General features: G+C 37.9%; 49 protein-coding genes and 1 pseudogene (1 of these 50 running past the window's edge). 6 read left to right on the top strand and 44 right to left on the bottom strand.

Annotated elements, in window-relative coordinates:
• The 9 genes from HMPREF1639_RS08340 to trkA all read right to left on the bottom strand — a co-directional run.
• Positions 1 to 443, bottom strand: the 5' portion of a protein-coding gene (locus HMPREF1639_RS08340; protein ID WP_156955978.1) for a heme-binding Shp domain-containing protein. Its footprint begins 688 nt before the window's first position; the window shows 443 of its 1,131 coding nt (coding positions 1-443); its start codon is at positions 441 to 443; its stop codon lies beyond the left edge, outside the window.
• A gap of 23 nt (positions 444 to 466) precedes the next feature.
• Complete coding sequence (locus tag HMPREF1639_RS08335; RefSeq protein ID WP_084572498.1) at positions 467 to 2,530, bottom strand: NEAT domain-containing protein; 2,064 nt, start codon at positions 2,528 to 2,530, stop codon at positions 467 to 469.
• On the bottom strand, positions 2,508 to 2,885 hold the full coding sequence (locus tag HMPREF1639_RS08330) for a YbaN family protein (protein WP_036765455.1): 378 nt from the start codon (positions 2,883 to 2,885) through the stop codon (positions 2,508 to 2,510). The genes HMPREF1639_RS08335 and HMPREF1639_RS08330 overlap by 23 nt, the downstream gene beginning before the upstream one ends.
• A 404-nt stretch (positions 2,886 to 3,289) precedes the next feature.
• A complete protein-coding gene (locus tag HMPREF1639_RS09000; protein ID WP_052045485.1) occupies positions 3,290 to 4,273 on the bottom strand; it encodes a DUF975 family protein in 984 nt (327 codons plus the stop codon).
• A gap of 124 nt (positions 4,274 to 4,397) precedes the next feature.
• Complete coding sequence (locus HMPREF1639_RS08320; RefSeq protein ID WP_036765453.1) at positions 4,398 to 5,237, bottom strand: carbon-nitrogen hydrolase family protein; 840 nt, start codon at positions 5,235 to 5,237, stop codon at positions 4,398 to 4,400.
• Positions 5,238 to 5,327: 90 nt separating this feature from the next.
• On the bottom strand, positions 5,328 to 6,752 hold the full coding sequence (gene purB, locus HMPREF1639_RS08315) for an adenylosuccinate lyase (RefSeq protein ID WP_036765450.1): 1,425 nt from the start codon (positions 6,750 to 6,752) through the stop codon (positions 5,328 to 5,330).
• Between the two features lie 103 nt (positions 6,753 to 6,855).
• On the bottom strand, positions 6,856 to 8,133 hold the full coding sequence (locus HMPREF1639_RS08310; protein ID WP_036765448.1) for an adenylosuccinate synthase: 1,278 nt from the start codon (positions 8,131 to 8,133) through the stop codon (positions 6,856 to 6,858).
• A 259-nt stretch (positions 8,134 to 8,392) separates the two neighbouring features.
• Positions 8,393 to 9,844, bottom strand: coding sequence for a TrkH family potassium uptake protein (locus HMPREF1639_RS08305; RefSeq protein WP_036765446.1), 1,452 nt, complete (start codon positions 9,842 to 9,844; stop codon positions 8,393 to 8,395).
• A gap of 20 nt (positions 9,845 to 9,864) precedes the next feature.
• Positions 9,865 to 11,295: a Trk system potassium transporter TrkA gene (gene trkA / locus HMPREF1639_RS08300; protein WP_330371711.1), complete on the bottom strand. Its 1,431-nt coding sequence runs from the start codon at positions 11,293 to 11,295 to the stop codon at positions 9,865 to 9,867.
• A gap of 86 nt (positions 11,296 to 11,381) precedes the next feature.
• Between trkA and HMPREF1639_RS08295 the strand changes: the two genes are divergently transcribed.
• The gene (locus tag HMPREF1639_RS08295; RefSeq protein ID WP_036765441.1) at positions 11,382 to 12,143 is read left to right on the top strand and encodes a PepSY domain-containing protein; all 762 of its coding nucleotides are present in this window, start codon (positions 11,382 to 11,384) and stop codon (positions 12,141 to 12,143) included.
• A gap of 251 nt (positions 12,144 to 12,394) precedes the next feature.
• Here the strand turns inward: HMPREF1639_RS08295 and trxB are convergent, their stop codons facing one another.
• The 21 genes from trxB to HMPREF1639_RS09560 all read right to left on the bottom strand — a co-directional run bounded on the left by trxB (position 12,395) and on the right by HMPREF1639_RS09560 (position 35,415).
• A complete protein-coding gene (trxB, locus tag HMPREF1639_RS08290; RefSeq protein WP_036765437.1) occupies positions 12,395 to 13,321 on the bottom strand; it encodes a thioredoxin-disulfide reductase in 927 nt (308 codons plus the stop codon).
• Positions 13,322 to 13,428: 107 nt separating this feature from the next.
• Positions 13,429 to 14,802 (bottom strand): glucose-6-phosphate dehydrogenase, encoded by a 1,374-nt coding sequence (gene zwf, locus HMPREF1639_RS08285; RefSeq protein WP_036765434.1) that lies wholly within the window; start codon positions 14,800 to 14,802, stop codon positions 13,429 to 13,431.
• The gene (gene gndA / locus HMPREF1639_RS08280; RefSeq protein ID WP_036765431.1) at positions 14,792 to 16,234 is read right to left on the bottom strand and encodes an NADP-dependent phosphogluconate dehydrogenase; all 1,443 of its coding nucleotides are present in this window, start codon (positions 16,232 to 16,234) and stop codon (positions 14,792 to 14,794) included. Before gndA ends, zwf begins: the two co-directional genes overlap by 11 nt.
• 239 nt (positions 16,235 to 16,473) lie before the next feature.
• Positions 16,474 to 17,721, bottom strand: coding sequence for a Y-family DNA polymerase (locus HMPREF1639_RS08275; RefSeq protein ID WP_036765428.1), 1,248 nt, complete (start codon positions 17,719 to 17,721; stop codon positions 16,474 to 16,476).
• 290 nt (positions 17,722 to 18,011) lie between these two features.
• Entirely contained in the window at positions 18,012 to 18,836 is an 825-nt protein-coding gene (nadC, locus tag HMPREF1639_RS08270) for a carboxylating nicotinate-nucleotide diphosphorylase (RefSeq protein WP_242847310.1), read from the bottom strand.
• Positions 18,829 to 20,139, bottom strand: a complete 1,311-nt coding sequence (locus HMPREF1639_RS08265; RefSeq protein ID WP_036765425.1) for an L-aspartate oxidase — start codon at positions 20,137 to 20,139, stop codon at positions 18,829 to 18,831. The genes nadC and HMPREF1639_RS08265 overlap by 8 nt, the downstream gene beginning before the upstream one ends.
• Position 20,140: 1 nt before the next feature.
• Positions 20,141 to 21,055, bottom strand: coding sequence for a quinolinate synthase NadA (gene nadA, locus HMPREF1639_RS08260; RefSeq protein ID WP_036765422.1), 915 nt, complete (start codon positions 21,053 to 21,055; stop codon positions 20,141 to 20,143).
• A gap of 227 nt (positions 21,056 to 21,282) precedes the next feature.
• The gene (locus tag HMPREF1639_RS08255; RefSeq protein WP_036765419.1) at positions 21,283 to 21,744 is read right to left on the bottom strand and encodes a deoxyuridine 5'-triphosphate nucleotidohydrolase; all 462 of its coding nucleotides are present in this window, start codon (positions 21,742 to 21,744) and stop codon (positions 21,283 to 21,285) included.
• 16 nt (positions 21,745 to 21,760) lie between these two features.
• Positions 21,761 to 22,963, bottom strand: a complete 1,203-nt coding sequence (locus HMPREF1639_RS08250) for an FprA family A-type flavoprotein (protein WP_036765416.1) — start codon at positions 22,961 to 22,963, stop codon at positions 21,761 to 21,763.
• 192 nt (positions 22,964 to 23,155) lie between these two features.
• Entirely contained in the window at positions 23,156 to 23,752 is a 597-nt protein-coding gene (locus tag HMPREF1639_RS08245; protein WP_036765413.1) for an ABC transporter ATP-binding protein, read from the bottom strand.
• 126 nt (positions 23,753 to 23,878) lie between these two features.
• Positions 23,879 to 24,628: an ABC transporter permease gene (locus HMPREF1639_RS08240; RefSeq protein ID WP_084572502.1), complete on the bottom strand. Its 750-nt coding sequence runs from the start codon at positions 24,626 to 24,628 to the stop codon at positions 23,879 to 23,881.
• Positions 24,612 to 25,604, bottom strand: a complete 993-nt coding sequence (locus HMPREF1639_RS08235; RefSeq protein ID WP_036765409.1) for an ABC transporter substrate-binding protein — start codon at positions 25,602 to 25,604, stop codon at positions 24,612 to 24,614. The genes HMPREF1639_RS08240 and HMPREF1639_RS08235 overlap by 17 nt, the downstream gene beginning before the upstream one ends.
• Before the next feature lie 243 nt (positions 25,605 to 25,847).
• Positions 25,848 to 26,342: an N-acetyltransferase gene (locus HMPREF1639_RS08230; RefSeq protein ID WP_242847307.1), complete on the bottom strand. Its 495-nt coding sequence runs from the start codon at positions 26,340 to 26,342 to the stop codon at positions 25,848 to 25,850.
• 139 nt (positions 26,343 to 26,481) lie between these two features.
• Entirely contained in the window at positions 26,482 to 27,162 is a 681-nt protein-coding gene (locus HMPREF1639_RS08225; protein WP_036765406.1) for an alpha/beta fold hydrolase, read from the bottom strand.
• Between the two features lie 237 nt (positions 27,163 to 27,399).
• Complete coding sequence (locus tag HMPREF1639_RS08220) at positions 27,400 to 28,194, bottom strand: class I SAM-dependent methyltransferase (protein WP_036765404.1); 795 nt, start codon at positions 28,192 to 28,194, stop codon at positions 27,400 to 27,402.
• Between the two features lie 268 nt (positions 28,195 to 28,462).
• Entirely contained in the window at positions 28,463 to 29,458 is a 996-nt protein-coding gene (locus HMPREF1639_RS08215) for an ATP-binding cassette domain-containing protein (protein ID WP_036765401.1), read from the bottom strand.
• Positions 29,459 to 29,474: 16 nt separating this feature from the next.
• The gene (locus HMPREF1639_RS08210; RefSeq protein ID WP_036765399.1) at positions 29,475 to 30,170 is read right to left on the bottom strand and encodes a GTP-binding protein; all 696 of its coding nucleotides are present in this window, start codon (positions 30,168 to 30,170) and stop codon (positions 29,475 to 29,477) included.
• 12 nt (positions 30,171 to 30,182) lie between these two features.
• Positions 30,183 to 31,409: an ABC transporter substrate-binding protein gene (locus tag HMPREF1639_RS08205; RefSeq protein ID WP_036765396.1), complete on the bottom strand. Its 1,227-nt coding sequence runs from the start codon at positions 31,407 to 31,409 to the stop codon at positions 30,183 to 30,185.
• 147 nt (positions 31,410 to 31,556) lie between these two features.
• Positions 31,557 to 33,272 (bottom strand): hypothetical protein, encoded by a 1,716-nt coding sequence (locus HMPREF1639_RS08200; RefSeq protein ID WP_036765395.1) that lies wholly within the window; start codon positions 33,270 to 33,272, stop codon positions 31,557 to 31,559.
• Positions 33,273 to 33,281: 9 nt separating this feature from the next.
• Positions 33,282 to 34,007, bottom strand: a complete 726-nt coding sequence (locus HMPREF1639_RS08195) for an ABC transporter ATP-binding protein (protein WP_036765392.1) — start codon at positions 34,005 to 34,007, stop codon at positions 33,282 to 33,284.
• Between the two features lie 151 nt (positions 34,008 to 34,158).
• Positions 34,159 to 35,415, bottom strand: coding sequence for a 5-formyltetrahydrofolate cyclo-ligase (locus tag HMPREF1639_RS09560; protein ID WP_084572497.1), 1,257 nt, complete (start codon positions 35,413 to 35,415; stop codon positions 34,159 to 34,161).
• Between the two features lie 292 nt (positions 35,416 to 35,707).
• Between HMPREF1639_RS09560 and HMPREF1639_RS08185 the strand changes: the two genes are divergently transcribed.
• Both HMPREF1639_RS08185 and HMPREF1639_RS08180 read left to right on the top strand, forming a co-directional pair.
• Positions 35,708 to 36,616, top strand: coding sequence for a manganese-dependent inorganic pyrophosphatase (locus HMPREF1639_RS08185; RefSeq protein WP_036765379.1), 909 nt, complete (start codon positions 35,708 to 35,710; stop codon positions 36,614 to 36,616).
• A 14-nt stretch (positions 36,617 to 36,630) separates the two neighbouring features.
• Positions 36,631 to 37,155, top strand: a complete 525-nt coding sequence (locus tag HMPREF1639_RS08180; protein WP_036765371.1) for a peptidylprolyl isomerase — start codon at positions 36,631 to 36,633, stop codon at positions 37,153 to 37,155.
• A gap of 109 nt (positions 37,156 to 37,264) precedes the next feature.
• Here HMPREF1639_RS08180 and HMPREF1639_RS08175 read toward each other — a convergent pair whose 3' ends face one another.
• The 7 genes from HMPREF1639_RS08175 to bioB form a co-directional block, all read right to left on the bottom strand.
• Positions 37,265 to 38,692, bottom strand: a complete 1,428-nt coding sequence (locus tag HMPREF1639_RS08175; RefSeq protein WP_036765370.1) for a M18 family aminopeptidase — start codon at positions 38,690 to 38,692, stop codon at positions 37,265 to 37,267.
• 36 nt (positions 38,693 to 38,728) lie between these two features.
• Positions 38,729 to 41,107 carry an ATP-dependent helicase gene (locus tag HMPREF1639_RS08170; RefSeq protein ID WP_036765369.1) on the bottom strand — a complete coding sequence of 793 codons (2,379 nt, stop codon included), beginning with the start codon at positions 41,105 to 41,107 and terminating at the stop codon, positions 38,729 to 38,731.
• Positions 41,107 to 41,568, bottom strand: a complete 462-nt coding sequence (locus HMPREF1639_RS08165; protein ID WP_036765366.1) for a precorrin-2 dehydrogenase/sirohydrochlorin ferrochelatase family protein — start codon at positions 41,566 to 41,568, stop codon at positions 41,107 to 41,109. Before HMPREF1639_RS08165 ends, HMPREF1639_RS08170 begins: the two co-directional genes overlap by 1 nt.
• A gap of 174 nt (positions 41,569 to 41,742) precedes the next feature.
• Entirely contained in the window at positions 41,743 to 42,711 is a 969-nt protein-coding gene (gene hemB / locus HMPREF1639_RS08160) for a porphobilinogen synthase (protein WP_036765365.1), read from the bottom strand.
• Positions 42,677 to 44,239, bottom strand: coding sequence for a uroporphyrinogen-III C-methyltransferase (gene cobA / locus HMPREF1639_RS08155; protein ID WP_036765362.1), 1,563 nt, complete (start codon positions 44,237 to 44,239; stop codon positions 42,677 to 42,679). The genes hemB and cobA overlap by 35 nt, the downstream gene beginning before the upstream one ends.
• Positions 44,232 to 45,170, bottom strand: coding sequence for a hydroxymethylbilane synthase (gene hemC / locus HMPREF1639_RS08150; protein WP_036765359.1), 939 nt, complete (start codon positions 45,168 to 45,170; stop codon positions 44,232 to 44,234). The genes cobA and hemC overlap by 8 nt, the downstream gene beginning before the upstream one ends.
• 117 nt (positions 45,171 to 45,287) lie before the next feature.
• On the bottom strand, positions 45,288 to 46,247 hold the full coding sequence (bioB, locus tag HMPREF1639_RS08145) for a biotin synthase BioB (protein ID WP_036765352.1): 960 nt from the start codon (positions 46,245 to 46,247) through the stop codon (positions 45,288 to 45,290).
• Positions 46,248 to 46,401: 154 nt separating this feature from the next.
• Between bioB and dcd the strand changes: the two genes are divergently transcribed.
• Entirely contained in the window at positions 46,402 to 46,923 is a 522-nt protein-coding gene (gene dcd / locus HMPREF1639_RS08140) for a dCTP deaminase (RefSeq protein ID WP_036765350.1), read from the top strand.
• Positions 46,924 to 47,102: 179 nt separating this feature from the next.
• Here dcd and HMPREF1639_RS08135 read toward each other — a convergent pair whose 3' ends face one another.
• Complete coding sequence (locus HMPREF1639_RS08135) at positions 47,103 to 47,504, bottom strand: thioesterase family protein (protein WP_036765347.1); 402 nt, start codon at positions 47,502 to 47,504, stop codon at positions 47,103 to 47,105.
• Between the two features lie 442 nt (positions 47,505 to 47,946).
• Between HMPREF1639_RS08135 and HMPREF1639_RS08130 the strand changes: the two genes are divergently transcribed.
• Both HMPREF1639_RS08130 and HMPREF1639_RS08125 read left to right on the top strand, forming a co-directional pair.
• Positions 47,947 to 48,468 carry a restriction endonuclease subunit S gene (locus HMPREF1639_RS08130; RefSeq protein WP_052045484.1) on the top strand — a complete coding sequence of 174 codons (522 nt, stop codon included), beginning with the start codon at positions 47,947 to 47,949 and terminating at the stop codon, positions 48,466 to 48,468.
• Positions 48,469 to 48,486: 18 nt separating this feature from the next.
• Positions 48,487 to 49,422, top strand: a complete 936-nt coding sequence (locus HMPREF1639_RS08125; protein ID WP_036765346.1) for a site-specific integrase — start codon at positions 48,487 to 48,489, stop codon at positions 49,420 to 49,422.
• Between the two features lie 21 nt (positions 49,423 to 49,443).
• Here HMPREF1639_RS08125 and HMPREF1639_RS08120 read toward each other — a convergent pair.
• The 6 genes and pseudogenes from HMPREF1639_RS08120 to HMPREF1639_RS08095 all read right to left on the bottom strand — a co-directional run.
• Positions 49,444 to 49,923, bottom strand: a pseudogene (locus HMPREF1639_RS08120) (restriction endonuclease subunit S); the annotation flags it as partial.
• Between the two features lie 54 nt (positions 49,924 to 49,977).
• Positions 49,978 to 51,588, bottom strand: coding sequence for a type I restriction-modification system subunit M (locus tag HMPREF1639_RS08115; RefSeq protein WP_036765345.1), 1,611 nt, complete (start codon positions 51,586 to 51,588; stop codon positions 49,978 to 49,980).
• Between the two features lie 31 nt (positions 51,589 to 51,619).
• The gene (locus tag HMPREF1639_RS08110) at positions 51,620 to 52,777 is read right to left on the bottom strand and encodes a restriction endonuclease subunit S (protein WP_036765343.1); all 1,158 of its coding nucleotides are present in this window, start codon (positions 52,775 to 52,777) and stop codon (positions 51,620 to 51,622) included.
• A gap of 15 nt (positions 52,778 to 52,792) precedes the next feature.
• A complete protein-coding gene (fic, locus tag HMPREF1639_RS08105) occupies positions 52,793 to 53,401 on the bottom strand; it encodes a protein adenylyltransferase Fic (RefSeq protein WP_036765342.1) in 609 nt (202 codons plus the stop codon).
• A gap of 2 nt (positions 53,402 to 53,403) precedes the next feature.
• Positions 53,404 to 56,697, bottom strand: coding sequence for a type I restriction endonuclease subunit R (locus HMPREF1639_RS08100; protein ID WP_036765340.1), 3,294 nt, complete (start codon positions 56,695 to 56,697; stop codon positions 53,404 to 53,406).
• 68 nt (positions 56,698 to 56,765) lie between these two features.
• Positions 56,766 to 57,350 (bottom strand): restriction endonuclease subunit S, encoded by a 585-nt coding sequence (locus tag HMPREF1639_RS08095; RefSeq protein ID WP_036765338.1) that lies wholly within the window; start codon positions 57,348 to 57,350, stop codon positions 56,766 to 56,768.
• Positions 57,351 to 57,671: the final 321 nt, after the last annotated feature.

The raw sequence follows: 57,671 nt of genomic DNA, 5'->3' as shown, positions 1-57,671 counted from the left end.
ATGGGACCAACAAAAAATGTAGCCCTAACCACGCAATCAGCCGATGGTATCTCAAACCTAAAATCTCCTGTCGTAACCGCATTTTGAGTTTCCTGATATGAAACCTCTGTCCAACCATTATCTCCCTTATTCTGTACATTGAAGGTAAACTTACTGATTTTATCCCTCAAATTGTACCTAACTGTAGCATATAACTTGCCGTCATCATCCTTCTCTATCAGGGCAGTACCAAAAACTGTATTTGACACCATTCCTTCACCTATACCTGGATTGTTACCAGGATCCTCTATAGTACCCGTTACCGGATGTGAATAGTGGCCATGAGCATTTGCTGTATAGACCTCACCTGCAAAAGAAATCCCCGTAAACATATGTAGGCATATTGCCAAGATGAAGGCTAATATTGACAGCTTGCCAAATATTTTCTTGTATATAGATTGCATTATATCCTATCCCCCACCTTTTCTTATAATATATCCTTTACCCTATTAAATTCTGCTACTTTCTTCCTCAAGTATTCGTTGTACTTCATTTCGTAAAGCAAGTGTTTGCTGAACTTGATATATACATATACTGAACCAGAAATTATAGCTCCAAGTATCAGTATGCAATAAAAGATAACCTTTGGATTTTCCCTAGCCTTCAATGGCTTCTGAACCTTGTTGGCCTCTTTTGTCTGATCAGGCTCATTGACCTGTGCATTGTTGGAAAAATCAGTTGCTTCATTCTTTAACTGACTTATAGATGCTGGCGTGCTGCTTTTTACACCCTTGTCTTTTTTCTTGTCGCTATTCTTATTCTTGTCATTCTTTTTGGACTTGCTATTTGACTTAGAATTATTTGACCTGGCAACTGCATTTGATGGGCTTTTCTTCACATTATTACCATTATTTAGCTGGTTGGAAGCCTTGGCTCCACCACTAGCAACAAAGGCAAACTCACCATATGTATCCGTAGTAAATATAGTATGCTCACCAGAAACAGATGTATTCATTTCTGCCATATCAGTCAACCTATAAACCTTAGGATTCACTACATTTGAAGGTATCTTGGCCTTTATTGTCACCATCTTGGATGGCTTGGTTGGTACACCATAGTCATTTTCTATCTTAAACTCGTATATCTTCATGGCAGTTCCCCTACCAAACTTTTGAGTTACCTTCTGAAAACTAGTTCCTCCAGTGACTGGATTGGCCTTGAATACAATATTCTCCTTGAAGGCTCCAGGTTCAGCCAAGAGTTCAAATCCTTCCGGCAAAATCTTGTGGATTGTTTCCTTAGGATCAAACTTCTTTCTAGGAGTACCATTTTTCATTTTTTTGTACAAGACTGTATCAGCCTCTTCTGACTTCTTTATAGTAGACCAATCTATCTTCAACCTAGCACCAACAGGAACTTCTCCCATAGGCTTGACCTTTGGATCGACCTTTACATAGATCATGGGGTCCTTACGTACTAGATCAAAACTAAATACCTCAGGTCTCTTGTCCTGTTCCCCTGGTATAGTTAGGTCAAAGGCATGTGGCTCTGCAAAATGATAGTAGGCATTGTCATCCCTAATCTGTAGAGAAACTAAGGAAGCTATAATATTAGAAACCTCCATAGACGTACTGCCCAACAAAAATGTATACTTGCCATCCTTGGACAAGAGCTCTGCATCATGAATCATGGCATTATTTCCCATAGAAAGCCTGTCCTCCCTTTCATGGTAGAGGCTGACATTCAACTTATAATAGCCCGGTTCCAGATTTATATTCTCTCCCTTTTCCAGTGGTGGCAAATTTCTGTTGTCCTTTGACTGGTAGGCATTATTGACTGTCTCACTTGTATCATCAGATGCCTCTAAATTAGATGAAGAGTCAAAATTTATTGAGGACACCTTGGCAGAGTCTGGATTTGAAGGCCATTGTATCCTCAATCTAGCCTTCTGTTCCCCACTGGCCATTTCTCCCATAACAGGTACATATACCTGAACAGGTATATCTTTTTCTCCCCACTCGACATCAAATTCCATTTCTTTAGGATATTTCACTCCCTTAAATCTAGCATCCTTACCATCCTTGGGATTATTATATACGTCATACTCATCATACCTAGTCAAAACAGTCGCAGGCTTGTCCTTTACCTTCAATTCACTAAGATAGCCCCTAAAATTAAAGGCTGTAAGAGGAACCATTTTTATCCTTATCTTGGCCTTACCAGCCGACACACTTATGAATCCTTCCGGTACAAAGGCACCGTTTCCCATTGATTTTTCTTCATCGTACTTCTTCATCAATGATAACTTTACCTTATATATACCGTCTGAAGGCCCTATGGCACTCGTAATTGGAAGTGTCCCCAATAGTAAACTCACAACTGCTACTAGAGATACTATTGTTCTCATTAAAGATTTATTAAAATTCCTCTTATTATCTTGTTTCCTAGTATTTTGTGATACTTGTCTATTTCTTATTTTTTTTCTATCAAACCTAGTCAATCTCTCTTTTTTTGATTGACCCAACAACCTATCGATGACAATCACCTCCATCTACTGTCTTTATAACTTTCAAAAAATAATAATATTTAAAGGCTATTAAGGTAACTATAAATATTCTCATAGGCAAAATATCATACCTAAAAAATACAAATAACAACATTACAGACGCAAATATTAGTATCTTCCACTTAGTCTTTTTAGTCATGGACTTGTTTTTTTCAAAAGACTCCAAATTGTTTTTATAAAGATTTGTAGATTTAAACCAAGTGTTAAACCTATCAGATCCTTTTGCAAAGCAAAAAGAAGCTAAAAGCAAAAAAGGAACTGTCGGCAAAACTGGTAACAAAACTCCTATCCCCCCCAATATCACCGACAATATACCTATTATGATGTAAATATATCTCATAAAATCACCCCCTTCATATCTTCTAAACTAGTTTAATATGCGTTAAAATTCAGGTATTATACTTATTTTTATCGCATATTGAATAACCTCAATAGCGTGCACTGAATAATCCCTACAATAATTATAACACAAATAGTTGATATTGATACTAAATTTCAAAATAAAATTATCCCTACAATAATTATAGCACAAATAATTGATATTGATACTAAATTTCAAAATAAAATTATCTCTATTAATATTTTAACACCAAATCAGTGATAATAAAATTCAATATTTTCGGCAATTTATTAACTATTTTTAGGGTATTACTTAATTTTACACAAAAAAAGGGCTACAAGAAAAAAATATTCCCTGTAGCCATTTTTTTAATCAATAATAATTAGCTCAATATCATCTATACCTTATATTTCATTTTCACCATCATCTTTGCTACTGTCATCATCATTAGAATCTACTTCCTGGCCCTCAGCATTTGTAAGTTTACTATCACTAACACTTGATTCGTCTCCTTCACTAGTTCCTGCTCCTAATTCAAGTATTATTGGTTCAACAACCTCTTCATCCTTGGATGATGTATATTCTGCTGGTGTTAGTTGATTTACAAAAGTCCTATATGTTGATATAGTCTCTGCATCAACTAGGTTAAGGTCTCTTGCTAGCTCTTCCCTCTCCTTCAACAACTCTAGATAGAAATTAGTTATTGACATGTATATGTATGATGACAACCATAGTAAACCTATTCCCAAACTGGCAATCGATAATATTGCCCAGCCTATGAATGATAGGCACAACTTAAACAATCTCCACTTGTAGCCATACATAATTTTTCTAGAATATGTTAGAGAATCTATTGCTCCTATATCGTCGTGGTTCTTTATTACTATTAGCTCTGTCATTTGGTATGTCAACTGAATGTAGATATTTATAATACTTGCAATCAAACCAATAACCACAACCATAACTATGGAACCTAATGTTAGGCCACCAAGGAAAGTTAGTGATCCACTAGTGGCATTTCCTATCATCATGGATAAACCGATAGCGCCTAGAATAACTCCTACAATTACATTTATAATTGCTATCAAAACAGCCAATAATATACTTACTATTAGATATCTTATATAGACCCTCTTTGGTTGCCAAAAGTTTGAGAACCTAAATTCCTGTCCATTAGCTAGGTCTAACATTAGCTTATAAGTACCAAGAGTTACAAATACCTGTATTAAAATTTGTACCACATTCATATATGGCATTCCTCGCCTAACTGATAAGTAGGTACAAACTCCCACTGCAAGCAAATTAACTAGGTTAATCAATATAAACTTCGACCAATTCCCTTTGAGCTGTTCCCTGCTCAGGGCTCTTATTTCCTTACTAGATAACATAAAAGACCTCCCTTTTATTTTTATTTGATTTTCGTATATTATAACTTAAAGTAGACTTATTTTCAATATTTTTTTACTTTAATTAGACTTTTTTATCCATAAAGTATATATTATAAATTTCGTCTTATTTTTTATCTGTAAACTTCTTGTCTACTGAATACATATCTAGCCTTCTATGCTTGAGAAGTGGCAGCTGGTCCCTAATGTCACTCACCCTCTGACCTACTATGTCTGCATATAATATAGTCTCTTCTTCACCCGCCTGGGCAATTACACTAGCCCATGGGTCTATCACTCTTGAATTTGCATAGGATATATATGATGCACTGGTATCCCTAGCCCCTGATGCCCCAACCATATATACCTGGTTGTCTAGAGCCCTCATCCTAAGCGACAATTCCCAGTGGGCCGGTCCTGTAGTCATATTGAAGGCTGCTGGAAGGAGGATACACTCTGCCCCCTCCTTGGCTAGAATCCTAAAATATTCAGGAAACCTCACGTCATAGCAAATCCCAACACCTATCTTTCCTAGGTCTGTATCGACTAGACAAAAGTCATCTCCAGCTGATAGGACATCGCTCTCTTTGAAGTACTGGCCACCCTTGACATCAATATCAAAGAGGTGCATCTTCCTATGCCTAGCTATCATTCTTCCACTCCTGTCGTAGAAGTAGGCTGTATTGTAGACCCTATCACCATCCCTCTCAGGTATAGATCCAGCCAACAGATAGATTCCATACTTCTTGGCCATCTCCATCATAGCCTGGGAAGTCCGCCCTGGATATACCTCTGCATATTCATGGAAGCACTTGTTATCATATGGAGAATTAAATATTTCCGGCAAGACTACTAGGCTGGCTCCATTTTTAGCAGCCTGGCCTATCATATCTATAGCCTTGTCTATATTTGCCACCTTGTCTGCCCCTGTCTTCATCTGACAAATTGCTAGCTTGAAATCTTTCATAGGATGCACCTCCATTTTTATATTATTTTGCTATAATTTCTAATATATTTTTAGTATTATTAATATTATATCATACTATGAGCTACTACACTATACTGTCAATTCTGCTATTTCTATAGCCTCTTCGTCCTTTAGCATAGGCTTTACCACATTTTCTATAAAGTCTGTCACCTGCAGACCTGCGCAACCAGTATACAGTTCTGGCCTTAGGACTTCTAGGATTTCTTCCTTAGTAATTCCGAAGCTAGGGTCCCCTGCTATCCTGTCCACTAGGTCGTTTGAACCACCCTCTTCTTTAATTACCTTAGCAGCAGCTAATGAGTGTACTCTTATCCTTTCGTGAAGGTCCTGCCTATTGCCCCCTCTCTTCACAGCATCCATCATTATATTTTCAGTAGCCATAAAAGGTAGCTCCTTCATCAATCTTTGTTCTATCACCTTGGGATAGACCACTAGACCGTCGCTTACATTAGCGCATAGGTTAAGTACTGCATCCGTAGCTAGGAAGGCTTCTGGAACTGATATTCTCCTATTAGCCGAATCATCTAGTGTTCTCTCAAACCACTGGCCTGCTACCGTCATAGCTGGATTAATAGTATCAGCGATGACATATCTAGCTAAGGCTGCTATTCTCTCACTTCTCATAGGATTTCTCTTATATGCCATAGCAGATGAGCCTATCTGATTTTTCTCAAAGGGTTCTTCAATCTCTTTTAGGTGCTGTAGTAGTCTAATATCGTTTGAAAACTTTGTAGCGGACTGGGCAATACCTGCCAGAATATTTACCACCTTACTATCAAACTTTCTAGAATATGTCTGGCCTGTGACTGCGAATACATCATCATATCCCATCTTCTTGGCCACTGTCTTGTCAAGTTCCTTGACCTTTTCGAAGTCTCCATCAAACAATTCAAGGAAGGATGCCTGTGTTCCTGTAGTGCCCTTAACCCCTCTTAACCTCTTTCTCTGCAAGAAGTCCTCCAAAGTCTCTAGGTCAAACAGGAAGTCTTGTATCCACAGGCTAGCCCTCTTACCCACAGTTGTAGGCTGGGCTGGCTGGAAATGGGTAAAACCAAGAGTTGGCAGGTCCTTGTAGTCGTCTGCAAATTTTGACAATACTGATATAACCTTTACCAACCTCTTTTTTATCAGCTCTAGGGCCTCATAGTCTATTATCAAATCTGTATTATCACCCACAAAGCATGATGTTGCGCCCAGGTGGATTATACCTGCAGCCTTAGGACACTGGACACCATAGGCATATACATGACTCATTACATCGTGCCTTACCTCTTTTTCCCTCGCCTTGGCCACATCATAGTTTATATCGTCCTGGTATTTTTTCAATTCATCAATCTGATCCTGACTAATATCTATTCCCAGCTCCATTTCAGATTCAGCTAGGGCTATCCATAGCTTTCTCCAAGTCTTAAACTTTTTATCAGGAGAAAACAAGGCCTGCATCTCCTGGCTTGCATATCTAGAAGTCAATGGTGATTCATAAGTATTCTTCATATTATTCCTCCAAAAATTATTATTTAAATTAGACAGCGAGTAGACATGCAAAAACATGTTTACTCGCCTACTTACACTTTTATTTATAAAATTTATAGCCCTACTAAGGCATTGTTATATATTGTTCTCTTTCTGGACCCACAGATACATATTTAATCTTGCAGTCCACTACCTCTTCTAGGTACTTGATATAGTCAATAGCCTCCTGAGGTAGGTCTTCTAGGACTCTGCATCCAGATATGTCCTTCATCCAACCCTTTTTGTATTCATATACTGGCTCAGCCTTGAAGAGTTTCTCACCTATTGGGAACTCATCCAAGATCTGGTCACCAAACTTATATGCTACACATACAGGTATCTCTTCCATGTATGATAGAACATCTAGTTTTGTAAGGGCGATTACGTCAGATCCCTGTGCTCTAACCCCATACCTTGAAGCCAATATATCAAATCCACCGACTCTTCTAGGTCTTCCAGTAGCAGCACCGTACTCATTACCTGCCTTACGTAACTCTTCTGCCTTGTCTCCAAACATTTCTGCAGTAAAAGGACCTTCTCCCACACAAGTAGAATATGCCTTCATTATACCTACAGAATTTGTAAGCTTCAAATTAGGTACCCCTGCCCCTATAGGTGCATATGGTGCTATTGTTGAAGATGATGATGTAAATGGATATATACCAAAATCTATATCCCTCAAGGCTCCTAACTGGGCCTCAAACATTATATTCTTACCATCATTATTGGCCTGGTTCAAATATAGGCCTGTATCACATATAAAGTCCTTTATTATATCGCCATATTCCTTTAGGTAGGACCACATATCCTCAAACTTTATAGGGGCTTTTTTATATCCCTTTTCTATCATCAGGTTCTTCCATTCGATAATACCCCTTAGTCTTTCCTTTAGGTCCTCTTCACTATCTAATAGTTCACCTAACCTGATAGCCTTCTTCATATATTTATCACCATAGACTGGTGCTATTCCCCTCTTTGTAGAGCCAAACTTGGCATCTGCCAATCTCTCTTCTTCTAAACAATCCTGGTCTACATGGTAAGGCATTACTATTACTGCCCTGTCACTCAACTTTAGGTTCTCCGGTGTAATTACTATGCCAGCTTCTTTCAACTTGCTAATCTCACCAACTAGGTGCTTGATATCCACAACCACCCCGTTACCAATTATATTTACAACATCAGAACGCAAAATTCCAGACGGAAGTAGGTTCAAGATAAACTTACCCCTCTCATTTACTACTGTATGTCCTGCATTATTACCACCTTGGTATCTAACAACTATATCATAGTCCTCTGACAGCAGGTCAACCATCCTGCCCTTGCCTTCATCGCCCCAGTTTATTCCTGTAATTGCTGTTAACATATCTTTTAGTCCTTTCTTATTACTGCTATCTTTACCTAATATCTATTATACCACTAAGAGCAGAAGGAGTGTATATCTATATGTATACACATATCCACACTTATTGTAAATAACTAGTGTAATAAGCAGAACTAGCAAGACTGCCTATTACTTAAAAATTATATCATACAAAAAAATAAAAGTCTATAAAAATGTATACAATGCCTCACATTATTATAGACTTTCTTGTGAAAACGTTCGTATTTGTTTTTAAAATTTGTTAAAAACGTCTCTTGAATATCCTTGGACTAAATAAGAATAAGATTGGGAATATTTCCAACCTACCCAATAGCATGTCAAGAGTCAAGACCAACTTCGAAAAAGGCGAAAATGTCGAAAAGTTGCCTGTAGGACCTACCAAATTACCCAAGCCCGGACCAACATTATTAAGGCAGGTTACAACAGAAGTCAGAGATGTTTCAATATCAAACTCGTTCAAAGTTATCAGTATAAATGAAACTGCCATAATTACAAGGTATATCAATAGATAGGCGGATACATTTTTCGTCATTGTATCATCTATCAGTTTTTCATCCATGGTTATATTACTTATAGACCTAGGGTGAATGACCTTTTTTATCTCTGACTTTATATATTTAAATGTAATCAATACCCTCGACACTTTTACACCACCACCTGTGGAACCTGCGCAGGCACCTATTATCATCAAGGACAGCAATATAGCCTTGGAAAATGTAGGCCATAGGTTAAAATCAGCAGTCATAAAACCTGTAGTAGTTATTATGGTAGCAACTTGGAAGGATGCATACCTAAATGACTTCAATACACCACCATACATACCCTGTATATTCCAAGTAATCAAGGCAATAGCTACAGCTATAATCTTTATATAGGTCCTCAACTCCTCACTCTTGAATATACGTTTGAAATTCTTAAGTAACACAAGATAGAAAAGGTTGAAGTTTATCCCAAATAATATCATGAATACCGTAACTACACCATCTATATAGGCGCTGTCATAAAAACCTATACTGTCTGCCTTCATACAAAAACCACCTGTACCAGCAGTAGAAAAAGAATTTGTCAGGCTATCTATAAAAGGCATACCACCAAGCATCAACAAAATTACTTCTAAGGCAGTCATCGCTATATAAATCAGGTAGAGGATCTTGGCTGACTGCTTGGTCTTAGGAACTAACTTGTCAACTGTAGGACCAGGTACCTCCGCCTTCATTATATTCATGGTATTTCCACCTGACAGTGGTATTATAGCCATTACAAATACCAATACACCCATGCCACCTATCCAGTGGGTAAATGACCTCCAAAAAAGAATTCCCATCGGCAGGGACTCGATATCTGTCAATATAGTAGAACCTGTAGTCGTAAAACCAGACACGGTCTCAAAAAAAGCATCAACTATACTAGTTATACTCCCTGTCAAGTAATAGGGCATGGCCCCTATCACAGAAAATATTATCCAGGCCAAACCAACTATCAATAGTCCATCTTTGATAAATAGCTCAGACTTACTAGGCTTTTTTCTTGTAAATATCTTGCCAACAAGAACTAAGACCACGGCTATCTCAAATATCCTGATAGCCACATCCTTTTCTCCATACACAAGGGATACTATGGCAGGTATAAACATCAAAAAACCTTCTACCTTGGCTATATTCATCAGAACATAAGCCATCATCTCATAATTCATCTCAATTCTCCTAAATAAACCTATACATTTCGCTTTAATATGTCCTCTATATCAGCTATCCTAAGGCTTGAAGTCACAATTATAATATTATCTCCAACCAGGATCCTGTCGTCGCCACCTGGTATTATAATCTTGCCATCACGCACTATACAAGCAATCAGCATCCCCTTTTTAAATTTCAAATCCCTAAGCGGTTGATTTACTATCCTACCAGTAGCATTTACTGAAAATTCCAGAACCTCTACCTTGTCGTTTACTATCCTGTATAGAGAGTTCAACTGGCTGCCGTATGAGTTATTCATAGCCTTGACATATTGGAGTATCCTTGTAGATGTCAACTCTTTAGGTGATATCACCGTATCTAGATTGAAGGTATCTGTCATATCCTTGAAGGTAGATTGACTAATCTTGGTAATAACCTTTGAAACTCCCTTGGAATTTGCATACATGGACATAATGATATTTTCCTCATCTATACCTGTCAGAGATACAAAGGCATCTACATCATTGATTCCTTCCTCCTCCAAGAGCTGGTTGTCCGTACCATCCCCGTATATTATATCTACCCTAGGTAGGTGCTGGGCCAAGAAATGACAAGTCTTTAGGTCTCTTTCTATAATCTTTGTCTTAATATTTATATTTTCAAGACTCTTGCATAGGTAATAGGCTATCTTGCCCCCACCTATTATCATAACAGTCTTGACCTTTCTCTTGAGACCACCTACCCTCTTTAGGAACTTTTCCAAGTCTGCATGACTACCCGCTATACTTAGCTTATCACCTGGTTCAAAGCTAAAATTACCATCTGGTATAAATACATCTTCTTTCCTCTGCACTGCGCAAACAAGTATTTTTACACCAAAAGTTCCTACCAAGTCTTTCATCTGCATACCTGGTAGTTTAGAATTTTCATATATTTTAAACTCCATTAATTCGACCTTACCCTTGGCAAACGTTTCTACCTTAATTGCAGACGGAAACCTCAATATCCTTGAAATTACATTAGCTGCAACGTACTCAGGATTTATTACCATGCTTAGACCTAGTTCTTCCTTTATGTAATTTAACTGGTTATAGTATTCGGGATTTCTGACTCTGGCTATAGTATTCTTTGCTCCTAATTTCTTTGCAAATAGGCAAGAAAACATATTTATTTCATCAGATGAGGTACATCCTATCAGCAGGTCAGCACTCTCTACACCGGCCTCCTTTTGGATCTCATAGTTAATAGCATTTCCGTTTATGCAGGCGACATCTTGGTTAGAATTTATCCTGTTGATTACATCTACATCCTTCTCTATCACTGTTACATCATGAGACTCATTAGACAATTCTTCAGACAGTTTAGAACCAACCTTTCCTCCACCTATTATTACTATTTTCACTTTTTTCTCCTTCCACCAAGCTAATGGATTTATTCTCTTTATCTGACTATTATACCATATGCTCAAACTTTTTTTTAGTACTTTACTGACTTTTAGATTTTAGTATAGTATAATATACGTATTATTTATTAAAATTTGATGAGGAGGGACATATGAAAACTTCAAAAAATAATATAAGAAAAAAAATAGGCAAAAATTTGTTGGCACTTTCAATGTGCTCTATATTGGCTGTATCTTTGGTTGGATGTGGCAATAACAAGTCTGGCTCTAGTAATGAGCAGGAACCAACAGGACCTAGCCTAGTAAATGAGCTAAAATCCGAAAAACTAATAGGACTACAAGCTGCTATGCTAAAATTCACAACAGTAGAAAAGGCGGGCAGTGTGGCTTCTGTCAGTCTAGGAGAAAAAGAAATACCTGTAAAATCTGATGACAGCAAGGACGACAAGCAAAAGGACCAGACTGAAAAGAAGTACATATATACCCTAGATGTAATATCAAAGAAGGGTATCAGCCAGGTATTGACTATAGATGCCCAGACTGGTGATATACTAGGAAAAACAGAAAATGGACCAGCCTCTGCTGAAGCCAAGGCCAACCTACTAGACTTTGTACCAGTTATGGATGTGGACAAGGCTGCAAGTGCTGCTGCGAAGGCTTCTAGCAAAAAGTATTCTCAGGTCCTTTCATATAGGCTGTTTGCAAAAAACGGCAAGAATGTGTTCTCATTCAAATTGTATGATGGAGATGTCAAAAACACTGAGACAGTAATGGTAGATGCAAACTCAGGTAAAAAGCTGACAAAGGCTGACCTAGAGCCTATCAAGACTAACTCTAAAGACAAGGTTGGAGAAAATAACCTTCCTAGTAGCGAACCTGCTACTAGTACCCCTACACAAGAAGTACAAGAATAATAAACTATTGGCCCTTATAGGTGAAAACATGATTAAGGAGTCAAGAGTATGAAAGAGGAAAACTTATCCTGATAGGTATAGGTCTAAAAATACTTTTAGAAGGCCTCTTGGGCTAGATATATACCACAAAATAAATATACTTAAAAAGGGCCGAGGATTCATTTCTGAATCTTCGGTCCTTACTTGTATAAGCTCTTCTAAGCTTTAAATTTTTATTTCTTACTGCTAATAAGACTAGTGTCCCTATAGCCTTACTGGTGCTCTAGTATATATTTTTCTGCTGCATGAACTGCTATAGCCCCATCTGCAGCTGCTGTTATTACCTGTCTTAGAGACTTGACCCTGATATCACCAACCGCATAGATACCATCTACACTTGTCTGGCAATCTTCATCAGTGACTATGTAGCCCTGTGGGTTTAATTCAACCAAGCCATCTACTAGACCTGAAGTAGGTATTCCACCTATGGCTACAAATAGCCCGTCTAGCTCTATAGTCCTCTCTGACTGGTCAGTCTTGTCTACAGTTATTACACCTGTCAACTTTTCTTCGCCTAAGATTTCCTTGATTGTGCTATTCCATACAACCTCTACATTTGACTCTGCTAGCCTTGTCTGTAGTGTCTTGTTGGCTCTTAGTTCATCCCTTCTATGGATTAGGTATACCTTAGATGCTATCCTTGATAGGTATAGGGCATCTTCAACAGCTGTGTCTCCACCACCGTTTACTGCTACTACCTTGTTTCTATAGAAGCCACCATCACATGTTGCACAGTAACCTAGGCCTCTCCCTGTAAACTTATCTTCCTTGTCTAGACCCAACTTTCTTGGTGTAGATCCCATGGATAGGATGACTGTCTTAGTTAAGATTTCTTCACCACCTGCCATCAACTTCTTTGTACCATCTTCTAGTACTTCTATTGAATCTACTCCCTTGTAGTCAATCTTTGCACCAAACTTCTTGGCATGGGCCAACATATCATTTGACAGCTGGATGCCATTAGTATCTGGTAGGGCTGGATAGTTTTCTATCTCTGTAGTAGAAACCATCTGGCCACCATGGAAGTTCTTTTCCAAGATCATTGTATCCAACTCTGCTCTTCCACCGTAAATACCAGCTGTCATACCTCCTGGTCCACTACCGATTATAACTATATCATGCACCTTAACTTCACTCATTTTTCTACCTCCAAATTTGTCTTCCTGTCTAACTTTTAAAATGTAATTTTTTATATCATATGCACCATCCTTATATTATAGTACATTTTTGTCTCTTTGTGTATCGATTAAAAATTATTTATAGGACCTTCCTGGCCTGGCTCATATATGTGTAGCTTGTCAGAGAACCTATGGTATATTTTTATTATTCTATTGATGTACTTCCAGCACATCTCTATCTGGTTCCACTGTGAGAATAGGCTCCTATCCTCATTCATGGCTGCCATCAAAAGTCTCTCATAGGCTTCTGGTGTATTCTGTCTGTTTTCTAGTACACAACTCTGGCAGAAGTCCATATCAACCTTTTCTACTGTGTTTTCTGTTCCCGGCTTCTTTATATTGAAGTCCAGTTTGACACCCTCGTCAGGCTGTATCTCTATTACCAGCTTATTCGGCTGGACACCCTCACCAGTAGACTTGAAGGTAATTACTACCTCACTCTTCTTCTGGCCCATCTTCTTGCCTGTTCTCAAGTAGAAAGGAACCCCCCTCCACCTGTCGTTTTCTACAGCCATCTTAAGAGAAATATATGTCTCTGTAGTAGATTCTGGATCTACCTTATCTTCTTCTAGGTAACCCTTATACTGGCCCATGACCAAAATTTGGTCTATCTTGTGAGGGTCCTCTATATCCTTTAATTCTTTGAATAACCTAGTCTGGGCATCCTTTATGGCCTCAGCTGAATCATCTACTGGCTTTTCCATAGCCACTATAGATAAAATCTGGAATAGGTGGTTTTGTACCATGTCCACCATGGCTCCACTCTTATCATAGTAACCACCCCTAGTGCCTATTCCTACCTCTTCAAAGGCATTTATTTCCACCTTTTCTATAAAGTCCCTATTCCATATACCTCCGAAGATGGCATTGGCAAATCTTAGGGTCATTATATTTATTATCATTTCCTTGCCTAGGTAGTGGTCTATAAAGAATATATTTTCTTGTGAGAAGCACTGTTTCAAATTCTTGTAAATATACTCTGCTGCATCCATAGTATCACCAAATGGCTTTTCTATTATTACCTTGGCACCCTTTAGAGGACATCCTGCCAGCCTGATTCCGTCAGTTATAAAGCCGAAAATCTTAGGCGGAACTGCATAATAATAGGTCCATCCACTCTCTGTCCTACCATTTACATAATCTAGGTCAGCCAATAGGTCTCTGTACTTGGCAACCTTAGTCATATCCATCTGGTAGTAGATAATCCTCTTTGAAAAGGCAATAAAATCCTCTTCTGTATACTTGAGTCTAGAAAATTCACTAGTCCACTTTTTTATAATCTCAATATAGTCTTCATTGCTATAGTCTCTCCTACCAACACCTACTATCTTGTAGTCATCTGGTAGTAGCCCTAGGCAATGCAAATTGTATAAAGCAGGAAGTAGCTTTCTATAAGCTAAATCCCCTGTTCCTCCAAATATTATTATTCCCTTATTTTTCATGTTCACCTATCCAATCATGATGGAATACTCCATCTACATCTACTCTTTCAAATGTATGGGCCCCAAAATAATCCCTCTGTGCCTGTACCATATTAGCACCTAGTCTTGATGACCTATACGTATCCACATAAGCCAAGGCTGCTGACATAGCAGTTATCGGTATACCACCCATGGCCCCAATAGCCACTAGCTTTCTTAAGTCTGCTAGCCTATCATTAATTTCCTTTGAGAAGAAGTCTGTCATCAACAAATTCTCCACACCCTTGTCCTGGTCAAAGGCTGCCGATATATCGTTTAGGAACTTGGCCCTAATTATACATCCACCCCTAAATATCTTGGCTATTTCTGCAAAATTCAAATCCCAACCATATTCGGCCTCTGCTGCACTAAGCAGCTTGAAGCCCTGGGCATAGGATACAATCTTGGAAGCGTATAGGCTATTTTTGACTATGTCAACAAGGTCCTGCCTTGAAAGTCCCATCACATCCAAGATGTCCTTCTTACCTGCAAATTCAGGCTGGTTCTTGCCTATTATGCCTTCCATCTTGACCCTCTCATCCTTTAGGCCAGACATATATCTAGCATTTAGGGCTGCAGTGATTACTGACACATCTACGCCTAGGTCTATGGCCTCTAAATTGGTCCACTTGCCTGTACCCTTCTGGGCTGACTTGTCCATAATCTTATCTACTAGGTAAGAGCCGTCCGCCTCCTTGACCTTTAGTATATTTGCAGTTATTTCTATCAGATAACTCTCTAGCTCGCTCTTGTTCCAGGCCTCAAATACCTCCTGTATCTGGGCATTGTCCATGCCTCCCACATCCCTTAGTAGCATATAGGCCTCACTAATCAGCTGCATATCTCCATACTCTATACCATTGTGGACCATCTTGACATAGTGGCCAGATCCTCCAGTAGAGATATACTTACAGCAGGCTTCTCCATAGGCCTTGGCTGATATATTTTCAAATATATCCTTGACATATTCATAGGCCTTGCTGTCACCACTAGGCATTATAGCTGGACCAAACCTAGCACCTTCCTCACCACCTGATATACCCACTCCTAGGTAGTGTATATTTTTTTCCTTTAGGTAATTCGTCCTCCTGATAGTGTCCTTGAAAAATGAATTACCACCGTCTATTATGATATCTCCTTCGTCTAGTAGGTTTATCAACTGGTCTATCACCATATCAATAGGCTTGCCAGACTTGATCATGAGAAAGACCCTCCTTGGGCTTTCTAGTGAGTTAACAAATTGTCTAAGGTCATAGGTTGGGGTAAAATTTTCATGCCCATGGTCCCTCATTACATCATCCACAACTGAAGTCGTCCTGTTGTAGATAGAAACCTTATAGCCCTTGTCTGCCATATTTAAGGCTAGGTTCATGCCCATGACAGATAGGCCAATTACACCTATATTATTATTCATCTATATTCCTCGCTTTCATATACACCTTTACTCTTTGTATAATATTCATATTATCCTTATACACCAAAAAATAGGGCTTTAATCATTACGACAAGCCCTATCTGGATATTTTTGAATTTTATTCTCATTGTGCTATACACTAAATTATACTATCTATATACCAAACTATTCTTTTAGACGCTAGAAATACACTATACCATCTGAGGACCAGATTTCTTCTGGGCCATTCATTTTATTTTTTATAAGTATACCAAACCGTTCTTTTTATTTTTGGATGTACCCCCCTCCATATGTCCTGCCTCCCCCTTTAGGAAGCTAGCCCTCTTGATAGAATCATCACCATACTTGGACCTAATATCGTCCATGGCTATATATAGCCTTTCCTCCTTGCTGGATATTTGACTAAAAAAGTTAAGTTGGTCAGAATTTTTTTCTTCGACCTTGCTAGTAGCTATGCCTATATGCCTGATGGGCCTACCAGACCATATATCCTTGAAAATTTTACAGGATACCTCATATACGTCACTCACCTTATTTGTTCTAAAACCCAGAGATTTTTGAGCCTGGCAGCGATTAAAGTCCTTGTCCACTAGCTCTAAAGATACTACACCTGCTGTGAGTTCCTTCTTCCTCAACCTAGCACACACTGTTTCGCTCAAAGACAAAATCCAATGCTTGGCCTCTTCGTAGCTGTTGATATCACTGGATGTAGTGGTAGAATTTCCAACCGACTTGTTGGTGGTCAGCTTGCGGAAAAAGTCATATCCATCTAGACCATTAGCATGGTTGTGGATGACTTGACCGTGCTTTTTGAAATGCCTCTTCATAAACTTGATGTCTGTCTTGGCTAGCTGTCCGATAGTTTCTATACCCAGACTCCTCAGTTTCTTGGAAGTCTTTTTCCCAACGAAAAATAAATCTTCAATCGGAAGAGGCCACATCTTTTCCTCTATCTCTGACTGAAAAAGCCTATGGGTCTTGTCTGGCTTGCTAAAGTCTCCAGCTATCTTGGCTAAAACCATCTTGTCAGAAACCCCCACATTTATAGTAAATCCCAGCTCGTCCCTGACCCTCTGTCTTATAGTATTGGCGCAGTCTATAGGGTCTCCAAATAACCTCTCCGTACCAGTCATATCCAAAAAGGCCTCATCTATAGAGTATTGGTATACATTTGGGGAATAGGTCCTCAAAAATTCCATCAACATATTAGAGTAGTCTACATATGTATCAAAGTTGGGTGGAACTAGGTATATATTGGGGCACTTGGACCTGGCTATGCCCACAGGCTCACCAGTCTTGACACCAAAATTCTTGGCTAACTGACTCTTGGCCAAAATTATGCCAGACCTTCTATCCGGATCACCTGCTATAGCAGATGCAATATTTACAAGGTCTGGACCCCCTATATTCAACCTTTTTCTATTGGCAGCCTCCCAACTCAGGTAGGCAGAATTCACATCTATATGAAAAAATACCTTGTCCTTCACACAAGCACCCCCCACTATAAAATCTATCTCTATTTGTATTTGTATTTGTATTTGTATTTGTATTTGTATTTCTATTCGTATTTATATCTATGCCCTTACTCTTTCGAACATATGTTCTATAATTATATATTACACCTTATTCTCCAATCTGTAAATGAAAAAATTAAATCTTGTATCTCACAAACTTAAAGCTAGGGCTCGCTTTTATCCTACTAACCAACTTAAATTTTTATACAAAAAAAGCCCTTACAGGAGCCTTATTTGGCTCTCGTAAGGACTTAAATATACAATTAAATAATCTTCATATTTTTCAAACTAATATCTAGGGCCTTTACAGAATGTGTAAGGGCACCACAAGATATAATATCTACTCCCAGTCCCTTGTAGGACCCAATATTGTCTAGGCTAATATTTCCAGAAACCTCTATAAGAGCCTGGTCACCTATCAAGCCAACAGCTTTCCTTATTTGGTCTAGAGACATATTGTCCAACATTATAATATCGCAGCCGACCTCTAGTGCTTCCCTAACCTGGTCTATAGTCTCCACCTCAACCTCTATTTTTTTGCTAAAGGATAGCTTGTCTCTTGTCATCTCCACTGCCTGCCTGATACCACCGGCCACACCTATATGGTTATCCTTTAGCATGACCATGTCGGATAGGTTGTACCTGTGGTTTTTTCCACCGCCGACCTCTACTGAATACTTGTCAAAGACCCTAAGCCCTGGGGCAGTCTTTCTAGTGTCAACCAAGCTCACAGATTCATCGCCCAGCCTATCCACCATCAGCCTAGTCATACTGGCTATACCACTCATCCTCTGAAGAAAATTCAAGCCCGTCCTTTCAGCCAAGAGCATAGCCTGGGCCCTACATTCAACTAGACCTATCTTATCTCCCCTAGATACCCTCTGTCCATCTTTATAGGAAGTGGTGAACTTGACATCTTGGTCCAAGATCCTGAAGGTTTCATAAAAAACCTCCAAGCCACAGATTATTCCATCCTCCTTGGCTATCAGGTCTGCCCTTGCCATCCTATCTTCATCTATAATGGCATCTGCGCTGATATCCTTGTAGGTAATGTCTTCCATCAAGCTTTCCCTTATCTTATCAAGCATTTTCATTTTTAAGCCAGTATTCATAAAAATCATGGTTCCTTTCCTTGATTGTATCCACCAAAATCCTATGGTAGTCATCAATTATATCGTCAATCTTCCTAGTTTCTGTATTTTCTTCCATATGAGCCTTAAATTCTGGTAGGCAAACATTTATATTTTCGCCACACCTCATGCCGCAGAAACATGCCTCTAAAAGTGAATTAGATGCCAACCTATTCTTGCCGTGTAATCCCGTACACGAAGTCTCACCTACAGCATATAGGCCTGCCATGCTAGTCCTACCATCTATCTTGGCCTTGATACCACCCATATGATAGTGCTGGCCCGGACATATAGGTATCATATCATGCCTGATATCTATCCCCTTGTCCATACAGGCCTGGAAGACTGTTGGGAAGGTCTGGTCAACCTTGTCCCTATTCTTGATATTCTCCAGTGATAGGTAGACAAAATCACTATGGTCCTCTTCCATCTTTTTACTTATGGCCTTGCTGACCACATCCCTAGGTAGTAGCTCGTCAATAAACCTATTTCCATTTACGTCGAGAAGTATACCACCCTCTCCCCTTAGGGCCTCTGTAATCAAACTATGCCTGCCCATGGCTTCATCATATAGGACAGTCGGGTGTATCTGTATATATTCCAGATTAGAAAGCTCTACACCATGCTTCATGGCTATGGATAGGGCCTCTCCAGACACCGACTTGTAATTGGTAGATGAATTGAATATTCCACCTATGCCACCTGTAGCCAATACCACTGCCCTAGCATATATATTCTTGTAGCCATCTTTAGTAAAGACCCTTATACCTACAGCCTTTTCGCCTTCGACAATCAGGTCATAAAAGGTAGTGTTTTCACATATTTCTATATTAGTTCTCGCCTTTACATTTTCTGCCATGGCCTCACATATGGACCTACCAGTAAAGTCTCCAACGTGATATACCCTAGGTAACCTGTGACCACCCTCCTTGTGTAGGTTATAGGATTTATCACTATTTTTATCGAAATCAACACCATAGTCCACCAAGTCCTTGACTACATCAAGGGAATTATCCAAGATATCCCTTACTACATCCACATCATTTTCATAATGACCTGCCTTTAGGGTATCCTCAATATAGTCATTTAGGTTTTCATCGGCTAGCTTGGCTGATATCCCCCCCTGAGCCAGATATGAATTGGCTTCTGAAAGGCCCTTTTTTGATATCAAGCATATATGATAATCAGGGTCTAATTTTAGGGCGCAAGAAAGACCTGCTGCTCCACTACCGACTATCACAACATCATAAAAATTCTTCATTTTAACTCATCTCCATCATCTTTTTAAGGGGCAGACTAGCCCTCTCCATCATAGCCTCATCTAGAATAATTTCTGGTCCTTCATCTAGCAAAACCCTATAGAGGTTTTCCAGGCTATTTTTCTTCATATCCCTGCATGGCTTCATAGACCTAGGTATTATAAATTCACTATCAGGTGACACCTTATTCATCTGATACAGTATACCCTCTTCTGTACAGACTATATAACCTAACTTCTTGGTCTTTTCAACATAGTCCAAAAGAGCCTTGGTAGAACCTACACAATCTCCAAGTGAAACTACCTGACTAGTACACTCAGGATGTACCAGCACATCATATCCATACTCTTCCTTCAAGGCCCTTACCTCTTCATAATCCACAAAATTGTGGTACTTGCAGTAGCCCTCATGGAAGATAAAATTCTTGTCAGGCATCTTGTCAGCAATATAAGAGCCTAAATTCTTGTCAGGCAAGAAATATATATTCTTGTTAGGTAGGGCAGATACTATCTTCATAGCATTTGAAGATGTCACACAGACGTCACTCTTTGACTTTACATCCGCCTTTGTATTTATATATGAAACTATAGCTAGGTCCTCATACTTTTCCCTTACCCTATCTATATCATCTAAATTTACCATATCAGCCATGGCACAGCCAGCATTGATGTCTGGAATCAGTATTTTCTTATCCGGATTTAATAGCTTAGCACTTTCTCCCATAAAATTGACACCACAAAAACAGATAATTTTATTATTAGCATTTTGGGCATCCTTGGCTAGCTTGAAAGAGTCTCCAACCTTGTCAGCTATATCCTGTACCTCACTATTTGCATAAAAATGAGCAAGGATTAGCACATCCTTCTCCTCTTTCAAACGCAAAATCTTCTCTTTTAAAATTTCAATATCCTTATCCATATACCCTCCTCAGCACATAAAACTTGTTTAATCTATATATAACTATATGTATATACATTCACATATACATAATACTATACATATGCCGAAAAGTGAATAGAAAAAGGCGAAAAAAAAAGACCTAGAAGATTTTTCTAGATCTTTTTTTCGTTTTTAGACTTTTGTTACGTACATATGCACATAAACTTATTATAGCATTAATAGATGCAAGTTTAAAGCCTTTTCATTTATTTTTTACCAGTAGACCCAACTCCACCTAGTCTTTCTTCAGACTTGGGTTGGTCGTCATCACTGATCAAGTACTTTATAAATATCCCCTGTATAACCCTCTCTCCAGCCTTTATAACAACTTCTTTATCGGTTAAATTCCTCAGCATAAAACCGATATTACCATCATTGTCTGGATTAGAATAGTAGTCTGAGTCTATTATACCAGTAGTATTAGCCAATACTAAGCCCCTCTTCATACCAATAGAGCTCCTGACATGGGTAGTCAAAACTTCATCAGCCTCCATATAGGCCTTTATGTCAGTAAAAATCACACCTGACTGACCTCTAGCAGGTATCACTATATCAACTGGCGTACATAGGTCATAGCCGGCTGACCTGGCTGTACCCCTTTGAGGCATAACAATATTACACTCAGGGTGCTTTCTGTGTTGAGCTGAAACTAGTTGAAAACCTCTCATCTAATTACCCCTCGCTCTAGTTATTCTTTAGGGCTTCAGCCATTTCCTTGGCCATAGCTCTAAGTGCTTCATCATCCTCTGCTTTCATAGTTCCTTTGGCTTCAACAACTGTTGGAAGAACCTCGAAACTACCACCTTCAGATGCAAATTCTGTCAATTCCTTGACAGCTCCACCACTCCATCCGTAAGAACCAAATATTCCTAAGACATGGTTTGATAACTTGTTCATCTTAAGAGTATAAAGTAGTTGGTTCATATTAGGATATACAGAATTGTTGTATGTACAACTTCCTAGTATCATGCCCTTGTACTTCCATATTTCACTTAGTATATATGATGCATGAGTCTTAGATACATCAAACACCTTTACGTTCTTGATGCCTTCCTCAGCAAGATACCTAGCTAGTGTATCTGCAATTTTTTCTGTATTTCCATACATAGAACCATAAGCTATAACTACACCCTCTTCATTAACCTGGTTAGCTAATCTGATGTATTCGTCAATTATAGCGTCTGGATTTGTTCTCCAAACAATACCGTGAACTGGACATATAACATTTATATCTAGGGCCTTGACCTTCTGAAGGGCCTTGGCTGCCTGCTTAGAGTACTTACCAACTATATTTGAATAGTATCTTCTAATTTCGTCTCTGAAGAAGTCAAAGTTCATTTCATCATCGAATATTGTTCCATTTAGGGCTCCGAAACCTCCAAATATATCCTGTGAGAACAAGACCTTGTCTGTAGTTTCATAACTAACCATTGATTCTGGCCAATGAACCATAGGAGTATTTACAAAAGTAAGGTTTCTATTACCTAGTGACAAGCTGTCTCCATCCTTCACTTCTAGGAAGTTTTCAGGCTCCATATCTAGGTAGTCCTTAAACATAGCCTTGGCCTTCTTATTACCTACAAAAGTAAGGTTTGGGTATAAATCTAGGACTGATAGATAGCATCCTGAATGGTCTGGCTCCATATGGTGGATTACCAGGTAGTCTAGATCTCTACCATCTAGATTCTTCTTTAAATTTTCAATAAATCCATTAACCTTAGTGATTTTTACAGTATCAAGTAGAGCCGTCTTTTCATCAACTATCAAGTATGAATTATAGGCTACACCTTCTGGCAAAGGCCACATATTTTCAAAAAGATTTGTATCTCTATCATTTACTCCCATATAGTACAAGTCTTTTAATATTTCCACACTAACTGTATTCATTAACTATTTTCCTCCTTCAACAATTCCATATTTAAAATTTTATTTAACATACAAACTATTCCTACCCTATATTATACAATAAATTATAAGCTTCTACCACTATTTATATAAATTTCAGATTATTCATATTTTTACTTTTAGCCTACCATTTTCCGTGGCTATTTGTCTCATATTAAGACCCTCAGCTTAATATTATTTTAGGTCTATCTCGCTTATAGTAAGTCCTTTCATAGACCTAAAAAAATCTATCTCCCTCATGTCATGTGTAACAATTATAGCTGTCTTCCCCTTCAAATAATGTCCGACTCTTTCCATTACCCTAGCCTTATTTTCCTGGTCCAAGCCCTTAAAAGGCTCATCCATAATCATAAGCTCATGTGGATATACAAGGGCCCTGACAATGGCCAACCTCCTCTTCATACCACCACTCAGGCTAGCAACTCTCTTATGCCCATAGGAAGCGAGACCAAACAAGTCTAATAAGGAAGCTAGCTCAGAATTTTTTTCCAAGTCACCATCGACAACCATGGCCAAATTTTTATATAGGCTGAGGCTGTCACAAAGACAGTCCTCTTGAAATACGGCCGAAATCCTCTTATCATCTAGACCGCTTATACTTCCGGACTGGTACTCCTCTAGCCCCATCAAAATCCTAATAAGAGTAGTCTTGCCTATACCCGATTGACCAGTGATAAAGTTTACACTGCCTTCCTTGAAAGCAGCAGTAAAATCCCTCAGGACCAGCTTGTATCCATAGGACTTATTCAATTTTTCTACCAAAATATCCATAATACCACCTTATAGAAACTTATACAAAATAATTACATCCAAATAGATTCTTTAAAATACTTCCTTGTGCTCAAGATATTATACATACAAGATACTCTGCAAACAAGATATTCTGCAGACAAGATACTATACAGACAAAACACTAACTAACTTGTCTATCAAGCTCATAAAAACCTTCCTAAAGACCACACTTAGCACAATAATGACTAGGGTCCAGGCAAATAGGTCTCCCGTACTCAAATAAATCTTGGCCTGGTAGAGGTTGTCTCCTATAGACATATTAGGCATACCTATTACCTCTGCAGCTATACCTGACTTCCATGCTAGTCCCAAGGAAACTCGGCTAGCAGACCTAAGATGAGGATAGACCTCTGACAGGTATATATACCTAATAATCTTGGTCTTTTTCATCCTAAATACCTGCGACATATCCCTAAGTGATGAGTCAAGGCTATCAATACCAGTCAATACATTGGTATATATAATCGGTAGGACCATCAAGAAAGATATAAGAATCGACAAATTTTTTGACGATATCCATATCAGACATAGTATTATGAAAGAAACCACTGGAGTCGCCTGAATAGTAGCCATTAGGGGCTCCAAAAATATCCTAAACCACCTATAGACTGCCCCCATCAAGGCCATAACTATGCCGAGAATAAAGGCCAATAAAAATCCCAGGCTAATCCTAGAAAACGAATACCACACCGTCTTCCAAAAATCTACTTCTAAGGCCAGGCTCCCCAACCTTAGCAAAGCAGAAACAGGAGACACTAAAAGTATCTCCTGGCCTATCAATGAACTGACTATTTGCCATATAGCTAACCAAAAGACTATAGCCAGTATATAAAGTTTACTAGTTTTTTTGTACATAGTAGAAATCATCAGCAGGCATCTTGCCTCCTATAGACTTAGGATTTGCCTCAAATAGGACCTGTAAATACCCACTCAACTTGTCCTTCATATCAGACCCATCTATGTAGGTAATATTGCACTGTGGTATAGCCTTCTTGGCAACTGCTGCAGGAACTATATTATTTTCCTCTATCAACTTAGCTGCATCATCAATGTTTTTGTTAGTATAGTCCACTGATGTCTTGTAGTCAGCCATAAACTTCTTAATCTTTTCAGGGTACTTGGCTGCAAAATCCTTGTTTACAACTACCACTCCTGTAATCATGGCACTCTTAGAATCCTTGCCTGCCTTGTCCCACTCCTTAGTAAGGTCTAGGGCCGGTCTAAGCTTTTTGTTCTTTAGGCTGGCAACTGTAGCAAATGGCTGTGGTAAAACTGCCACTCCAGACTTGTCACCAATAAGAGCTGCTAGAGTTTCCGTATGCTCAGACTTGTATTCGACCTTTAGGTCTGTATCTGGGTTTAGACCATTTGCCTTGAGAATGTAGTTAAAGGCATACTCTGGAACTGCCCCCTTACCGCTAGAATATACTGTCCTGCCCTTTAGGTCTGCTATAGACTTGATGGACTCGCCGTTTTCCACCAAGTATAGGACTCCCAGTGTGTTAACAGCTAGGGTCTGGACCTTTCCCTGGCTCTTGTTGTAAAGAATTGATGCCAAATTTGAAGGCAGGGCTGCTATATCGAAGTCCCCCTTCAAAAATTTTGGTGCTATCTCATCCGGCGAACCGGCGATTGTAAATTCATAGTCCTTTTCCTTGGCATCCTTTTGGTCGGCCATCATCTTGACCATACCCATGCTAGTAGGTCCCTTTAGGGCTGCAACCCTAGCAGTAACAGCAGGCTCTTCTGATACACTTTGCTTTTGACCACAAGCAGTCAAGCCAGTGATTACCAGTAAGGCTGCCAAAAAAACAGATAATTTCTTTTTCATATAAGTCACTCCTTTGTATAAATTTTTTAAATTTCTTCCTAATTGAAATCATATCACAAGAGTGATTTTCTTTCAACATTTTCTATTATTCTATCTGCAATATATCTGCTAATTATTTTTCACGATTTTACCTCCTACAACATAGTACTGCCTTCTTATCCTGTGTAAGTATGCTTTTATACTCTTTTCTCTGCTATCCCTACTGATAATTATCTAAACTAAATTGTTAATCTAGTATCTAATCTAAATAGTAAATTGGTAGGCAATTCTAGGATCACCCATTCTAGTGTAAATAATACCACACTCTACAAAACCATTTTTTTCAATCAAATGGCGCATAGTAGCATTATCTTCATGAGTATCTATTCTAATATTATTGCACTTGCTCTTGCTGTATTCTATGCACTTGTCAAACATACCTGAATACTTACCATCGCTGGCAATACGATGTATAGTGCTGTAAGGGTCCTCATTCAACCACTTTCCATCAATCTTGGCGTATGTCGGATCCTTCCCCTCGATCAACATAAACACACAATGTATCTCTTCATCGTCACCTATACAAATATAGCAATGCTTACTCTTTATATCCTCTTCTATAAGCTGCCTAGATGGGTAGGTCATACCCCATTGCTTGTCATTGCCCGTATTTATCATATATTGACGTGCAACTTCATATATCTTCATTATTGAATCTATGTGGCCTAAGTCAGCCTTTCTTATAAGTATATTGCTCAAATTGTTAATCTCCTTTGTCTTTATCTCATTTTTGCGTATATTTTATTCATGCCTATACTTTGCATTTAATCATTTAATTTTTTTCTTACTCATATTTTCTATTTATGAAATTTAAACATTTTGCTTCAACGCACTGCTCTTATCTCTTCAAAAATGACTTAACTGCAAGGTTAAATTCAGAAGGATTTTCCTTTGCCACAAAATGATCTCCCCTAACAAATTTAAGAGTAGCATTTTTTATCTGACTAGCTATATACTCTGAATGGTCTTTTTTAACCAAGTCCTCTGTACCTGCTATAACTAGAGTTTCTGACTCTATTTTTTCGAGCTCTTCTATGCTTATATTTGGGTCAGTCACCATCAAGCCCAAGATCTCCATCTTTTTTCTAGCTTTTTCACTTCGATCAGCAAGAAGCCTCGCAGACCTATAACCACGTTCTATAGCATCCTGAACATCCTTTTCAATACCATCTGTATCTAGATTTCCTCCATTCAAGACCAGTTTCAAGACCCTGTCAGGATATTTTGCTGCAAAGCACATAGCTATATTGGCCCCATCAGAAAAACCAAGTATATTTGCCTTTTTTATTTTTATCCTGTCTAAAAAGTCTGCCAAATCATCAGCAAACTGCCTAATCCTAAAAGGCGCACTTCCCCTTGGTGTATTTCCATGCCCCCTTGTATCAAGGGCTATCACCCTATAATATTTGGAAAACTCCCCTATCTGATTTTCAAAATAGCTAGAGTCTTCCCCATTTCCATGCAAGAGCACCAGGGGTTCACCCACTCCCTTTTCTATATAAAAATGCTTAATATACATTTATAAAATTACCTCCTCATGCTGTCCAATAGCCTGGATCAAATCCCTCTTCACTCACTATTTATAAATATTTGCATCAATCTATAAATATAAATAAAATATTACTATCTTTTATCAAATTTTACCAAAAAACTCTCGATTATTCAATAACTGTCAACCTAATTATAAATATATATATAGTCTTCTTATGCACTCATAAGTCTAATTTAGTATCATACCAACAAGAGTATTCACATACTATTTCCTGTACTCATATATGCACAGTCGGTTATTCATCCTTCTTATTATTGGTAGAAACAACCTCAACCAACCCAATTTAAAAGTCTTCAACTTATCTGTAAAATTTATAAAACCAACCTGTCTTAATTTGGGATTTAGGTCTACTATTTCATGGCCATCTGTAACTCCAAAATTAAAATCAGCATTTGTATGTTTTACTGTTCCATGCTTCTTGCCCTTGTTTACCATTTCTTTGTATATTAAATCAAACTGAGCTACAAACCCATCAAATGAATCAGTTAAAATATTCAAGAAAGTTCTTACTTCATCTTCCTGTAAATACATTAGAACTCCCTCAGAAACTATTAATAGTGGCTCACCATTGATAAATATATCTTCCGTCCACGTTCTATCAGTAGCAGATTTAGGAATATTAACAACCCTTTCATTATCTTCAAAAAAAGACTTCCTAATCTCTATAACTTCAGGAAAATCAAGATTATACCATCTTACCTGACCGTTGTCTACCCTCTCAAACCTAGTATCTAGTCCACAACCAATATAAACAATATTCGCTCTTGGATTTCTATTGATAAAATTTTTAATTTCTCTATCCATTACACAAGCTCTAGCAAGTGTTCCAAAAAAAGAAGCCTTGGAATTATCAAACTTACTAAAATCATAATCAATCTCCCTCATAATCTCAAGAGATTTTTGATCATTCAAAATAGAATTTTCACTCATGGCATCCTTGGCCCTAACGTGCAATGTAATCAAAAGAGTCTCCGCAACACCATCTAACTTTACCTTCATACAATACCTCCCTTTATCTCTTACAAATAATTATTATTTGTTGTTATTTGTTATTACTTATTATAACACCAATCAATCACTATTTTCAATCACCCAACTTAGTATGGCGAAAGCTTCTCATACATCCTCTATGGTAAAATAAAAATTTTCCTATATATCTAAAACCTGTATACCATAAATAAAAAAAGGAAAAATTTCTAGGTTACATGCAAGCCCCTAGAAATATTTCCTTATACAATCCTGCTAAAAATCTATTAAATTATCTATACTAGAGGATCTCACCATACCTAAGGGCTCGTCTCATTTCTTGAACCACCCTATCAATTTCTTCTAGTTCTTTCAATTTCTTTTTTTCTTCCTGGCTAGTCTCTATTATCTTGGATATTCCACCATTCTTTATAACTATCCTCCTATCAGCCAACAAGGCAAGTGTAGGATCGTGAGTTGCCATCAAGACTATCTTGTCTGAAGATACCAAGAGTTCAAGGGCCTTCTTCCTGTCGATTCCAGCATTTTCTATCTCATCTATCAAGACTATTGGCGATGACGATAGTATAGCTGTATCCGCTATCATTAGGGCTCTCGATTGACCACCACTAAGAGCAGTTATCTGAGTATCCATCTTAAATTGCTCTCCTGCCAACCTGTTAGCTTCTTCTATTATCTTATCAACCGTCTGATCTAAGTCTTCTACCATCCTGGACTTGGCATGAAGCTCCAAGAAATCCCTTACAGATAGGTCCATGACGAAGTTCATATTCTGTGACAACTGGGCAACCAGCTTGTTATTTGATGAAAACCTCCACTTTTTATCTGGATAGTCGCCATTTATCATGATGGTCCTCTTTGTAGGTGTATCTGCCTGGGCAGTCCACTCTATATCAGCTAGGAGTCTTGACTTGCCTGAGCCAGTTGGTCCAACTATGGCTATCATTTCTGACTTCTTGATGTCAAGCCTGTCGAAGCCTTCCTTATCACCAGACTTGTCTTGTCCTGGTAAAATAGTCAATACATCCACAGTATTAGCTTCCTCAATACCCAAAAACGCCTTCATCTGCTTTATGTATTCTACTAGGTCTATGGCCATCTTGTTTAAATCTAGGGCCATATCTTCAATTTCTTCCCTAGAGAAGTGCTCTAAAAATTCTATAAAGCTACTTTCTTCAAATCCACTAACATCTAACTTATTTTCTTCAAAATAGGACTCTACAAAGGGGTATTTTTCCAATAGGTCCTCGATTTTCAATCTTTCTAACTCATTCATATATATGCTCCTCATCCTACTTGTCTTCTAAGTCCATTTTTCTTACATTACCCATCTGGTATTGTTCGCCTATCCTAGTCTCTCCTAGGCAGTATGAGCATAGGGCAGATGGCATAGGAAACCTCAGCTTCATTCCCCTTACTGTAGCTATTTCCTTTTCTTCATCCATCAGTAGGGTCGATAGCTCATAGGTTCCCTGTCCTGTTAGACCATTTACGTGCATGGTTATAGCTGTTGGGTTTACTGAATTTACCTTGGATGCAAATACTTCCCTCTCTGCCTGGGATACTATATCTCCCTTGGTAATTATTACAATATCTGCCGCCTTTAACATTGGACCTATCTTTTTTGGTGTATTGATACCTGATAAATTATCAATCACACATACACCCTTTATATCCTTGATGTATGGAGAACACCTATTACATAAGCCTGCCGATTCTGTGATAAGTAGGTCTAGGTCTTTATCTACACCCCACTGAACTACCTCTTCAATATTTGATACAAAGAAATGGTCTGGGCAAAGGGCCCCTGACAGACCCTTTCTTACTGGTACTCCTGCCCTTTCATATAGGACATCGTCGTCAGTATACAAACAGTCAAACTTGACTACTCCTACTTTTATGCCTTGCTGTTTCAAGGCGTCTATTGTCTTTATAATTACACTGGTCTTGCCTGATGAAGGTGGACCAGAAAATACTACTAAATTCATAAGTCTTCCTCTCTATTTTAAAATATCTTCGTTAAATTTTGCTTCAAGTTCTCTTAAAAGGGCTCCTATATCAGTATTTTCTATAAAGTCCCAACCTACCCACTTGAACTTTTGGTCTGGAGTCAAGCCATTGTCAACTAGCTTATTTGTTGATGGGAATTTTCCATTAGCTGAAAATACCTTGCCCACTGACTCAGACATAAAGAAGTCAATAATTGGCTGGGTCTTTTCCTTCTTGTCCTTTTTGGCTATCATAAAGATAGGACTGATCACTGCCCCGTCTTCAGGCCAAACTGCTAGCTGGTTCTTGCCCTGGATCATCTGGGTAAAGAAGTAAGGTATTATACTTACTGCTGGATTTTCTGACTTACCAGTTGACTTTGCCTTGACCATCTGGGCTGGGTGCAGGCTCTTCTTATATGACCTAGCCAGTCTAGTGATACCATCCATGCCGTATTCCTTGTATAGGTTGACTACTAGGGCATTGAATAGGTCCAGGTCACCCATTGGTACGGCTACAGAGTCTTCAAAGTCAGGACCCAATATATCATCCCAAGTCTTTGGAACTGGTCTTCCCTTTAGTTCGTCTAGATTCACCAAAAATACAGCTGGAACTACACCCGTTATCAGGTATTTCTTGCTAGGGTCTCTCAGGTCTATATAGTCATTGCAAAAATCACTATTCATCTCATCTGTTGCTGCCTCAAAGACATCTTTATCTAGATATTGACCCATTAACTCCTTGTCAAAAAATAGGTCAAATCCGGCGGACATCAATATATCTGGTATCTGGTCTACATCACCAGTCTTGACCTGGTCCTTGATCCAGTCTAAGCCTAGGTTGGCAGACTTTAGCTCATAGCCTATTGAATAGGCATACTTATCCCTATTGTCCTTTAGCCACATTTCAAAGCCTTCTAATAGGGGTATCCTGATTGGACAAGGTAGGACACCCTCTACATTTATATCCGACCTAGATAGACTTACTTCTTCAATCAGGTCCCTATCTACGCTGGTAGATTCACTGTCCAAGTAGGCCACCAACCTCTCTTCATATAGGTCTACATTCATCCTCTTTAACTTCAAGGCCATTGACAGACTAACAGTCTTGGCCATCTTGTCGAATATTGACCTGTCCATAAATTGCTCAAATCCATTAGCCGTCAAGAAATCTAGGGCCCTCGGATTTTTTTCTACTATATCATATATCTTGTCGTTTATTGAAAAATATTTGTTCATACTATTACCTCCACTATTTTTTATATTTATACTATACACTAAAAACCACAAAAAACACATTGCATTTGCAACCAAAATCCTATTTTTCTATAAAAATACTAAAAAATGAGGATGACCTCCTAACTGAAAGACATCCCCATTATACATTTAATAGTTGTTTTTTCTCAAGAACTTGCTTGTTACAAACAAGCTAACTATCGCTATTATAAATACAAGTCCTGCAAGTAGGTAGCTAACTCCACTGCCAAAACCCATGCTGGCTACGAAGAACAAGACTGCAACAATGAAAAAGCATATTAAAAATAAGAATAGGGTAAATACAAACATCACTGCCTTATTTAGCCTACCATATAGGTCAGTTACATTTTGCCAATCCGTCACTATATGCTCAAAATCAAACTTGAGCCAAAGGGAAGCTATAGACAGGGTCAAGACACCATATAGGACTAGGGCAAATACTGTATCCAAAATTCCTATACCTGCATATACAAAAAATACCAACATCAAAACCACCGGTATTATGGAATTGATACCTGTCGCAAAGTAGAGCTTTGACATAAAGTAGTCCCTCCTGCTTATAGGCAAACTCTTTATATAGTTGAAGTTTTCCCTGTCCAAAGAGGCTATTATAGAGGGTAGGCTGGTTGCATATATATTTGGCATGATAGCCAATATAATTGCCATAGCGGCTGATACCATACCCTTATTGGTCCTAATCATTTCTAGCATTTCAGCACTCTCCCTTGAATTTATAAGGGTCGGTGCAAGCATTATAATCGGGAATATAGCCCCCATTATTATGGACTGGGTTATTACAGTCGGGTCATTTATCAGGCTTATATTATACTTAAATAAACTCTTTCCAAGACCTGATTTTCTGGACTTTCTTTGGATACCTATATCGTCAAGTGACCTACTCTCCATGCCCATTACCGGCTCAACTATAGAGTCTATCTTATACTGGCCAACCTCTTGGCCCTTATTTTTTTCTTGCTTGACCTTCCTAGTATGGTTTCCACCCTGTATCTTCCTAATGTAGTCGTAAAACCTTCCGTCAACCCTCCTAATTATCAGCCAATACACTATTCCTATCACAAGGGCCATAGCTACTATTAGGACTAGGTTTCCCATGTTAGTCTTGCAAATACTCGATATAGGTCCATACCTAATAGGACTCGATTTTTGAGCCAAGACATTCATATGACTCCTAGATGCATTCTGGAAGTATAGGATTAGACCAACATTTGATATGGCCGCGACTATATTTATAGCTGTGATTATACCATTCTTGAATCTTGACAGGATAGATGTCTTTGCTAGCCCTTCCATCAATACCATATTTACAAGTACCACTAGGCAACCCACCAAGACAAAATCCATAAAACCATAGACTATAGACATAGCCCCTAGACCCATATTATAGCCGTAGATTGAAGCAATAGGCCATATGGGAATGGCCATCTGAATAGTAGCAATTGATACAACCATCATCTTTGCCCTATAAACCAAGCCCTCTTCTATAGGTAGACACATATACCCCTCTAGGTCCTTACTACTGTAGAAGACGTTGAAAAAATAGGTAAAGGTTTGGAGTACACTTAGCAAAAAGAACAATACTATTGTATAGTCCATAAAGTAAGGAACCTTATCCAAAGGTAAGGCCAAAAACACACCTGTATATATTAGTAGTATAAAGACACTTGACAATATATATGACTTTATCAAAAGGCCCCTAAATACATTCTCAGGACTTTCTCCATACTTTTTCTTCTTCATGGCATTTGATGTTATAGTTGGATTTGCATATAGTAGGTTAAAGTAAAAAATTTGCTTGAACATAGGATTTTTAAATACCTTAAACATATCAACCACCTACTCTTCCCTATGGTTGACCATATCAAGGTAAATTTTTTCTAGGGACTGACCTGGATGAACAGCCCTTAGGTCATCCATAGTTCCAACAAATAGGAGCCTACCCTTGCTCAGTATACCTATCCTGTCGCACAGCTGCTCAGCTACTTCTAGAACATGAGTTGAAAATAGGACTGTATTTCCCTGACTGGCATGGTCCTTCATCAGTTCCTTCAAATTGTAGGCTGACTGTGGATCTAGACCTGTCATAGGCTCATCCAAAATCCATATTTTAGGGTTGGATATTAGGGCACCTATCAAAAACACCTTCTGCCTCATACCATGAGAATACTCTTCTATCCTGGACATAGAATTCGCTTCCATAGAAAAAATTTGGCATAGCTTGTCAACCCTTGCCTTCCTTACATCGTCTGGAACCTCAAATACATCCGCTATAAACTTCCAATAGCTCATGACTGGTAGCTTAAGAAACATATCTGGACTGTCTGATACATAGGCTATCATTTTCTTTATCCTAGTCCTGTTTGACTTGATATCCATATCATCAAAGTATAGCCTGCCATCACTAGGCTCTATTATGCTGACTAGAGACTTGATTGTAGTAGACTTACCTGCTCCGTTATGTCCAATTAGACCAAATATCTCACCATCATTTATAGTTAGATTGAGGTCATCAAGGGCCAACTTGTCCCCGTAATTCTTAGTCAAATTTTCAATTCTTATCATACTTACTCTCCTGATACACTTATTTTTCTTTTATACTCAACTTTATTGTTACTTCATCACCATTTTATTAAATTTATAAAGTACTCCAAATTTTTGTTGCTGTACTTATATGCAGATTCTATGTGCTAACTTTATATTATATATATGGTATCTAAAGTTCAATTTCACTTATTATATTATCTATAACTAGGTCATGTTCTTCCATAGGTATGTCCTCGGACACCTGTTGAGACCTAATCAAGAGTATCTTCTCTGCCTGACAGCTTGGCAAGAACCTGTCATAATATCCCCTACCAAAACCAAGCCTGTTACCCTTTCTATCTGCAGTACAAGACGGAACTAAGACCAAGTCTATATCATCTATATCAACTTCCTGACATATACCTATATCCGGCTCAAGTACACCAAATGAATTAGTCACCAGTTGGTCTAGAGATTCTATCCTATAGGCCTTCATGGTATTTCTATCGCTACAATAGGGCACTGAAACCATCTTACCATCCCTCATAGCGCCCTCTATAAAGGCTAGTGTGTCTATCTCTGGATACCTACCTGCATAGGTGAAAATATGACTTGCGTCTAGGTATTCAGACCTCTTACACAACTTGTCAAATATTATCTGGTCGGCCTGGGCCATATAGTCCCTATCAAGGCTAGCTCCTAATATCCTCATATCATCTCTGAGCTTTTTCTTTTTCCTCTGTATTGTCTCCTTCATAGAGTACTCACAACCACAATAATCCTGCCTATACATACCAAACTCACTCGTCAACTGGCATGACCTCTTGTAGCCATTATTCTTTTTAAAGTCAGAAGGTAGGTGGCTGACACCATACCTATCTCCTACTGCCTGACCTATCCTATTTAGGACCTGAGAATTCTTGTGGGGACTAATTGTTAGAGTAGTTGTGAAATAGTCAAAGCCTTCTTCCTTAGCCAATTTTGCAGCTTCAGATAGTCTGAGTTCATAGCACTTGTAGCACCTGGCCCCACCCTCAAGCAGGTCCTCCATCCCCCTTATAGTATCGTAAAACCTATCCACATCGTAGGCACCCTCCATCATATGAATTGGATACCTTGACTTGGTCAGGTCTATTATCTTTTTTTGCTCATCTACCCTGTACCAATATTCCTCAGATGGATAGATATTTGGATTATAGTAAAATACTGTAATCTCAAAGTACTGACTCAAATATTCCAAGACATATGAGCTACATGGTCCACAACAAGAATGTAGTAGCAGGCTTGGACAGAGGTCTTGGTCTTCAATCTTCTCGAGTATTTTTTCCAGTTCCTTCTGGTAATTTATTTTAGCTGGTTTATTGGCTGGTTTATCACACTTACCATTTCCGACAGCCTTGACTCCGACATTATCTATTTTATTTTCCTTCTTTTTGTTAATAGTCATTTCAATTGTAATAGTATTATTCCTCCCATATTTTTATAAAGGTCTAGCATACCTCATATATATTTTTACCCTATCTATATTTTTCTTTCATTCAGTTTTTTATTGGTACTTTTATGTATTTTTTCATAAGACTTATTACTCTACTTAATCATATCATAAAACATACCACATTTGTAGGAATAAAATAGGCCCAAATATACTAATTGACCAATTTTTTTGGTATAATAGTAGGGTAAAACAAATTATAAAAATGTTTTGATAAATAAATCGAAAAATTGAAAGGGGTATCAAAATGAGTTTATTAGTATTTGGTCATAAAAATCCAGACACAGATTCAATCTGTTCAAGTTTGGTAATGACAAATTTAAAGAAGTCACTAGGTGTAGATGCAGTATCATGTTGCCTAGGAGAATTGAGAAAGGAAGCAGAATTCGTCCTAAACTACTTTGGTGTTGAGGCACCAAAGCTAATAGAATCTGTAAATGAAGGCGACCTATGTTGCCTAGTTGACCACAATGAATACGGTCAGAGTGTAGATGGTCTAGAAACTGCTACAATAGTTGAAATAGTTGACCACCACAAGCTAGGTGGTATCACTACTCCTGCTCCACTAAGCATGACTCTTAGACCAGTAGGATGTACAAACACAATCCTATACAGAATGTACAAGGAAAATAATGTAGAAATTACTAAGCAAATCGCTGGCCTAATGCTATCAGCAATACTTTCTGATACATTGATATTCAGATCACCAACTACAACAAAAGAAGATATAGCTGCTGGTAAGGACTTGGCAGAGATAGCTGGCGTTGACTTTGAAGCATACGGCATGGAAATGTTCAAGGCTGGTACTTCACTAGATGGTTACAGCATAGAAGAAATAGTAAATATGGACTTCAAGGCCTTTGATATGGGCAGTAAGAAGGTAGGTATTGGTCAGGTAATGACCCTTGACATAGATTCAGTTCTTAGCAGGAAGGATGAATACCTAGATTATATCAACAGCACTGACTACGATATGCTATACCTAGCTATCACAGACATAATCAACGAAGGCTCTTACCTACTATACAAGTCTCCAGACGAAATAGTAAAGAATGCCTTCAAGGTAGAGCCAGTTCAGGGTGCCTTTGTAGAGGGTCTAGTATCTAGAAAGAAGCAGTTGGTACCTAACCTAACTCCAGAAGTAGAAAAATTATAAGAAGAGGTGTATAAATGGAAATCAAAAACCCAATAGTAACAATAGAAATGGAAAACGGCGGAGTAATCAAAGCAGAATTATTGCCTAATATAGCTCCAAACTCAGTAAACAACTTTATATCATTGATAAAGAAGGGCTACTATGACGGCCTAATCTTCCACAGGGTAATCTCTGGCTTTATGATTCAGGGTGGATGCCCTCAGGGATCAGGCATGGGTGGACCTGGCTACACAATAGCTGGTGAATTCTCAATAAACGGATTTACCAACAACCTAAAGCATGAAAGAGGTGTCCTATCAATGGCTAGGGCTATGAACCCTAACTCTGCAGGATCTCAGTTCTTCATCATGCACCAGAATTCTCCACACCTAGATGGCCAGTATGCCAGCTTTGGTAGGGTTATAGAGGGAATGGATGTAGTAGACCAGATAGCTGAAACAGAAACTACATTTGGTGACAAGCCAGTAGTTGAACAGAAAATCAAAAAGGTTAGTGTTGATACATTCGGTGTTGAGTATCCAGAACCAAAAACAATATAGTTTAATACAGTATAGTTTAATTTTAGAATATTAAAATCAAAAAAGGCTCCACATTTTTCGACTCTAAGAAAAATTAATGTGGAGGCCTTTTTTTGATTTCATATGCTTATTAAATTTCAAAGAACCTATAAAGGCTCTCATAGTAGGCCTTATAATCATCTATATGTCCCAACTCTCTAATTGAGTGCATGGCCAATATCGGCATACCGACATCAACAATTGCTATAGGCAGGTAGGATGCTGTAATTGTTCCTATTGTCGATCCGCTCCTCTTGTCTGACCTATTGGCAAAGGTCTGGTACTTGATACCATTCCTATCGCATATATCCTTGTATACTGCCACAGAGTAGGCATCACTGGCATAGGCCTGACCTGCGTGCGACTTGATAGTTGGTCCGCCGGCAAAGCTTGGTCTGTTAGTTGGATCTGCCACAGCAGACTTGTTTGGATGAACTGCATGTGCCAAATCTGCGGATATCATAAATGAAGATTCATATGACCTCAATAGCTGGGCCTTATTTTTACCTAAACCTAAAGCTATCCTCTCCAATATATTTGTCAAGAGCTGGGAATCTGCCCCCTGCCTAGTCTGGCTACCTACTTCTTCATTGTTAAAGGCTGCCACTAGCCTAACTCCTTCAAAGCTAGCCTTGTCCTGTGCAGATTCTTCCATACTGGATTCATTGATGGCCATGACATTCCTAAAGGACCTAATGTCTATATCCTCATTACAAATATTCCTTCCTGCACTATCTCCATACAAAAGCGCTGATATACTAGCATGAAGGCTGGCAAGATTATCCAACCTACCACAAGAAATGTATTCTTTCTCATCACCTATCAGACTTCCCTTTTCGTATTCATATAGGTAGATATCATAGTCCAAAATATCATCAATAGATATTTTTTCCCTGTTAGTCATATTTATCTCTCTGAGCAAAAGTGATTTTATGTATTCTTTTTCATCACCCTCATAGGACTCCAAAACAAGAGGTGCCATGTCGTCTTGCTTGTTGTAGGTATAGCCATCGTTTATTTCCCTATTCATATGAATAGCTAGGTTAGGTATTATACAAATGGGCCTGTCCACCTTTACTATATGTTCAATTGGTTTAAATGGATTGTCTATATTTCTAGTAAATACTCTTCCAGCCAGGGATAGGGGCCTATCTAACCAAGTATTTAAAATCATGCCACCATAGGGTTCTACATTTAACTTTAGGTACTGGCCTTCTCTAATTTCTGGATTAGGTTTCAACTTAAAGCCTGGAGAGTCAGTATGACTTCCTATAATCCTAAATCCTTCCTTCTCAATCCTTTCACCTGCTACTACAAAAGCGAATATCGAAGAGGAATTTACTACTAGGTAGTACTTGCCTCCCTTGACTAGATTCCAGTCATCAGCCAGATCTAGCCTCTCAAAATTGTATTCATCCAACCATAGTCTTATATTCTCTACTGCATTGTACATGGTTGGGCTATCATTTATATAGTCGACTAGGTCTTGGCCTAGTTCAAACGAATTTTCATTTAACATATCCAACCTCCCTTTCTTGATAATTTCACTTTTTTATTAATATTTCAAAACCTTGATGCTGGTATACTCTAGGTTAATCTTCTTGACCCCCTTTATCTTGAAGGCTATTGTCACTTCAGCCCCTGCCTTGGATATTATAGAGCCTTCTCCAAACTTAGGGTGCTCCACTATAGAGCCAATCTTGAGCTTAGGTATAGTGTCGGCATCATATGAGTCATATCCCTTGCCTTCACTGCCTATATTAGATCCTGGTCGCTCCTGTGAGGTCTCCATATGAGCCTGGTCACTTGAACTGGTTCTATTAGCCAAACCTTCACTTAGTCTGGCACTCTTGGCTACCCTTTTAATATTTGACATATTCATGCTGTTCTTGTACTTCTGGGCATAGTTGTGTAGGAGGCTGTAGTCCGCATTGTCGTACTTATTCACCTTGACTGGTGAGTCTAGAACCTCCACAGTTTCCTCAGGCAATTCTCCCAAAAATCTGGACTTCATATTTACAGAGGTCTTACCATATAGGGTCCTACTAGCTGCATATGTCAAGTAGAGTTCCTGCATGGCCCTAGTGATTCCTACATAGCAAAGCCTACGCTCTTCTTCAATATCGGAATCAGACATAGATGCAATGGCCCTGGCTATAGGGAAGATTTTCTCCTCCATACCAACTATAAATACTACTGGAAATTCCAAGCCCTTTGACGAGTGCATGGTCATCATGGATACCTTTGATAGGCCTTCCTCTTCCTCATCTGCTATGTCACTCGAAAGTGATATAGAAGACAGGAAATTCTCCAAATTCTTTTCTTCCTCGTTGTTGAGGTCTGAATTTTCATATTCAATGGCTATAGATATAAATTCCTTTAGGTTATCTATCCTGTCCTGGGCATCCTCTGCCTTTCCGTTTTGCAGACTCTGGTTCTTGGCCACTATCTCTTCTAGCTCATAAATATAGCCTGTCATATCAAGAACCTTTTCTACTAACTGACTAGGCGAATAGGCATCAACTAAAGTCCTAAATATACCTATCAGGTCCAAAAACTCATTTATGCTCTTCTTGGCCTTGGTAGATATATCAGAATTATTATCTACATCCAAAATAACAGAGTAGATGCTCTCCTTCATCAAGCTAGACCTGTCTTCCAGCTTTTCTATTGTCCTTAGACCTATACCCCTCCTAGGAACATTAATTACCCTCTTGACCGATATATCGTCCTGTGGGTTGACTATTATCCTAAGATAGGCCAATAGGTCCTTTATTTCTTTTCTCTCATAGAACTTGGTACCCCCATATATATTATAGGGTATCTGGAACCTGTTCAGGGCGTCTTCTACTGCTCTGGCCTGGGCATTGGCCCTGTATAGGACAGCGTAGTCTTCAAAAGGTCTACCTGTCTCCATAGAATTATTGTATATTTCTTCTGCCACATAGCTGGCCTCTTCTACCTCATTTCTAAGTAGCTTGACCTTGACCAACTGGCCTTCCTTCTTGTCACTCCATAGCCTCTTTTTCTTTCTCTCTATATTGTTGGCTATAAGGTGGTTGGCAGTGTCTAGTATCAGCTGGGTAGACCTGTAATTCTGTTCCAACTTCACAACAAATACATCATCATAGTCCTTTTCAAACTCCAATATATTCCTGATATCTGCCCCTCTCCATCCATATATACTCTGGTCATCATCCCCAACCACGCATATATTCTGGTGACCCTGGGCCAGCATCTTGATCAATTCATACTGGGCTCTTGATGTATCCTGGTACTCATCCACCATTATATACTTGAACTTGCCCCTGTAAAAGTTTAGGACATCCTCGTTTGACTGGAGTAGCTCTACTGTCTTGACTATTAGGTCATCAAAGTCCAGGGCACTATTTCTCAAGAGTCTATCCTGGTAGATGGCATAGACATCAGCTATTTTTGATAACCATACATCTCCGGCGGCCTCTCTAGCAAAGTCCTTGGGTGTCTGTAGCTTGTCCTTGGCTGATGATATGTAGGATATTATGCTCTTTGGTTCAAACTTTTTATCGTCCAAATTCAGTTCCTTCAAACAGTCTTTTACCAGGGTCAACTGGTCTGAAGTATCATAAATTACGAAACTCCTGTTATACCCTATCTTGTTGATGTCCTTCCTCAAAATTCTCACACAGCATGAGTGGAAGGTAGATATCCACATATCCCTAGAGTTTTCCCCGATTATCTTTTCAACCCTCTCCCTCATTTCGTTGGCTGCCTTGTTTGTAAAGGTTATGGCCAAAATATTTGCCGGCATGACCTGCTTGTCTTCTACTAGGTAGGCTATCCTAGTAGTCAGTACCTTGGTCTTGCCAGAGCCGGCTCCAGCCAAAATCAATACCGGCCCCTCAGTCCTCTCTACTGCCTGCCTTTGGGCAGGGTTTAAATCATCTATATTCATTATCTATCCTCCAAAAAATCTTCCTCTAACTTCTTGCATATATACTTGGTCAAGCTAGGGTTTTGTCCAAAACATGATACAGCCAGCAAAACATCCTGTCCATCATAGACCTTGCTTGTGCTTGCCATATTTATAAAGCTTGAATCAGTATGGTCATCCACCCTATTCACCAATATCTTCCTTGACCTGCATAGGTCACTTATATGGGCATTGAGGTCACTATTATCAGTGGCTGTATAAACTAAGTCGACCCCATCTAGGTCTGTATCTTCAAAGGCCCTTTTAAACATCCTTATACTTGCTTCATTTTCAGCATAAAACTCCTGACAAAAATCAAGGGCAACCACCCTTATCCTGCCACCGAAGTTCAAAAGCTTTTTGACCTTCCTGTAGGCAATCTTGCCGCCGCCTACTACCAAGACATCTATATCCGATAAGTCTATCATTACTGGAAAAAACATAGCCACCTCCCATATATAATCTTTCACTTATAATATTATATACAATATTTGGCATAAATACCAATATAATTGAGGATACTTTCTTGCACTCAAAAAGGGCTCAAGATGAGCCCTTTATTTAAATATTTTAACCACTGTAATAAATACGTATCGTCAGAAAAATTATTTATAAACCTAATAGCTACCAATATACCTGACCAAGTCCTTGGCAAAATAAGTGATTATTATATCTGCACCTGCCCTCTTTATAGACATGACCGCCTCATACATGGCCTCTTCATTGAGAAGTCCTTGACTTATGGCTAATTTAATCATAGAGTATTCACCACTTACATTATAGGCTACTATAGGTACATCAAACCTATCCCTAGCCCCCCTTATTACATCTAGGTATGACAGGGCTGGCTTGACCATTATCATGTCTGCCCCTTCCTCTATATCATAGGCACATTCTAGCATGGCCTCTCTAAAGTTTGAAGGGTCCATCTGGTAGGTCTTCCTATCTCCAAAGGCTGGCGCTGAATCGGCCGCATCCCTAAAAGGTCCATAGAAGTTGGATGCAAACTTGGCACTGTAGGCCATAATCCCCACCTTCACAAAGCCATGCTCGTCAAGGACCTTCCTAATTGCTCCAACCCTTCCATCCATCATGTCTGATGGGGCCACCATATCTGCCCCTGCCTGGGCATGACTAAGGGCTATCTTGGCTAGAACTGCCAAGGTCCTGTCATTGTCCACATAGCCTGTATCGTCTAGGATACCACAATGACCATGATCAGTGTACTCGCACATACAGACATCAGTTATGACATTCAGGTCGTTAGTCAATGATTTTACCTTCCTAACGGCCCTTTGTACTATACCATCCTCTGCAAAACCTGAGCTTGCACAGGCATCCTTGTCATGCGTAACCCCAAATATCATTATATTTTGTATTCCATGATTTATTATATCTTCAATCTCATCATCTAGCTTATCTATTGAAAAATGATATACACCTGGCATGGACTTAATTTCACTTTTAATATTTTCTCCTTCGACAACAAAGATTGGGTACACCAAAACCTTCATATCTAGCCTAGTTTCTCTCACCAAATCTCTAGTTATCTTACTCACTCTTAATCGTCTCGGTCTTCTTATCATTTATATCTCCTTTTACATCTTCTAATATGGCAGCCAGCATCGAATCTATACTAGCGGAGTCTGATTCCATATCCACACTAAAGCCTAGGTCCCTTATAGTCTGACTAGTTATGCTACCAATTGACACCTTCTTTATGCCTCTTATGAGCTCTCTGTCTCTACCTAAAATCTCCACTAGATACTTGACAGTCGAAGAGCTCGTGAAGGTTATATAATCAATCTTTTCCTTGACTAGAATATCCAAAAGTTCATCCTTTATAGCCATATTTACGGTATTGGTGTACAAGTCCACCCTATCAAGGTCTACCCTGGCAGACTTCATGGCATCCTCTATAGACTTGCTGGCTATTTCAGAACATGGGAATAGAATAGATGGATTTTCATATCCAGCATTTCCTATGTCCTCAAGAATCACATCTGCAAGGTCTGCCCCTGTAGATCGACTAGTCTCAATATCTGGAACAAGTCCATACACCATAATGGCCTTGCTAGTAGCCTTGCCTACACTGGCAATCTTGACTCCAGCCAGTTTCCTAAAATCAAAACCTTCTTTTATAAGGTTTTTGAAGAATATATCCACACTATTGTGACTTGTAAGGGCTATATGAGTGTATTTCCTGCTAGTCAGTTTCTCAATCAAGACCCTTCCTATATCCTTCTTGTCTTTTATATCTATAGTCGACAGTTCAAAGGTCTTACCTCCTAATTCCTCTATTTTTTTCCTCAGGTCACTATTTTTCTTCCTAGTCCTAGTCAATATTATAGTCTTTCCAAATAAGGGCTTTCTCTCATAGAAACCAAGCTTGTCAGACAAACTAACTACTCCACCCACTACAAAGAGGCTAGGAGGCTTGATTGCTTCCCTGTGAACACATTCGTAGGCATCGCCCAAATTAGTCCTAACAGTCCTCTGCTTGTAGCTAGTTGCATTCGATACAAAGGCAACTGGTGTCTCAGGGGCTCTGCCATGACTAATAAGCATCTCTGCAATATGCTTGATATTTCCAATCCCCATCAAAAATACCACAGTCCCCTTTTCCTTAGCCAGGGACTCCCAGTTTATATCCAGACTATCATCCTTCTTGGCATGGCCAGTCACCACATGGAATGACGAGGCAAAATCACGGTGGGTAACCGGAATACCAGCATAGGCCAAACCACCTATAGAGGACGTTACCCCTGGCACAATTTCAAAGTCTATGCCCTGGTCGTATATAAGCTCAGCCTCTTCTCCACCCCTGCCAAATACAAATGGGTCTCCACCCTTCAACCTAACTACAATCTTGCCACTAGCTGCAGACTCAGCTATAGTATCATTTATCTGTTCTTGAGCCATTATATGCTTGCTTGACTTCTTGCCAACGTATACAAACGCACACCCGGGCTTGGCACTTTTTAATAGGTCCCTATTTACCAGCCTATCATAAATAATTATGTCAGCCTTGGCTATGCAGTCTATCCCCTTCAAGGTTATTAGACCATAGTCACCAGGGCCTGCCCCAACTAGGTAGACTTTTCCCTTACTCATATTTTTCTTCCTCTTTTAACTTTTCAATTAGGACCTTGGCCAGATCAATACCTGCCTGCCTAGCAGATTCAATACCAACCTCAAATCTAATCTGCCCATATACTATGCTTTCACAATTTTCATTTCCATACATTCCCCTAAGATAGTATCCGTCGTCAGATTCATTGACAATGGCACCTACAGGTACATGACAGCCCCCATTTATGGTCTCTAAAAAAGCCCTCTCTGCCTCTACTTCCATACACGCCTGGTCATCAGCCAGGGAATCAAGTATGCCATTGATATACTCATCCTCAGACCTTACCTCTACAGCCAGAGCCCCCTGACCACATGCTGGAACCATCTCATCATAGGAAAAATGGTAGGCACTTATACCACTAATCCCTAAACGATTAATACCTGCAGCAGCTATGACTATGGCATCTAGGTCCTCTTTATATATTTTTTCTATCCTGGTCCCTATATTCCCCCTGATCATAACTGGAACTATAGACTCGTTTATTTTTTTCAATTGGGCTATCCTACGCTTGCTACCAGTCCCTATTTTTAGACCTTCACTAGTTCTTAGCCATTGCATCACCTTATCCGAACTAATTTTGTACTTTGAATTAAGAACCAAGACATCTCTGGGGTCTTGTCTCAAAGGTGTCCTTGTCAACTTTAGACCTGAACCAATTTTTGTAGGCATATCCTTTAGACTATGAACTGCAAAGTCTATGCTCCCATCTAACAATTCTCTTTCTATTTCCTCTACAAATATACCCTTGTCTCCAATCTTGTCAAGTGACCTATCTAGAATCTTATCACCCTTGGTTTTAATTATCTTTTTTTCTATCTCCAAGTCTGGAAATTTATCCAAAATCATATCAATTATACTGTCGGTCTGTGCAAGAGCCAAGTCACTGCCCCTAGTACCCACAATTAATTTCATCTACTACCTCCAAACGCAATCATTTTAATCATTATTATTTAACCCACTTATATAAATTATTTATTAAGCTATAAATCTATGAATTATATATTAATAGCACATATATCATTACCTATACTACCTATATATCCTGTAGCCCATTTCTTCTAAAAGCCTCTTGTCTGTCTCAACTGTTATACCAGCAGTAGTCAGCATATGACCCGATATAGCCGCATTGGCACCAGATTGGAAACAGGACTTGCCCTTATCACCTATCAGGCCTCTACCACCAGCTAGTCGGATAAAAGCATCTGGTAAAATAAACCTATACACGCTGACTATTCTCTGCATTTCATCACTCGTCAATTTATCATACTTTTCCATTGGAGTACCCAGAATAGGATTTAACATATTAATAGGGATACTCTTAATGCCTATCTCTCTAAGACTAAGTGCCATATCAATACGGTCCTTTACAGTCTCTCCTAGTCCCATAATACCTCCACTACATACATCCAAACCTGCAGCTTGAGCAGCCCTTATAGCCTCAAGCTTGTCAGCAAAGGTATGACTACTACATACGTATGGGAAAAACCTCTTTGATGCCTCTAAATTATTGTGGACCCTATCTGCTCCAGCCTTTTTAACTTTTCTGAACTGTTCTTCATCCAAAAGGCCAAAAGATACACATACGGAAATATCACACTCTTTCTTTATCCTTCTTATTATCTGACACATACTATCCACTTCATCATTAGACAGCTTCTTGCCAGCTGTAACTATAGAATACCTGAGCACTCCTTGCTCATCATTCTTCTTTGCATCTGCCAGTATTTCTTCCTCTGATAATAGTGAATATACCTTAGCCCCTGTATTATAGTGACTAGACTGGGCGCAAAAACGACAATCCTCTGAACAGAGGCCACTCTTGCCATTTATAATGGTACATATATCAAATTGGTCACCACAAAAGTGTTCTCTAATGGCATTTGCATACCTCCCCAAGTCCACAAGTGGCTGGTCATACAAGAATAGAGCCTCTTCTCTTGTAACCAAGTGACCACCTATTACCCTTTCTGTCAATGTCTTTATATCCATACCTATCACCCCCATAAAATTGCTCATGACTCTATTATACTATAAGCGCCCTAAATAAGTAAAAAATATCCTCTACTTTTCTTTAAATGATTTCAATATATGGATTTTTGTGCTAAAATACAAATATAATTCTTTTTTTCGAAAGGAGAAGACAATGATACTATCAGGTAAGGAAATACTGAAAAATATAAAAGAAAAAAAAATAGTAATTGAACCATTTGACGAGTCTAAGGTAAATCCTAATAGCTACAACCTAACCCTGAGTGATGAACTCTTGGTATACGAAAATGACCTATTGGATATGAAAATACCAAACAAGACAAAGAAGATAAAAATCCCAGAAGAGGGTCTAATTCTTGAACCAAACAAGCTATACCTTGGCAGGACAAATGAATTTACTAAGACTGAAAAATTTGTACCTATGCTAGAAGGTAGGTCATCTACAGGCAGACTAGGTCTGTTTATACATGTAACTGCAGGCTTTGGTGATATCGGTTTTGCTGGATACTGGACTCTAGAAATATTCTGTGTTCAACCTATCAAGATATATCCAAATACACAGATTTGCCAGATATACTACCATGATATACTTGGTGAATACGACCTGTACAAGAGCGGCAAGTACCAGAACAACACAGGTATACAGCCATCACTTATGTACAAGGACTTTGAATAATTATAGAAATATGAGTGTGATATATAATAAAAAACAATCATCAAAAAAGAGCTAGGACCCTCCATCACATATAAGGTTCTTAGCTCTTTTGTTTTGTCATTTCCTCTTGCATCTATTCTCTTGTCTATTATTCCTAGGTATTACCCATTTTAGTCCAACACCTATTTATCTTGACAAATTTACTTGTTCTTAGCCCTTTCTATCTTGTCATTTACATTGGCAAGGAACTTTTCGTTATCAACGATAAATCTCTGGTGAGTACACTCACCAATTTCTTCCAACTCATCATAACACCTAACCTTAAAGACTAGTCTTGACCTATCTATCTCTACCAATTCACACTCACAAGTAACCTCCATACCTATTGGAGTAGCTGCCTTGTGATTAGTTTCTACAGATATTCCTACAGTCCCCAAGCCTTCTTCTAGGTGTTCCTGGGCACACAGCTTGCAAGTACACTCCATTAGAGATATCATACTTGGTGTAGAAAATACTTCTAAACCTCCACTACCTATAGCAGCTGCTGTATTAGTCTTATCAACCATTGTCTTTTCAACACGCTTCAAACCTATTTCTAACATAAATCTCCTCCTTTATTCTGAATCTTATATTTTATTTCTTGAATATCACTATCCTATAATTGATTTTATCATTAATTTTACAACTTTTCAAGCAATAAATCCTACTGGTTATAGATATCCATACACCTTCAGCAACCCGGAGTAAGAATTTATAATACCAGTGCTCGATTCAGGAAAATCCAAATGTGCAAGCACCTGGATTTTCGAATCTTCATCTTCGCAGTGGTATTATTTAAATTCTTCTCCTGACTGTTGCTTGGAAGGTATATTTGATATCCTAAGTTATAGGAATAGGATGGGGGTTGATTGTATGTTCTTATCTTAAAGCTTTCTTAATACATTCAGTTCCAAACCTATTAATATCAATCGTAAATTTCAAAACTTGTTGGGAATTGTAAATTTTTCTAAATAAGTTAAATAGTAATCTTTTTATTATAATTGAATTGCTTGGGAACAGCGTAAGTTGGGAGATATATCAGAATTTTCTAAGGGGAATGGTTATTCAAAAGCAGATCTAGTTATACATGGGCAACCAATTATTCTTTATGGTAGATTGTATACTAATTATGAAACTGTTATCAGAAACATAGATACTTATGTTAAAGAAAAGCCAAATTCAGTGCTAAGTAAAGGCGGTGAAGTTATTGTGCCGGCCTCTGGTGAAACTGCAAGTGATATTTCAAGAGCTTCAGTAGTTGAAAATAGCGGAATTATACTTGGCGGAGATTTGAACATTATTTCTGTTAATGAAAGTATTATCCCTACATTTCTAGCGTTAACAATTTCAAATGGAAGGCAACAAAAAGAACTCTCAAAGAGGGCACAAGGAAAATCAGTTGTACATCTTAGAAATTCAGATTTAACGAAAGTAGATTTGCTTTATCCCTCATCGAACGAACAGAATTGCATATGTGAATTTTTCAAATATCTAGATAACATTATTACCCTTCATCAGCGTGAGTAGATTTAAGGGGGTAACATTATGTATATTAATAACAAGAGAAACGAACTATTTCATGAGTATTATAGAAGGTGGATACACATTTACAAAGAAGGTGCTATACGTGCAGTTACAATGAATAAATACCTTATGACCCATTCATGGCTGGAGAGACTAATTCCAGATCTGGAAGTTGGTGAAATGAGCAGAATTGCCTATCAAAAGTTGATCAATGACTACGCTATATACCACGAAAGGCAGACTACAATGGATTTCCACCATCAGCTAAAATCTTCTATTCTCGATGCTGTAGACGATGGCCTCATTGATAGAGATCCTACAAGAAAAGTTATCATTAAAGGCAAACAGCCACGTATCAAAAAACAAAAATATCTAAACCAGTACGAACTGCACAAACTATTAGATTCTCTAGAATTAGATGGACACTTAAATTGGGACTGGTTTATCCTACTTGTTGCAAAAACTGGTATGAGATTTTCAGAAGCCCTTGCATTGACTCCTAATGACTTTGATTTTTCTAGGCAAGTTTTATCAATAAACAAAACATGGGACTACAAATATGTTGGAGGTTTTCTGCCTACAAAAAACAAATCATCGGTAAGGAAAATTCATCTTGATTGGCAAACCATAATTCAATTTTCGCAATTGATCAAAGGTCTACCAAATGATCAACCTATTTTTGTGGGTATTAAACCAGTCTACAATTCAACGATTAATAGCCTACTAAAACGTAGATGTGAGAAGGCAAAAATCCCTGTAATAAGCCTACATGGATTAAGGCATACACACGCCTCATTGCTGTTATTTGCAGGAGTTTCAACAGCTAGCGTTGCTCGCAGACTAGGACACTCTAGTATAGCCACCACGCAAAAAACCTACTTACATATCATACAGGAACTGGAAAATAAGGATATTGATATTGTTATGAGATCCTTATCTGGTCTTTCTTTAGGTTAAACAAATTGTGTAATATTTTAACTACTCACGCTGGTGAAGGGTAATAAGGTTGTCAAGCATCACCATTATATTACATATTTCTTTTTGTTCTTTATAACTACCTATGTATAATTCTATTTTTTTCAATGCATTAAATTTTAGATTCCAAGTATCCGATGTCATTCCTTGCGAAAATCTTTGAAATTTAACAAGCATATCATATGTTTTAAACATATATGCCATATAATTTGAATCTACATTTATTTTTGCCACTAATACAGTATATGCAGGACTTACTAAACCATCATAATCTGATTTACCACAAGCTCCCTGCCACATCCTCATAGAGTTATACGCAATGTCACCTTTGCAAACTTTTTTATAATTCGATTTATCTTCACTAGAATTATCCTTTTTTAATAATTCACTGAATTTTCTTACCCCATTTTCTATTGTTACTGACAATAATTCCCCTGTACTCTGTTTTTCAGTTCTTTCGTAAAAACATTCATCCAACTTACGCTGTTCCCAATCTTGATAGCCAAATAGGGAAAGGCATAGCCTTTCCCTACAATTTTATAACTCCAATCCCAATATTTTCAACTGTTCGTTGATTTCTGCTTCTAACTTAGCAATTTCTCTGTTGTCTTCTTCCAACAATCTGGCAACTTCCAGTAAGTCTATTGGTTCTTCTTCCTCAAAAGTATCCACATATCTTGGAATATTAAGATTGTAGTCATTTTCTTTTATCTCTTCCATACTAGCAAGGTATGAATATTTATCAACAGTTTCACGTTTTTCATAAGTAGTCACTATCTTATCAATTATCTCATCTGTTAGTGTATTCTGATTCTTTCCTTTGACAAACTCATTACTAGCATCTATAAACAGAATATCATGTACATTTCTTGCTGTCCTATCCTTTCTAAATACAAGTATAGTCGTTGGTATACCTGTACCATAGAATAAATTTGAAGGTAATCCTATAACAGCGTCTAGGTAATTTTTACTTTCTATGAGAACCTTACGTATCTTTCCTTCTGCAGCTCCTCTAAATAATACACCATGCGGCAATACTATGGCCATTTTACCTGTATCTTTTAAGTGATATAAACTATGTAGTATAAATGCAAAGTCCGCCTTTGAAGCTGGTGCCAACTTGCCATACTCCGAAAATCTAGGGTCCTTTAATTTACGCTCACTGTTGTCCCATTTTGCTGAATAAGGTGGGTTAGCAACTACTGCATCAAATGACCTCGGACGATCAATCCCCTTATCATCTGGACCATCTGGCCAGTCATTTTCAAGTGTGTCAGCATTGTGTAAAGTCATATTCTTATACTCTACTCCATGCATCATCAAATTCATCCTAGCTAAGTTATAAGTAGTTGTATTTAACTCCTGGCCATAAAAATCTATAGAACCTGTTTTTTCTCCACCTGGCAAAGCATCTCTAACAGTCAACAAAAGTGATCCTGAACCCATAGTCGGGTCATATAGACTAAATTTTTCACTAGTTTCTTTCCTGCCACTAGTCACTATCCTGGCTAATATCTGGCTCACCTGATGCGGAGTATAGAATTCTCCACCTTTTTTACCTGCACTAGCTGCAAACTGACCAATCAAATACTCGTATATTTCACCAAGTATATCTCTTCCATCTTCTGACATATAGTCTATTTCATCAACCAACTTAACAATATTACTAAGAGCCTTGGCACGAGCAGTTGTAGTTGCTCCAAGTCTTGAATCACCTAGGTTAATGTCGTTAAACACACCTGTAAAGTCTTCTTCTGCATTGGTATTTAATTTTACATTATTATTAAAATTATCAAATATATTCTGATAGTCACTAGGTATGACACTACTGTCATTTATCTTATTACAAAGACTTTCCCATGTGTCTTCTGGAGCAATTGCATAGCCGAGACTAAGAGCAATCTCCTCAAGATAATCGTTTAAGTCCTCTCCAACGGCTTCTTCCATGTATATATCGTTTATCGTCATGCCCTCTCTAGGTTCCAAAACATTTGTTTCAGCAAGATATCTCTCCTGATGTTCAGATAAATACCTGTAAAACATAAATGAAAGTATGTAGTTTTTAAACTCTGAGGCATCCATATTTCCTCTCAGTTCGTTGGCCATAGCCCATAATTTGCTTGTTATTGATTGTATTTTATTATCCATGTTAATCTCCTATTCTTAATTTTATGTGCTTTTATACGAACATCTGCTGTAATAAACCTTTTTTCTGCATCTGCAAATGCTCTAACTTACGCTGGTGAAGGGTAATAAGGTTATCTATATTCCTAAAAAATTCTGATATTTTTTCTTGCTCTTTTATATCTGTCCTACTTATTATAAATTCATCTGTAAATGTTTTTATAACATGTGGTATATTAGGAGTTCTAAATTTATCAAAGATTATTTGTTGATCTCTCTTTAATTGTTGAAAAATAAATTCACCTGACTCAAGAGGAGTGAATGCCTTCAATGTGCTTCCTAACGCCCCCTCAAATCCATAATATACAGCACCTGCTTGTGAACCATCCCATAATATAATAATGTCATTTTTATTTACGTCAGACTCACTATCCACATAAATTAATTTTCCACCATTAAGATAGTTTGCATCTAAATATTTACTTTTATATCCAACATTTTCAAGTTTAGCTCTTCCCTTAAACTCACACAATAACATATCTCCCAACTTACGCTGTTCCCAATCGTCAGTAAATCCTGGAAATCTTAGCTCTGGTACCTTTTCACCATTTTTAGGAAACATTTTTTGAAGTAGGCCTTTTTTCAGATTTTTCAAGTTTTCCAACTTACGCTGATGAAGGGTGATAAGGTTGTCGAGGTTGCGGAAGTATGTTCCGATTTGATGGTGTTCTTGTTCATCTTTCGGTGAGAACACCTCAATTTCTGCCAAGTCATTTGCGTTAATTGCTGGGTAACTTGTTCCAGTACAGTTATCCAAAACAGTTTTAACGAACTGTCCGTTCTGAACAAGGCTGAGTAAAAAGTAACCATCTATGAATGGACGCAACTGAGCATATCCCGTTGAAAAAACATAGTGTTTATCAGTCTTTTCAAATAGATAATTGTTTTTTTGATACGGTCTAACAGTCTGATAGAACAAGTCTCCTGTATGAGCTAACCTCTGCGCTCTGGACGGTGCGATTGCTTTCTCCTCAGTTCTATGAGACAACATCTGAGTACCAACTACCGACTCAAGGTCAACATATTCAAACACATCGGGAATTTCCTCTTTAGGGTTGAAAACGGCAAGTTCACCCAACTTACACTGTTCCCAATCATCCGTAAATCCAGGAAAACGTAGCTTGGGAACCTTCCTAACTTCCTTATCTTTCATAAAATACACTCCTCCTTACCTAAGTTCACTAGCCTTATACTCACTATAACCTTCATATCCATAGCTAGCATCTATACCCTTCATATAGATTTCTCTATCATCTACCCTATCTGTCAAGGCAGCTTTTAACAAATATTTAATCTCTATATCCTTAACTGGACTTCTTTCCATGGCCAATAGATAATCTTGCTTATCGACAATACTCCAATCGACCACTAGACCTAGTTCCTTTTTTAGTATACAGTCCAGCCAAATTCTCATACTCCTGCCATTACCTTCTCTAAATGGATGGGCCACATTCATTTCCACATATTTTTCTATTATTTCATCAAAATTCGATTGTGACATTTGATCGATTTTGTTGAGAGCCTCTTCAAGGTACATTATAGGTGCAAACCTAAAATTCCCCTTGGATATATTTACTCCTCTTATTTGACCTGCAAAATCGTATATATCTTCAAATAGATATTTATGAATCTGGGATAAACCTTTAAATGTGCCAACTTCAATTTGCTTGATTTTTCCGCTTTCGAACATGTCTAGTGCCTTGCTTTTGCTTATTTTTTCTTCGAGCTTATTAAGTTCTAAATCACTACTTATATTTAACTTATTTTCTAATACCATGACTATTCTCCCACAATATCATCTGCAATACTTTTTAGAGCAAATCTTAGCTCTTTTCTGTACTTTATCTTTGACATTGACTTTATGCTTTCATCATAGGCTAAAGTCTTATACTTATTGCTAGACTCTGTCAAGATCATAGTGACCATATTGGCATCATCTAAATCATCCTGTCCATACCTATGAGAATTTATCATACTACTCATGTCTTCCTTAGATATTATATCTACCAATCCCCACTTAATCCTGAAATCCAGCAATTTCTTTTCTACACTGGCTTCATTGGCCTGATTTATAAATTGGTTACTCTTCTCAGGCTTGGCAGGATATTTAAAATGGCTGCCTTCTGGTGGGTATTCACCATTATAAATAGCATCTGTAGCATTTTTTATTTTCTTAGCATATATTCTATCATCCATTCCGTCTGCAAATTTGTATAAGCTATTTCTAGTATCTTCAGCCTCGTCCTTCTTGTTTTCGTGTATCTGATTTAATAAATCAGCTACTAACTCATTTAAATAGTCATAGTTTACGCTTATCTCTTTTACATGGGTCATCTTTAACTCCAATTGGTATATTGAGACTTTCTTTATCTTAGCTAACTCTTGCTTTAATTCATTTGCCAAAACTGTTGTAAGCTGTATTTCTTGATCTGATGTCATTCCCAATGCTTCTAGTAGCGCTTCTGGCCTATCATAATCGAAACCAATCTCCTGACCATCCTTGGTTTTTTCTGGATCATATTGTTTTAACTTAGCCATTCCCATATTGTATTTTCTCAACAAGCCAAACATTTCTTCTTTTTTGTTTTCAGAAGCCGGTAACTCTATAAACTCACTAGTCATATCCGCTAGCTTATCTACTATTTCCTTAACCTCTTTAAATACAGTGTTAAATTCCTTAGCAAGTATTCCATCATCATCTACCAACTCTCTCGTAGTCTTTTTTAAATCAGCAGACGTTTTTTCAGAGTATATGGCAAGAGCCTCTTTCATTAATTTTTCGTTATAAGCTGGCCATCTGTAGTTTACAATTCTTCCCCAAGGCTTATCTTGCATATTATGTATTCTATTTGTCCTAGAATAAGCCTGAATTAAGCCAGCTCCTTTTAGGGTTCTATCAACGTACAATGTATTCATTTCAGGGGCATCAAAACCTGTTAACAATTGATCTACCACTATTACTAGATCTAAATTTTTCCCATCAGATGAAGCCTTTTTTAATCTCATTGTTAGGTCCTGAGTATAGCCTGTCACATCATCTAAACCGAATTCTGTACCAAATTCCGTATTATAATTTTCAATTATCCTTGTTAAATCTTGGTTGGTTTTCAGCATTTGATCATTATTAGTATTATTTATGCTAAATGTTATACCAACTTTTAAAGTAAATAAATTTTTTGATCGCCTTTCCTCATTTACCCTTTGAAACTCATCATAATACATTACGGCCATAGGTATAGACGCCTTATTACCACCCACATGTGTAGTCAACATAGCATTATACTTGAAGTCATTGGACCTATTTCTCCAGTTTTTAAATATATCTTCTACAACTAATTTGACATGGTCATAGTTTTCATCGTAGAAGCTGGCTTCTACTGCATCATCCATATCTTCTGGACCAATATTATCTATCTTTTTCTTTATCTGATCTTCTCTCCATTTGGGGTGTTGGTCCGCATAGAAGCTTGGCAGATACTTTTCCTTCATTTCTTTCTCGTCTATTGTTGTTTCAAAGTCAACCTTAAATCCTAGTACATTCTTGTCTTTTATAGCTTCTTTAATTGTGTAGGCATGCAATAATTCTCCAAAGATATCCTGCGTCCTAAGTCCTTTAGATTTATTATCAAACATTGGTGTTCCCGTATACCCTATCCAAGCAGCTTTTTTAAAGGCTTTTTGTATAGCGTCAAAGCTTTCTCCACCAGTTGACCTATGCGCCTCATCCACAACAAAAAGAATATTCCTATCAGGAGATTTAAAGCCCGACCTCTGGACCAACTTATGTAATTTTTGAACTGATGTGACTATTATTCCACCTTCCTTTGACTTTAATTTTCTGCTAAGCTCACCCGTGTTTTCGGTATCCATAACTGCAGATGATTTTGAGTTGTCTGTTGTTGAATAGTCCGGATCATAGGCCATATAGCTATCTAAAGTTTGCTTGGTAAGGGCTATCCTATCTACTACAAATACCACCTTATCTATATTAGAAAGTCTATTGGCCAGCCAAGCAGTCTTAAAGCTGGTAATCGTTTTACCTGAGCCTGTAGTATGCCATATATATCCCAACTTATTTGTACCAAAGTTAAAATCGGCATGTTTGATAGCATTAATAGCATTTTGTGTTGCATATACCTGATATGACCTCATGACTTTTAAGGATTCTTTGTTTTTTGTACCGTCTAGGATCATATAGTTTGTCGCCATTTGATGGGCCATTGGTATAGTCAGCATCGAGTCTGCAAACTCTTGCCATCCTCTGACAGGATTATTATCTTCTTTTCTCTGCCAGTTAAATGCAAAGTCTTTATTAAATTTATCAGATGTTGTATTTGCCATGTACTTGGTATTATTTGGTGTCATACCTACTAATATCTGTAGGGTCGAAAAAATATCTGTATACTGTCCCTCGTCTATATACTGGTGCATCTGATTCAAAGCTTCATTTACATCTCTGCCATCCTTTTTTTCTTCTATCTGTATAATAGGTAATCCATTTATCAATAGAGTTGTGTCAAAGATCCTCTTCTTCATGCCTGGTCTCTTTGCTGGCCTTTGTATCTGATTTACAACCTGGTATACAGTCTCTCCTGCCCCAACCTGTCTCTGGTCAAATACGGTTAAGATTGCGTGTTTACCACTATCTAAATCTACATTTACCTGTGATACACCATTATATCCATATAAGAACTGGCCTGCTTCGTATGGTGTTCTAATCGCTGATATTATCGACTTTACTTGATTGAATTCATTATCGCTAAGTTTTTTACCTTCTAAAGGCCCATAATTGTGACTTTCTAATATAGATTTAAAATTCATCCACAAATCTTCTGTAGTTTTTATAGTTGGCATGTATGTCCATAAATTAGATTTAAATCCATATCTTTGTTGTATATCATATGGTTCCAGTTTATCGCAAATTTTGCCACTATTATACAATTCTTGTTTTAATTTTGATTGCTTTTCTGTGTTCAATTTTTCTTCAGTAGCACTATCAAAAATTTTATTGTTACAAACAATACCTTTTGAAATATAGCTTATGAGATTTTTTTCAAATGTCAATTCATCCATATTATATCCTCCTGTTTTACTATTTGAATCATCTTAAGTTTTACACACTTATTTGACAACGTATTGAATTACTTGTATGTTCTAAGCTTCTCCATCAGCATCATTTTTTCATATTCTATCACCCTTTTTTTTAATGCGGATAGTTTTAGCTGCTTTAAATATATATCACCTATTATTTTTTGAATATGAAGCCCTGGAAGCTTAACTATTCTTAGTTCTCTAACTTGCTTTATACTGTATTTTAGTACAGTTGATCCTTGAAGCCCCATCTGTAACTGTCTTTGTATGCTTTTATCTTCATTTAATAGATATATCAAATATTTACTATCCACTTTTTCGTTAGGATTAAGAACAAGGTAATTCTGTGTACACATATAACCTTTATTTTTGCCGCTAACTATTGATGCAGTTCCTGATATTAAACTAAAGACTAAATCTCCTTCATTTAAAGTCATCACCCTGTCAAATGTCCTAATAATTTTTTTCTGAACATCATCATTCATAGATGAAATTCCAGACAAATCTTCATAGATCTCCGACTGACCATAAAAGTTATATACTGGTGCTGACTGGTCCGTGGTTTCATCAATCCTAAATTGAGGACTACCACTCCTTATATTTACTAATTCTTCTAGTCTTTTATATTTTTTCATGCTATCACCTTCTTTATATAATATAATTATATTATTTAATAATCCAATATATATTGCTTAATCCGAGATATTTATATGTGCCTTTTTAAAATCACAAATATTTCTTTAATTCAATTATATATCTTTTCATCTTGAGTGTCAACACTTATTCTAATTATTTTCGTGTTTTTAATAAAACACTTTTTTAATTCTTTATAAGATTAATTATATAGGGTTGATTGTATAATCAACCTATAAAAAATGGACTAATACAAAAGAAATTTTAATAGATTTACTTAGCCTGTCTGATAGGCTATCATCTGGTCACAGCCTATATCAAGA

This window comes from Peptostreptococcus sp. MV1 (assembly GCF_000758885.1).
GTDB lineage: Bacteria > Bacillota > Clostridia > Peptostreptococcales > Peptostreptococcaceae > Peptostreptococcus.
The sequence above is the reverse complement of the archived record's forward strand: the minus strand, read 5'-3'. Positions and strand labels throughout refer to the sequence as shown.

Excerpts from the sequence above, each read along its gene's own strand:
- HMPREF1639_RS08335 (WP_084572498.1), bottom strand. The coding sequence starts at position 2,530 with ATGGAGGTGATTGTCATCGATAGGTTGTTGGGTCAATCAAAAAAAGAG.
- HMPREF1639_RS08330 (WP_036765455.1), bottom strand. The coding sequence starts at position 2,885 with ATGAGATATATTTACATCATAATAGGTATATTGTCGGTGATATTGGGG.
- HMPREF1639_RS09000 (WP_052045485.1), bottom strand. The coding sequence starts at position 4,273 with ATGTTATCTAGTAAGGAAATAAGAGCCCTGAGCAGGGAACAGCTCAAA.
- HMPREF1639_RS08320 (WP_036765453.1), bottom strand. The coding sequence starts at position 5,237 with ATGAAAGATTTCAAGCTAGCAATTTGTCAGATGAAGACAGGGGCAGAC.
- purB (WP_036765450.1), bottom strand. The coding sequence starts at position 6,752 with ATGAAGAATACTTATGAATCACCATTGACTTCTAGATATGCAAGCCAG.
- HMPREF1639_RS08310 (WP_036765448.1), bottom strand. The coding sequence starts at position 8,133 with ATGTTAACAGCAATTACAGGAATAAACTGGGGCGATGAAGGCAAGGGC.
- HMPREF1639_RS08305 (WP_036765446.1), bottom strand. The coding sequence starts at position 9,844 with ATGAATTATGAGATGATGGCTTATGTTCTGATGAATATAGCCAAGGTA.
- HMPREF1639_RS08295 (WP_036765441.1), top strand. The coding sequence starts at position 11,382 with ATGAAAACTTCAAAAAATAATATAAGAAAAAAAATAGGCAAAAATTTG.
- trxB (WP_036765437.1), bottom strand. The coding sequence starts at position 13,321 with ATGAGTGAAGTTAAGGTGCATGATATAGTTATAATCGGTAGTGGACCA.
- zwf (WP_036765434.1), bottom strand. The coding sequence starts at position 14,802 with ATGAAAAATAAGGGAATAATAATATTTGGAGGAACAGGGGATTTAGCT.
- gndA (WP_036765431.1), bottom strand. The coding sequence starts at position 16,234 with ATGAATAATAATATAGGTGTAATTGGCCTATCTGTCATGGGCATGAAC.
- nadC (WP_242847310.1), bottom strand. The coding sequence starts at position 18,836 with ATGCTTGATAAGATAAGGGAAAGCTTGATGGAAGACATTACCTACAAG.
- HMPREF1639_RS08265 (WP_036765425.1), bottom strand. The coding sequence starts at position 20,139 with ATGAAGAATTTTTATGATGTTGTGATAGTCGGTAGTGGAGCAGCAGGT.
- nadA (WP_036765422.1), bottom strand. The coding sequence starts at position 21,055 with ATGGATAAGGATATTGAAATTTTAAAAGAGAAGATTTTGCGTTTGAAA.
- HMPREF1639_RS08255 (WP_036765419.1), bottom strand. The coding sequence starts at position 21,744 with ATGAGAGGTTTTCAACTAGTTTCAGCTCAACACAGAAAGCACCCTGAG.
- HMPREF1639_RS08250 (WP_036765416.1), bottom strand. The coding sequence starts at position 22,963 with ATGAATACAGTTAGTGTGGAAATATTAAAAGACTTGTACTATATGGGA.
- HMPREF1639_RS08245 (WP_036765413.1), bottom strand. The coding sequence starts at position 23,752 with ATGGATATTTTGGTAGAAAAATTGAATAAGTCCTATGGATACAAGCTG.
- HMPREF1639_RS08240 (WP_084572502.1), bottom strand. The coding sequence starts at position 24,628 with ATGTACAAAAAAACTAGTAAACTTTATATACTGGCTATAGTCTTTTGG.
- HMPREF1639_RS08235 (WP_036765409.1), bottom strand. The coding sequence starts at position 25,604 with ATGAAAAAGAAATTATCTGTTTTTTTGGCAGCCTTACTGGTAATCACT.
- HMPREF1639_RS08225 (WP_036765406.1), bottom strand. The coding sequence starts at position 27,162 with ATGTATATTAAGCATTTTTATATAGAAAAGGGAGTGGGTGAACCCCTG.
- HMPREF1639_RS08220 (WP_036765404.1), bottom strand. The coding sequence starts at position 28,194 with ATGAAGGTAAAGTTAGATGGTGTTGCGGAGACTCTTTTGATTACATTG.
- HMPREF1639_RS08215 (WP_036765401.1), bottom strand. The coding sequence starts at position 29,458 with ATGAATGAGTTAGAAAGATTGAAAATCGAGGACCTATTGGAAAAATAC.
- HMPREF1639_RS08210 (WP_036765399.1), bottom strand. The coding sequence starts at position 30,170 with ATGAATTTAGTAGTATTTTCTGGTCCACCTTCATCAGGCAAGACCAGT.
- HMPREF1639_RS08205 (WP_036765396.1), bottom strand. The coding sequence starts at position 31,409 with ATGAACAAATATTTTTCAATAAACGACAAGATATATGATATAGTAGAA.
- HMPREF1639_RS08200 (WP_036765395.1), bottom strand. The coding sequence starts at position 33,272 with ATGTTTAAGGTATTTAAAAATCCTATGTTCAAGCAAATTTTTTACTTT.
- HMPREF1639_RS08195 (WP_036765392.1), bottom strand. The coding sequence starts at position 34,007 with ATGATAAGAATTGAAAATTTGACTAAGAATTACGGGGACAAGTTGGCC.
- HMPREF1639_RS09560 (WP_084572497.1), bottom strand. The coding sequence starts at position 35,415 with ATGACTATTAACAAAAAGAAGGAAAATAAAATAGATAATGTCGGAGTC.
- HMPREF1639_RS08185 (WP_036765379.1), top strand. The coding sequence starts at position 35,708 with ATGAGTTTATTAGTATTTGGTCATAAAAATCCAGACACAGATTCAATC.
- HMPREF1639_RS08180 (WP_036765371.1), top strand. The coding sequence starts at position 36,631 with ATGGAAATCAAAAACCCAATAGTAACAATAGAAATGGAAAACGGCGGA.
- HMPREF1639_RS08175 (WP_036765370.1), bottom strand. The coding sequence starts at position 38,692 with ATGTTAAATGAAAATTCGTTTGAACTAGGCCAAGACCTAGTCGACTAT.
- HMPREF1639_RS08170 (WP_036765369.1), bottom strand. The coding sequence starts at position 41,107 with ATGAATATAGATGATTTAAACCCTGCCCAAAGGCAGGCAGTAGAGAGG.
- HMPREF1639_RS08165 (WP_036765366.1), bottom strand. The coding sequence starts at position 41,568 with ATGTTTTTTCCAGTAATGATAGACTTATCGGATATAGATGTCTTGGTA.
- hemB (WP_036765365.1), bottom strand. The coding sequence starts at position 42,711 with ATGATAAGAAGACCGAGACGATTAAGAGTGAGTAAGATAACTAGAGAT.
- cobA (WP_036765362.1), bottom strand. The coding sequence starts at position 44,239 with ATGAGTAAGGGAAAAGTCTACCTAGTTGGGGCAGGCCCTGGTGACTAT.
- hemC (WP_036765359.1), bottom strand. The coding sequence starts at position 45,170 with ATGAAATTAATTGTGGGTACTAGGGGCAGTGACTTGGCTCTTGCACAG.
- bioB (WP_036765352.1), bottom strand. The coding sequence starts at position 46,247 with ATGGATATAAAGACATTGACAGAAAGGGTAATAGGTGGTCACTTGGTT.
- dcd (WP_036765350.1), top strand. The coding sequence starts at position 46,402 with ATGATACTATCAGGTAAGGAAATACTGAAAAATATAAAAGAAAAAAAA.
- HMPREF1639_RS08135 (WP_036765347.1), bottom strand. The coding sequence starts at position 47,504 with ATGTTAGAAATAGGTTTGAAGCGTGTTGAAAAGACAATGGTTGATAAG.
- HMPREF1639_RS08125 (WP_036765346.1), top strand. The coding sequence starts at position 48,487 with ATGTATATTAATAACAAGAGAAACGAACTATTTCATGAGTATTATAGA.
- HMPREF1639_RS08115 (WP_036765345.1), bottom strand. The coding sequence starts at position 51,588 with ATGGATAATAAAATACAATCAATAACAAGCAAATTATGGGCTATGGCC.
- HMPREF1639_RS08110 (WP_036765343.1), bottom strand. The coding sequence starts at position 52,777 with ATGAAAGATAAGGAAGTTAGGAAGGTTCCCAAGCTACGTTTTCCTGGA.
- fic (WP_036765342.1), bottom strand. The coding sequence starts at position 53,401 with ATGGTATTAGAAAATAAGTTAAATATAAGTAGTGATTTAGAACTTAAT.
- HMPREF1639_RS08100 (WP_036765340.1), bottom strand. The coding sequence starts at position 56,697 with ATGGATGAATTGACATTTGAAAAAAATCTCATAAGCTATATTTCAAAA.
- HMPREF1639_RS08095 (WP_036765338.1), bottom strand. The coding sequence starts at position 57,350 with ATGAAAAAATATAAAAGACTAGAAGAATTAGTAAATATAAGGAGTGGT.